Below are 55,291 nucleotides of genomic sequence, written 5' to 3'. Positions count from 1 at the left end.
AGGAGACGATGGTCGTGGCGGCTATTTTTGTGGCGGGCATCGTTTTGATCGGCGTGGAGCTGCTGGCGGCACCCGGGACGATTCTGCCGGGGATCGCGGGCTTTCTCTGTGTGATGGTGGCGCTGGTGTATGCGATGTCCGGCTGGGAGGTGCTGCCGCCGAGCGGTGCCAGCGCGGACAGCTTCAACCTTGCTGCGTATGCCACCGGGTTCCGTAATTTTGCGCTCGGAGTGACGGGGGCGGCGGTGATCATCACGCTGGTGTGTCTCTGGCTGCCGGACCTGCGCCCCTTCCGCTCCCTGATCCTGCAAACCTCAGCCGGTGGGACCTTGAATGATGCCCCGGCGATGCGGGACGCCATTCGGGCTCAAGTGGGTGACAGCGGTACCGCGCGGAGCGCTCTGCGCCCTTATGGAACCATCGACATCGGCGGACGGCTTATCGAGGCGATGGTGGAAGGGGGCTATCTGCAAAGCGGCAGTGCCGTCCGGGTGCGTGAGGTGAGGGGTGAAAAGATCATCGTGGAAGCGGTTTAATCTCAATTTTTGAGCATGCATTCGCAGGTTTTGGTCGTTAATCTTCCCCAACCAACGCATGTCCAAAAATCTCAGTGCCCTCTCTTTCCGCAAAGGTGTCGAAAAAAACGTCTTTGAACGCATGGTCGATGCCGCCGACAAGGCGGGAACGGCTGAGAAGAATGATGTGGTGCACCAGATGGGGCAGGATCATCTCTTTGGGGATGCCATCACGCTCGGCGCGGTGTCGTTCTATGATTTCCTGAAAAAGGAGAATGAGGGCAAGAAGGTCTTCGTCTGCAACGGCAGTGCCTGTCTGTGCGCGGGGACGCAGGACAAACTGCACCACACGCTGGAGACGCATTTCAAAAAAGAAGAGATCGGGCACATCTGCTGCCTGGGCCGCTGCCACGAGGGCGGGGCGCTGCAGTATCAGGGCAAAAATTACTCAGGACAGAGTGATGAGGCACTGGCCGAACTCGTGAAGACGGGGAAGGGGGATGCGGAAGACCGGTATGCGGTGGTGTCGCATCTTCAACCTGCGCAGCTCACAGCAGAGTTTCCCGGCATCGACGCGTACTACGCGCCGTTCAAAAAGCTCATCGCAGGCGGTGATCGTGACGCGCTGGGCTTGGAACTTAAGGAGAGCGGATTGCGTGGCCGAGGCGGTGCGGGTTTCCCGCTGCACTTCAAATGGTCCTCCTGCCGTGCTGCTGAAGGCAAGGACAAATACATCGTCTGCAATGCGGACGAAGGAGATCCGGGTGCCTACATCGACAAATACCTCATGGAGAAGCAGCCGCACAGCGTGCTGCTGGGCATGATGGTGGCGGGTTGGTTTGCGGGTGCGGAGAACGGCATCCTTTACATTCGCGCTGAGTATCCGGATTCCGTCACGATCATCAACGAAGCCATCGAAGACCTGCGTGCTGCGGGGCTGCTGGGGAAGGACATTTTGGGCAGCGGCTTCAACTTCATGCTGAAGTCCATCAAAGGTGCGGGCGCTTACATCTGCGGGGAGGAAACCGCGCTGCTTGCCAGCCTTGAAGGCCAGCGCCCGGAAGTGCGCACACGTCCGCCGTTTCCCACCATTGAAGGGCTTTTCCGCAAGCCGACCATCGTCAACAACGTGGAGACCCTGGCGAACATCCACGCGATCCTCACACTGGGTGGCAAAGGCTATGCACAAATCGGCACACCGAAGTCCACCGGGCCGAAGCTGCTCTCGCTGGATTCCCACTTTGTGCGCCCCGGGATTTATGAGGTGGCCATGGGCACGCCATTGCAGACGGTGATCGACCTGGCTGGCGGCTTTAAAACGAAGGTCAAGGCTCTTCAAATTGGTGGACCACTCGGCGGCATCGTGCCGATGAGCCACGTGGGCAAACTCACCATGGATTTCGAGTCGTTTAAGTATGAGGGGTTCATGAAAGGCCATGCCGGCGTTGTCAGCATTCCGGAGTCGATGCCGATGATCGAATACATCCAGCATCTCTTCCAGTTCACCGCTGACGAGAGCTGCGGAAAATGCTTCCCCTGCCGCCTCGGCAGCACGCGTGGCAAGGAACTCATCGCCAAGGCGCGGAGCGACAGCAGCTACAAGATCGACCGCGAGCTGATCACTGATTTGCTCGATACGATGGAGCAGACTTCTTTGTGTGCTCTCGGCGGCGGTGTGCCGCTGCCCATCAAGAATGCGCTGGAGCATTTCGGCGCCGAACTCAGTCCCTATTTCAAAGCCTAGTCTTCATCCCAAAACCACCTCTTTTATGGTCAAGGATCTATCCACTCTCACCGCTTTCATTGATGGCGATGCCTGTCAGTTCAATGAAGGCGACACGCTGCTGAATTTCATCGACCGTCATCGCGGGCGCGGGCATGTGCCGACACTCTGTGATGCACCGCAGTTGGAGCCGTATGGCGCATGCCGCGTGTGTTCGGTCGAAGTGGCGCTGCAGGCTGATGGGCCACGCCGCGTGGTGGCCTCCTGCCACACGCCTTTGACGGCGGGCATGCATGTGTTTACCGAATCGCCGAAGGTGCGGAAGCTTCGCAAGAACATTGTCGAACTGGTGCTGACGGACCATCCGCTGGACTGCCTGACCTGTGAGGTGAGCGGCAACTGCGAACTGCAAACCGTGGCGGCGAAGGTGGGCATCCGTGGCGTGCGCTATCCTGCGGGGGCAAATCATTTGGACCGCAAGAAGGATCATTCGCACGCCTACATGACGTCCGAGCTTTCCAAGTGCATCAACTGCGCACGCTGCGTGCGTGCCTGCGATGAAATCCAGGGGCAGCATGTGCTCTCGATGCATGGCCGCGGCTTCAATGCGAAGATCATCAAGGGGCTGGATGAATCGTTTGCGGACTCAGAGTGCGTTTCATGCGGAGCTTGTTCCCAGGCTTGCCCGACTTCGGCGATCAGTGATGTGTTCTTTTCCAAGTCCATTGAGGCGACGAAGAAGACGCGCACGATCTGCACCTATTGCGGTGTGGGATGCAATCTCAACGTGGCCACGAAGGGTGATCAGGTGCTGAGCATTCAGGCTCCGGTGGATGCCGAAGTGAACCATGCGCACACCTGCCTGAAGGGCCGTTTTGCTTTCAAGTTCTACAATCACAAGGACCGCCTGCGCACGCCGCTGATCAAGCAGCCGGATGGTCAGTTCAAGGAATCGACCTGGGAGGAAGCTTACGATCACATCTTCGCCAATCTGACGCGCATCAAAAACGATCACGGCGGGCAGGCGGTGGCGGGCATTTCTTCCGCACGCTGCACCAATGAGGAGAATTACCTCATGCAGAAGTTCATCCGTGGCGTCATGGGTACGAACAACATCGACTGCTGCGCCCGCGTCTGCCATTCGCCGACAGCCTGGGGCATGCAAAAGAGCTTTGGCACGGGTGCGGCCACGAACTCGTATGAGGACATTGAGCATACGCGCTGCATCATGGTCATCGGTGCGAACCCGACGGAAGGCCACCCTGTGACGGGTGCGCGCCTGAAGCAGCACATCATGAAGGGAACGCCGCTGATCGTGATCGATCCGCGCAAGATCGAGCTGGTGCCGTATGCGAAGCATCACCTGCAACTGCGCCCCGGCACAAACGTGGCGCTGCTGAACATGTTTGCCCGCTGCATTCTCGATGCTGGTCTGGTGAAGACGGAGTTCGTGAAGAAGCGCTGTGAAAACTGGGATGAGTTTGAGAACGGGCTGCGTGCGCTGGACCTGCCGGCGCTGGAAAAAATCACCGGCGTGAGTTTAGAACTCGTGCGCGCCGCCGCCATCGAATACGCCTCCGCTGAAGCTGCGATGAGCTTCCATGGTCTTGGGGTCACGGAGCATGAGCAGGGCGCGAAGACGGTCATGCTCATTTCAAATCTCGCGATGATGACCGGCAATATTGGCCGTCCGGGCGTGGGTGTGAATCCGCTGCGCGGCCAGAACAACGTGCAGGGTGCTGCGGACATGGGCTGCCAGCCGCATCAAGGCGCGGGTTATTTCGAAATGGCCGACTTGGAAGTGCAGAAGCGTTATGCTGACTTCTACGGAGTGCCGAGCCCGAGCGAACCCGGCTGGAAAATTCCGCAGATGTTTGATGCTGCCGTCGAAGGCAAGCTGAAGGCGCTCTGGCTCATGGGCGAGGATGTGGTGCAGACTGATCCGGATGCGCATCATGTGCGCCATGCGATGGAGAGCCTCGAATTCCTGGTGGTGCAGGAAATCTTCATGACCGAAACGGCGAAGTATGCCGATGTCATTTTACCTGCGTCCTCCTTCTTGGAAAAGAGCGGCACCTTTACCAATGCTGAACGTCGCATGCAGCGCGTGAACGCCGCCGTGAAGCCGCTTGCAGGCACCAAGCCCGACGGCCAGATCATGTGCGAAATCCTTCAGCGTTTTGGCTTCCCTCAGGCGGACTACACGCCGGATGGTGTGTTGGCGGAGATCGCGCAAATCGTGCCTTTCTTCAAAGGAGCGACCTGGGAAAATCTGGGCATCAACGGCAAGCAGTGGCCGGTGAAAGAAGGCGGTGTGGACACGCAGATCATGCATCAGGAGCAGTTCACCCGTGGCAAAGGCCACTTCCATTTCTTCCCATGGGTGGAGTCCAACGAGTTGAAGACGAACGGTCAGGAGTTCCCCTTCATTCTCACGACGGGGCGCATTTTGGAGCATTACAATTGCGGCACCATGACCCGCCGCACGGGCAACAGTGAGATCGTGACGCAGGACCTGCTTTCCATCAATCCCGAGGACGCGAAGCGAAAAGGCATCCGCACGGGAGACATCACACGGCTTTCCAGCGCGCGCGGTGAGGTGGAGCTGGAAGCCCGCGTCACCGATGAGGTGAAGCCTGGTATTCTTTACACCACCTTCCACTTTCCCGATGCCATGGTGAACAATGTCACCGGCCAGGGCTGCGATGGCGACACCCTGTGCCCCGAGTACAAGGTGGTGGCGGCTGATGTGGAGCTCGTCCGCATGGGCAAGCTGAAGAAGAAGCAGAAGGATGGCTTTGCGCCTGCGGTGGTGTGAACAATCCCTCAAGTTTTGAAAGCATGAGGCATGTCATCACAGGGCTGCTGGTCTTCGTGTTTGGCTGTGCGGTCCTGCATGCCGAAATCTTGACCGTACCCGTGGTGGGTCAGGGCTGGCAGATTAAGTTTGAGGGCCCTGTGCTTGCCGTGGAAAGCCAGGAGTACAAGGCCGATGGGCTGACCTACCGGGGCAATGCGGGACGGTTCAATGTCTCAGCTTTTGTGGGAGAACCGGTCAGAAAAGGCGGCGACAGCAAAGCCTGCCGCGATCACTTCTGGAAGCTGGCCAGCCAGAACCCGATGATTCAGCAGGACAGCGTCAAGCAATGGAGCACGCCCATGTGCGAATGCGTGGAGTCTATAACCAAGGATGAGAGCCTGGGAGAGGAATCGACTCAGGCCCATATCAACTGCTACTTCGAACTGCTGGGCAAATGGGTGGATGTGCACGCGTCGGTCATCTCACCGACGAACGACGACAGGCAGATGCTGAAGAAACTGGGGGAATCTCTCTTTTACTGCACCTTTTCCAGGTTCAAGGGGCCGGGGCAGCAGTTTGATCTGGGCAGCATGGGCCGGGTGCAGATTGATGTGCCTTCGACATGGCGTGCCGGGAACCACTGTGTGACCCAAGGCATCGGAACCGGGGAGCAGCATACACTGTCGCTTTTTTCCATCGCTGACCCCCATAAGAGCTGGCAGATGACCTTTTTCAACAGTTCAGTACGCTACAAGACCCTGAACGACATCCAGCAAACGGCCCAGCGGTTTGTCCCAGCCGGTTCGGTGGAAGGGGAGGGGCAGATGCAGGAAATCAAGCTCAAGCAGGGTGTCGGGTGCCACGCTGAATACACGGACACTTCCCCCGCTGACGATCCCGCTGAAGCAGGGAAATCCAAAGCCGTCTCAACGGCCTTCGTCGCTCCCGTGCCGGATGTTCTCGTCACGATCAGCATCCTTGCCAATGACTCGAAAGACCCTGATTTCCTGGCGGCGATTCAGGCGCTGGGAACGATTGAGTGGGAGCAGGCGAAGGCTCCGAAGGGCCAAGAGTGAACAGGCGAGATGGCTGGGCGGCATGGGGTTGGCATGTCTGTTCACATCCATTTCACACAACGAGCCTTGGAAGGAATGCAATTAAGAGCAGACCGAGTCTGCCGAGAATCTTCATGTCTTGGCCCAGACCATTGTGAGCAGCCAGCAGACAGAGCCAATCCCGGCAGCTATCAGCGGGGATCTGCTGCGCAGCATCAAAGCCGGGTGGCATGGAAGCATGTAACATCTGGAGTCACCCAAACCGCACGCAATAAACGGGAGGCAGATCCGCGCTGAGGCGGTCCCATGAGTCGCCGCCGTTTTCGCTGATCCAGACGGAGCCGGTGGTGCTGCCGAAGGCGAGGGTGCGGCCATTGCCGGTGACATCGAGGCAGTGGCGATAGACCAGATGATACGCATGCTCCTGCGGCAGGCCGTGGCGCAGCGGTTCAAAGGTCTGGCCGCCGTCGCGAGTGCGCATCACACAGAGGGCACCGTCGCAGGCCACGCGTAATTCGTCTTTGATGCCGGGAACAAACCAAGCGGTTTGCGGATCCTGCGGATGCATGGCCACGGCGAAGCCGAAATTGGAGGGGTTGGCATTCAAGATCTCGCGCCAGTTTTTGCCGCCATCCGTGGAGTGGAAGATGCCGTTGTGATGCTGCATCCAGATCGTGTCAGGATCCGCAGCGCTCCAGGCGATGCGGTGCGGATCTTGAATGCCGGGGTCATAGACCAGTTCTGGCGGTACGTATTCCGCACGAATGCCGGTGCCGATGTTGGTCCAGCTTGAACCGTTGTCGGTGGACTCCCACACGCCGCCGCAGGAGACGGCGATGAGCAGGCGGTGGCGGTTGCGGGGATCGACGAGGATGGTGTGAATTCCCGGCCACTCCGCACCGCCGCCCATCCATTTGGCACGTCCGGGATCATTCCACAGGCTTTCGACGAGATGCCATGAGGAGCCGCCATCGAGTGAGTGAAACAGACCGCCGGGCAGCGTGCCGCACCAGAGTTCACCTGGTGCGGCTCCGGCTTCCAGCGCCCAGACTTTTTTAAGGTCCCATGGGATGGGCTGCTGGCTGACGAAATTGACCACGTCTGGCGTGTCCTCCGGTTTGGGTGGGAAGGCCGGACAGGTGCGTTCCTCCCAGCTCGCTCCTGCATCGTGAGAAGCATGAAACTTGGTGCCGAAATGTCCGTGCTCCACTGCGGCGTAGAGCGTTCCATCCCGTGCATCCGGCAGAAGCATGGGCACCTGCACGCCGAGAAACGAATTGTGGGTGATGCGCCAGCCGGAGGCGCTGCGTTCTGCTTCGATGAGTCCTTTGCGGGTGCCGAGGTAGAGTTTCGTGCTCATGTTTTTCATCCTCCTGAGAGTGCCTGCATCACAAAGATTTCCGAGTCCGGCCGCACAGTATCCGCCTGCTTCTGCCGGTCTGTGATGGCGGTGCCATCAACAAACACGACCACATGCTGTCTCACGGCTCCTTGGTCATCCAGCACGTAGCTGCGCAGCGTGGGATGCCGGTTGAACACGGCGTGCAATGCCTCACGAACCGTGATTCCTTCCACCTTGCTTGCAGGTGCTGCGGTCTGACTCGCGAGATTGGCGGTGAATTGGACCGTGGGCATGGCGCGTGTTACTCTGGCAAATCTTCTCCTTGTGTCTCCGGCAGACAAGTGAGGAAAATCAGGCCGAGGAGAAAAAAGCCGCCGAGACAGGTGATGGCGGTGCGCAGGTCCATCGTGGATTTCATCCAGGCGCTGAGCCAGATGAGCACGGGCGCAGCGAGCAGGCGGCCCGTATTGAAACAGAAGCCGGAACCCGTGGCGCGCAGATGGGTGGGAAACAGCGCCGGGAAAAACGCTGCGTAGCCCGCATGGATGCCTTGGGCAAAGAAACCGAACACCGGTAGCAGCAGGAGCAGAAGCGTGTAGCTGCCGACGTAGGATGGGAGCCAGCAAACGATGGGCGTCATGGCCAGTGCGGCGAGGTGCATGATGACAAAGGTTTTCTTGCAGCCCCAGCGTGCACTTAGAGGACCAAAGGCCAGCATGCCTGCGCCTGCGCCTGCCGTTTGAATGAAGCCAAAGGCGATCTTGGATTTGCTGGCCCAAGCGGGATCTCCTGCACGCTTGAGAAAATCAGCGGCGATGTCCTGCCCTGCGACCACCACGCCCCAGAATGTGGCGAGACCGACCATGGCGAGCAGCGCGCCAAAGATGGCACGCGAGCGCCAGCGCGGTGTGCCCAGCAGTTCGCTGAAACTGCCCATGCGTTTGGGCTTGGACTGCCGCGCCTCCTTCCATGCTTCGGGCTCCTTGATGCTCAGGCGTACCCACAGCACCAGCAGGGCGGGGACGACGCCGAGCATGTAGGCGGTGCGCCACTGGGTGCCGACCCACAGGCCGGCGGCGGCGGCGAGCCACAGGCCTGCCACACTGGTGGCGTGAAAAATGCCGCCTGCGCGCTCACGTGCTTCTTTGGGGAAGACTTCGGCCACCAGCGCCGCGCCCACGGCCCACTCGCCGCCTACGCCCATCGCGACCAGAAAGCGCAATGCGCCTACTTCCCAGATCTCACCGGCAAAGGCGGTGATACCGGAGAACACCGAGTAGAACAAGATCGTCAGCGCCATCACCGGATTGCGTCCCCATTTGTCAGCCAGCGAGCTGAAGAGCAGGCCGCCAAAGGTGCCGCCGAGAAGGAAGATGCCGAGAAAGCGCTCTCCCCATACTTTGACGAGTGGATCATCTGCTTTCACATGCAGCAGTTCTGGCAGCATGTCTGCCCGCGTCAGATTGTAGATCTGTCCTTCAAAGGCATCGAAGACCCAGCCGAGTGAAGCGACGAGGAGCACCAGCCACTGGTAGCGGGTGACGGTGGAATACCATTTGGGGGACGCGGAAGACATGAGTGCGGGAATGAGTCAATCTGAAGGCTGAAGAAATGTCGAAGCTGAAATGAGGAAAAGTGTTATGGGAGGGATCTCCTGCCATGAATCTTGAACCATCACCCTGTCAGAGCTGTGGGGCGTGCTGTGCGCACTACCGCGTCTCCTTCTACTGGCAGGAGGCGGTGCAGCGTGGTCTGGAGGAAGGCATGCTGGTGCAGGTGAGTCCGTGGCAAGTTTGTTTTCGAGGAACAGAAGTGAAGCCGGTGCGCTGTGTGAACCTGGAGGGCGAGGTGGGCTCGTGTGTTTCATGTCTCATCTATGAGCAACGAACGACGCCTTGCCGAACTGTGGAGATTGGGGATGAGAAGTGTCTGCAGGCCCGGGCTGCGCATGGGATGGGGGCATTGGCATGAGGGGTGAACTCACAGCGGCATCGTCGTTCCTGGAATGGCCACGGGATACCAGCCTTCCTCGTCGGGCTTCACGGGCGGTTCGGTGGCCCAGGTGATATTGTCGGGGACGAGGGCTTCCTGTGAATTCATGGCCTGCTCCCAGGTGATGACCTGACCGGTGTAGCTGGCCATGCGGCCCATGACGCCCATCATGGTGCTATGCGCCGCGTAGTCTGCGTCGTTGCGGACTTTGCCGGTGCGGATGTTTTCAAACAGCGCATCGTGTTCAAGCTGATAAGGATCTTCCTTGTTGCGCAAACGCTTTCCACCGGGTGGCTGGCCATTGATGAGGAACTTGCCGCCGTTGGCAAGATCGGCCGCGCCTTTGGTGCCGTGGAAGTGCTCGCTGACATCGCGTGCGCATTTGCCGCCAATCTGGCAGCACTGGCTGAGGATGCGCATGCCGCTTTCGTATTCAAACTCGACGGTGTGATGGTCAAAGATGGTGCCGTTTTCCCGGGCACGGCGCACCTGACGTCCGCCCTGGCCCACGGCTTTGATGGGCATGACGCCCTTCATCACCCAGTTGGCCACGTCGAGATTGTGGCAGTGCTGCTCCAGGATGTGATCACCGCTCATCCAGGTGAAGAAGTACCAGTTACGAATCTGGTAGTGCATTTCGCTCTCCTTGGGTTCGCGCACAAAGCCCGGGCGCGAGGTGCCGTTCCAGTACACGCGGCCAAAGACGAGGTCGCCGATTTCACCGGAGTGGATGCGATTGATCATGTCGATGTAACTGGGCTGGTAGCGACGTTGAAAGCCCACGCAGACATTGAGATTCTTTTTCTTCGCCTCCTCCGAGGCGGCGAGCACGCGGCGCACGCCAGCGGCATCCACCGCGACGGGTTTCTCCATGAAGACGTGTTTGCCGGCCTTCACGGCCTGCTCAAAGAGAAAGGGGCGCGGGCCGGGAGGAGTGGTGATGAGAACGACGTCTGCGAGGGCGAAGGCCTTCGCGTAGTCCTCGAAGTTGGTGAACACCTGATCAGGTGGAACATCGACCTGGCCTTCGTGCTTCTCTTTGAGAATATCCAGCGCCGCCTGGGCCTTGCCTTCCAAAGGATCAACCACCGCCACCAGCTTGATGGTGGACCCTGCGGAGAGCGCCTGATTGCAGGCCCCGGTGCCGCGCCCGCCGCAGCCGATGAGGGCGATCTTGATGTCGTTGTCTTTTGGCGCCGCAAACGCATGGGTGGCGGCGGTCAGTGCGGTGGTGGCAAGGAAGGTGCGGCGGGTGGTCATGGCGGTTGGTGGGACGCAGCTGTGAACCGTCCAAGACCACCCAACCTTTCATCTGTCCGCTGATCAACGCTGCAGCCCTGCCCAGGCCTTGCGTTCGGACCAGAGCAGAAAAAGAGCGAGAAGGGAGATGCCGATGAGCATTGGCTGGAAGATGCCATCGCCTGCGACGAAATGATGGAAGGCGAGGATGTTCAGGATGATGGGGCCGAGGCAGAGGAGGCCGAGATTCCGTGTCTTGGGAACGAGGAGGAGAATGCCTCCAATGAGTTCAAACACCTTCACAAACTTCATGTAACCCGTGGGGCCAAAGGCAGCCATGAAGTGGAAGATGGGAGTGTCCTTCGGAAGCTCTGGCATGGGCGCGAGATTGAACAGGACCATGCAGGCGCTCATGATGAACAGAAGTCCGAGGAGGATAGATGCGACTAGGGGGGCGTATTTCATGTGTGGAGAGGGGATTGCGAACTGTACGAATCGGGAATGTTTGAGGCTGTGTTGAATTTTTAGCGGGCATTCATGGGATGAGTCCGCCCTTTCCGAGATGGGCGGCGAGTCGATCAAAGTTTTCTTCGTTGGCCGGGACGCAGATCGGTTTGAAGCGTTCGCAGATTTCGGCGGTTTCAAACTGCATGCACCAGGTCATGTGTGTGCCGGTTCCTGCATCAGCGAGGGTGATGGTCATGCGGAAGTGGGGGGAGATGTGTTCATAGACGATGCGCTCGTATGGGATGATTTCGATGAAGCGGGTGTGATTGGCATAGTCCTTGCCATCGGGGCCGTGCATGGTGAATTTCCAGTCGCCACCGGGGCGGAAGTCGAATTCATCGAAGGTGTTGGTGAAGCCCTTGGGCCCCCACCATTGAGCGAGCTGCTTGGGATCGCTGAAGGCGGTGAAGATGCGGTCGCGGCTTGCAGGGAAGATGCGGGTGCTGATGATCTCGGTGGAATGGTCTGGAAGCTGACTCATGGGAATGAATGACGATTTTACTTGGATGCAGCGGCTTGCTGGAGTGTGGCGATATCGAGCTTGATCATTTTAAGCATGGCCTGAGTGACGCGGGAGCAGAGGGCTGGATCGCTGGAGGCCATGAGGTCTGCCAGCACGGTGGGAACGATCTGCCATGAGACACCGAATTTGTCTTGCAGCCAGCCGCATTGCACGGGCTTGCCACCACCGGCGGTGAGAGCGTCCCAGTAGCGATCGACTTCCTCCTGGGTGTCACACGATACCACGAAGGAGATGGCCTCATTGAATTTGAAGATGGGGCCACCATTCAAGGCGGTGTAGTTCTGGCCGAAGAGTTCAAACTCCACGGTCATCACGGTGCCCACGGGCGGGCATGGCGGTCGGTCTTCGGCTGGCACCTCGGCGTAATGGGTCTTGCGCAGGATTTTGCCGTCTTGAAAGACGGAGATGTAGAAGTCCACCGCCGCTTCGGCGTTTTCATTGAACCACAGAAAAGGGCTGATTTTTTGCATGGCTTTAAGGGGTGAGGTTAAGCAGGCTTTGATTCTGCACTGGGAGCCACGGTGACCATCCAGCCCATGCCAAACTTGTCCTGCAGCATGCCGAAGCGAGAGGACCAGAAGGTCTTGCCAAGAGGCATGTTGACGGCGCCGCCTTCAGCAAGGGCATTGAATGCACGCTCTGTCTCGGCTTCGGTGGGCAAAGCGAGTGAGAGGGAGAAAGCGCGAAAGCCTTTGCTCTCTTCACCACCGCAGCCATCGGAGGCCAGGATCACGCTGCCGCCGACTTTGAAGCTGGCGTGCATGACTTTGCTTTCATAGCCGGCAGGGAGGGTGTCGGGCGGCATGGGATCGGGGCTGTCGCTGTAGCGCAGAAACATCTGCACTTCGGCACCGATAGCGGATTTGTAAAACTCGAGGGCTTCTTCGCAGCGGCCGCCGAAAAAGAGGTAGGGTTGAATGTAAGACTGGGACATAGGAGTGGTCAGGCTTTGGGTTGCATGCAATTGATCATCCAGTTGATGCCGAACTTGTCTGAGAAGGAGCCGAAGTAAGCGCCCCAGAACATGTCCTGAATGGGCATTTCGACTTTGCCGCCCGCTGAGAGAGCGGTGAAGAGACGGTCCGCTTCTTCGCGGGTGTCGGGTTCGAGATTGATGTGCACGTTGTTGCCGGGCGTGCACTTGAAGCCCATCGACTCGGGGGAATCGGTGCCCATGAGAACGTGTTCGCCGAGGGTTGGCAGGGCGATGTGCATGATGAGGTTCTTGTCGGACTCAGCAGCCGGCGGGCAATCCGGACTGGCGGGGATATCGGCGAAGCGGGCGATGTGACCGACGTATTCGGTTTTGAAAACCGACTTGTAGAAGGCGAAGGCTTCTTCGGTGTTGCGCGGGAAATTGAGGTAGGTGCTGACGCGGGACATGGTAGGACAGTGGGTTGAAGTGTTACTTGCTCATGAGTTCAACGAGCTGATCAAATGCCTTGCCCCAGCCGTCCATGAAGCCCATGGCGGCGTGCTTTTCGCAGGCCTCCTTTGTCCAGTGGCGGGCGCGGGCGGTGTAACGGGTTTTGCCATCGGGCAGAGTTTCCCAGGTGAGGATGGCGGTGAAGAAGAGATTGGGATTGGGCTCCCAATTTGGCAGATAGCCGTCGGTGAAGACGAGCTTTTCATTGGGCACAACTTCGAGGTAAACGCCGACATTGGGGAACTCCTGGCCTTCAGGGCTGCGCATGGTGGTTTTGCAAGTGCCGCCAGGGCGGAGGTCGATCTCGCAAGCCGTGGTTGTCCAGGGCTTGGGAGTGAACCATTGGACGACGAGCTCGGGCTGTGTCCAGCCCGCGTAGAGTTTCGCGGCGGGGACTTCGGTCTCACGCACGAGAACGAGTTCGCGTTCGGAGAGGGGGGATTCGATGGGGGAGGGGAGTGGCATGGTGAGATGGAGGTTGGATGCGAGAAACTAGATGCTGGATTTGCGAAAAGCGTAGAAGTGTCGAACGAGGCAGATGATGCAGAGAAGCAGGCAGAGGATGATGAGCGTGGCATGCAACACGGTGGCGGTGGTGACAGACATACCGATGCCAAGAACGAGGCTGAGCCATGCAGCCAGGCATAGAGGGCACTTGGGCAGGAGCGCCAGCACGATTCCGGGGATGAACCAGCCGGCGCAGTGTTTCACAGCGCGCAGCTTTTTCCCGAAGGAGCAATGACAGGCTGTGGTGCTCATGCGGCTTTGGGGGTGGCGCTGCAGCCGCAACATTCTTTGTCGGTGGTGCGGCCGTCGTTTTCGTAGCGGTCATGGCGCTTCACCCAGTCCATGAGATTGCCATTCACATTCTCCATGCGGCCCCTCGGTGTCTGATCGATGAACTGATACGCACCCAGCAGGGCCTCGCCGCCACGGCTGAAGGAGGAGTAGGTGTGGTAGATCTGTCCTTCCGCGTCCTTGTAGAAGACGCTGAAGCCGGGCAGTTCTTCGCAATCAGGGCTGTAGTCCTGGGTGGTGAAATTGTAGGTGATCTTGCCGTCCTTCACACTCTCCGGTGGGAAGGAGACGTGGAAGTCCTGATTGAAGTCGGTGTGCGCAGCGGAGACCCAGCGAAACTTCCAGTCCATGCGTTTGCGGTAGGCCTCCAGTTTGTCGATGGGACCGCGTGACACGGCCACGAAGGAGAGATCGTGGTGTTCAAAGTGCTGGCGCGCGCCATCCACGTGATCACACAGGAAGGAGCAGCCGGTGCAGCCCTCTTCCCAAGCGGGGCCAAACATGAAGTGGTAGAGGAAGAGCTGGCTGCGGCCATCGAAGAGATCGGCCAGCGTTGCCTGGCCGGTGGGAGTGTCGAAGACGTAGGGCTTGGTGATTTTCACCCAGGGCAGTTCGCGGCGCAGGCGTGCCACCTCGTCGCTGGCTTCCATCTGGGCTTTTTCCCTGGCCAGCAGAGCACGGCGTGCCGTCAGCCATTCTTCGGGAGAAACAATGGGGTGGTCTTTCATGGTATGATGGTTTGATTGAGTTCAGTACGGAAGGTGGAGGAGTCTTCGCTGGACTCCGGGCCGGAGAGGTAGCGTTCCCAAAGATTGGGCCCCAGCTTGTGGCCCTGGGATTCGACAATGTCCTGAAAATCTCCCCAGGCCTGGCCCAGTCCTTCATACGGTCCGGTGTAAACGGTACGCACGATGGTGGTGCCGGGGATTACTCCGGGCTTTACCCGGCCCACTGGCTGCACTGCGCCGGACACGGGGACACCGACTTCGAAATTGAAGATGCCGGGAGTCATTCCGAAGTGATGCGCAAAGACGGGGCCTTTGGGCCCGATGTTTTGGGCCTGTGCGGCGGCAATGACTTCGTGGATGGCCGGGCCCATCACTTCCTGAATTTGATCACGCGGCACGGTGATGTGGATCACGGCGGCGGGCTGTGCCTCAGTGAGGATAGGGGCTGTGGGCTGGTCGAGCATGGTGGTTTCTTGTGAGAAGTTTGCGGGTCAAGCTTTTGGGGTGGCTTCCACGACCTTCTTCAAATTGGCGAGGCCTTCGAGAAACTGGTCGCCGCACATTTTTTCGCAGTCCATGAACATGCCCATGATCTTGCCGATGAAGGGTTTCTTGCTCTGCATGGCCCATGTGATCTTGGTGCCGGTGCCTTCCGGGGTGAAGGTGAACTGCACATCACTGGTGCCGGCAAAGGGACGCACGAACTCCAGCTTCATGCTGACCTTCTCGTTGGGGTTGCTCTCGATGAGCTTGGTGCTGCCTTCGCCGACTTCGTTGTTGCCGGACCACTTGTAGATGGCACCGACGCCTTCAGGCGGGCCTTCGAGGCTCTTCTTCATGTTGGGATCAATCTTTGCCCATGGCGACCACGAGTCCCACTGGCGAAAGTCGTTCACGACTTTGAAGACCACCTCAGGGCTGGCGGTAGTGGTGGCGGAACGGGTGACATTCATGTCATCGGACTGGAAAGAGGCGATGACGCAGATGACGGCGATGATGAGGACGAGGCCGAGGAGAATTTTTTTGATCATGGTGTGCGCGTTGTGTGTTGGAATTTGAAAGTGGATTACTTGGCGGCTTCCTCGGAGGATGAGCATTTTCCGAGCATGGCATCCCAGCGCTTTTGCATTTCTTCGGGAGATACTTTTTCGATCTCGTGCTGGAGCATCCATTCATGGCCGAAGGGATCGCGCACGGAACCGCTGCGAAAGCCGTAGAATTGATCGCTGGCTGGCATGAGCGGAGTGGCACCAGCAGAGACGGCTTTCGCAATGGCGGCATCAGCGTTTTCAACCATGAGGCAGAATTTCACCGGGGTGCCGCCGAGTGTTTGAGGGGACTTGTTCCAGGCGGGATTTTCATCCGAGAGCATGAGCAGGCTGCCTTGCAGATCGAGCTCGGCATGGCCGATCTTGCCGGACGAGGCATCGGCGAGACGGAAGCGTTCGGTAGCACCAAAGGCTGCGTGATAAAAAGCGATGGCCTCTTCGGCATTGTGCACGGTGATGTAGGGGCTGAAGGATGGGTAGGCGAGTGTGCTCATGGTGGGTGGTTGGTTGGAGTTGGTGTGTGTTTTGATCAGGACTGGGAGGAGGATTTGACTTCGGCCATGGGGCGGCAGAGATCGGCGATGGGACGGACTTCAATGGTGGCCCCGTATTGGAGGATGGGGCATTCCTGGGCGATGCGGACGGCTTCATCCATGCTGCCCACCGCGATGCGAAAGTACCCGGCGATGGCTTCTTTTGACTCGGCAAAGACGCCGTCGGTCACGGTCGCTCCCTTGGGTCCGGAGACCAGCTTTCCCTCTTCCATCAAGGGCTGTGCGCCGCGATGGATGCCGGTTTTGCCGAGGCGATCAACCCAGGCGTAAAAGTCAGTCATGACGTGCTGGAGTTCAGAGGGAGACATGCCGTGGTTCCAGTGAGTGCCTCGAATGAGCAGCAGGTATTCGTCAGTGGGGTTTTGGGGATTCATGCGGGCGGGGTTTCGTTGGTGATGTCGGAGGCGGTACAGAGTTCAGGATCAAGGGGGCGGACTTCATAATGGAGTCCGCAGGGAAGGGTGGGGCTGTGGGAGAGCAGATCAGCGGCCTCACGCAGGCTGCCTGCGCTGACGAACCAGTAGCCACCCACGACTTCCTTGGCCTCGCCGAAGGGGCCGTCGGTGGTGACGCCCGCCTTGGAGACGTTGGCGCGGTCCGTGCCTAGGCGACTGCCGGGGCGCATACGGCCTGCCTCGATGTGGCGGTTCAGCCACGCATAAAAGTCGGTGATGGCGGTGTCGATTTGCTCCTTGGACTTGTCTTTGTCCCAATGGCCGCGCGAGATCACGAGATAGTCATGGAGGGAAGTTTCAGGGCTCATAGGGAGGGGCGGACGTGGAGCGTTTAGGAATGAATTGTCGGGGTTTCAAAAGGACGACGAACGGGCCAGACGAAAAAGGACATCGAAACAAAATTATTTTTGAGTGGGGTTATTTTCTGACTACAGCGGTTTCACATGCGGCCAGCTGCCGCTCCAAAAAGCTGCGTTCGGAGGTCAGTGCCGCGAGGGCCAGTGCCTTGCGGTAGTGAGCGGCGGCGGCCTCTGCCTGGCCGAGTTCGGCGGCGAATGCACCGCGTGCTGCGTGCAGGGAGAGGTAGGTATCAAGTCCCTGTACGGCTGCAAGTGCCTCCAGCCCGCTCTGCGCACCATGCACACGCCCCACGGCGATTGCGCGATTCAAGGCCACCACTGGCGAGGGCGTAAGCAGCACGAGCTGATCATACAGCATGAGAATGCGTGCCCAGTCGGTGGTTCCATGATCGGTGGCCGTGCTATGGCATGCGGCGATGCCTGCCTCTAGGTGATATTCCGTGAGGGTGTCCCCACGTGCGGAGAGCTGCAGGTGCTGAAGCCCGCGCTGGATGAAAGACTGATTCCAGAGGCTGCGGTCCTGTTCATGCAGGCGCAGAATTCCGCCGGTATCATCGGTGCGTGCCGGCAGGCGAGCGGCACTCAGGAGCATGAGGGCCAGCAGAGCGTGGCACTGCGGCAGGCCGGTGTGCTGATGGGTGGCCAGCAGCTCGGTAAGACGGATCGCCTCATGGCAGAGATCGGAGCGTACCAAGTGCTCGCCACTGCTGGCCTTGTAGCCTTCGTTGAAGAGCAGATAGAGGGAGGTCAGCACGGCATCAAGGCGCTGCGGCAGTTCATGCGCCGCAGGCAGTTCAAAGGGCAGCGCCAGCTCGCGGATGCGCTGGCGTGCGCGTACGAGCCGTTTCGAGATGGCGGCCTCACTGGTGACGAACGCCGCCGCGATCTCCGCCGGACTGAGACCGCAGAGAGTCCGCAGTGCGAGGGCGATCTGCGCCTCGGCGGACAGCTGCGGGTGGCAGCAGACAAACATCAGCCGCAGGGTGTCATCTCGCAGGTTGGCATCATCCGGTGCTGCTTCCAGCGGCACGGCCATCCAGCGTGCCTGCTCTGCCGAGATGCCCTCCTCACGTTCGTTCCAGCGCTGTTCGCGGCGCAGTTGATCCAGCGCCAGATGGCGGGCGGTCTGAGTCAGCCATGCGGCGGGATTGTCCGGCACACCGCGATAGGGCCACGTCTGTAGTGCGCGCACGAGGGCCTCCTGCACCACATCTTCGATCCACTGCAGCCGCTGCGCGCCGAACTGACCAGCCAGTGTCGCGACGAGGCGCGCGGACTCATGCCGGAAGAAATGCTCCGTGGCAAACTGAGCACTAGCAGTCGTGCTGGAGGGTGCGTCAGACATCGCAGATTCGATTATGCAGAGTCGCCACGTGGAGTTCCATTGGCCTGAAACAGACCGTCCACATAGTCGCGGGCGAGTTTGAGATTGTGACGAATCAGTTCCTGAGAGCGGCAAGTTTTGCCGATGAGCATGGAACCTTGCCAGAGGCTGTTGAGGAACCACGCTACTTGAATGGGATCAAATTTGGTCTTTGGCTTGTGCAGTTTCTTGGCGGCGGTGAGGAGCTTGGCGATGTTTTCGGTCCAGAGTTTCAGTTCCTTCTCGCATGCTGCCTGAAACGCCGGGTTTGTGGCGGACATCTCCTGGGACATCATGCCCACCATGCAGACGACGGCATCATCATTGCGCCGCGTGAAGCCGACCATGATGTCAAACATGCGGTGCAGTTGTTCCAGGGGATCGAGTGAGGCGTCCTGCCAAGATTCGGCATAGAGGGCGGTGCCCATGCGGCCCCACCATTCGATGGCTGCGATGCCGAGGGCTTCTTTGTTTTCGAAGTGGTGGAAAAAGCCGCCCTTCGTCATGCCCGCCTCTTTGCAGATCTGATCGACCGAAGTGGCGGAGAAGCCCTGCTGCAGCATAAGGCGCACGGTGGCGTCGATCAGCCGCTGACGAGTGGCGGCAGGATCGCGTTCGCGCTTGGTGCTGGTTGCTTTCTTTGACATACAAACCGGTCGGTATGTAAAAATGCGATGACGAAAGGCAAACTTTTTTGCTGCTTTTTGCCAGGAGATTACCTTCCTGCCTCGCCTACGCACCACAAATATTCCTGGCGGGTTGGGCTGGTCTTGGCGGAGCGGAGGTAGATGCGGTTGCCGCAGATGGCTGGAGTGCTGAAGGATTCATCTCCAAGCTGATTTTGCGACAACAGGGTGAATTTTTCCGGTGTGGCCTCGAAGACGGAGGTTACGCCACCTTTGCTTGTGACATAGATGCGCGAATCGGCCATGACAGGGGAGCCATAAAACTCGCGGTCCACTTTCTCTGACCACAGCTCTTCACCTGTGGGGGATTTCCAGCAGGTGGCGCGTCCGCCATCTCCCACGGCGAAGACGTGGCCGTTCTTCACAATCATGGAGGGCACGTAGGTGCGGGTGACGTTCTCCCAGGCGATTTTGCCTGAGCCATCGGCCTCGACGGCCATCGTGTGATTCTTTGGATAGCCCCCGCCGAGGAAGATGCGGCTGCCATCGGTCACGGCGGTGACCACGGTTTCCTCGGTGCTGCCGTCGATGCTCCAGAGTTTTTTGCCGGTGAGGGGATCAAAGCTTTCCACCTTGTTGCAGCCAGCGAGCACGGCTTGCGTTTTGCCTGCGGCGTTGACGACCGCGGGGGAGGCGTAGTTCGCCACGGGCGGGCGGTCCTGCTGCCAGACGATCTCGCCGGTGAGTTTGTTAAGGCCGGACATTTTGCCGCCGCCGCGATGGTCTGCCGACACGAGCACGACTGATTGATAGATGACGGGCGATGAGCCGAAGCCCTGATGCACCTGGAAGTCGCACACACGGCGCTGCCAGAGCTGCTTGCCGGAGAAATCGAGCGCGGTGGTGAAGATGGCGCCGTTGTTGAGGAAGTTGACGAACAAGCGCTCGCCGTCGCTCACGACATCGGACGAGGCCTGCGAGGAGATTTTGTGGCCCTTGGTGTTGAGGTTGCCGCGATGTACGACGGCTTCCCATTTCTTCTTTCCGGTGGCGCGGTCATAGCAGAGGACGAGCTGCTCCTCGGTCTCCATGTCAGCCGTGGCGAGATAGACATGGTCTGCCACGATGGTTGGCGAGCCATGGCCACGACCACGAACCTCGGCCTTCCATAGGACGTTTTCGCCTTCATTCCATTTTAACGGAAGCTTTTGTCCGGCTGCCGCATGACCATCCATCGTAGGGCCGCGCCAGGCCGGCCAGTCGGCGGCGATGAGGTGGGTAGAGAGGAGCGCGGAAGAAAGCAGGAGGGCGTGGAATTTCATGCAGACGTTGCATAACGCCGCGAAAAGAGGAGTGCTGTCAAAAGCACCCTTGGCCGCACTTATTTCGCAGCGACGGGTTTCATCAGACCGGTGAGGGGATGATGAGTGACGGTGTCCCAGGCGATTTCCTGCAGCAGCTTGTTGAGCTTCGCCTTGTCTTCATCGCTTATGTCACGACCGCCATGCCTACTGGTACGATGAAGACGGACTGCTTTCCCAGCCGCTGGTTGATGCCCTGTACATGGTCCTCGATGTCCTTTGCGTAGCGCATGGTCGCATCGCGGAGTTGTGCGATGTCGGTGGCGTTGTGATCGACCTTCTTTTTCGTGTTGAGAGGATCGACGGGGTTGTACTCATCACTCGGCATCCAGAACTCCTGCACGGTAATGCGCAGCGCGGGATTGTGCTCGCTGCCGAGTTTTACAAACTGTTCAATGGCATCGTCCGGCAGCCAGATGGGGGAGAGGGTTAGTACGTCTACATTTCCGGTTTTCAGCACCTGCTTCACGGCGCTTTTTCTCGGGTACGTCCCAATGCTTCTGCACCGTGGAGCCGCCGATGCTCGACAGGCCCACAGGCTGATGCGCCAGCCCGGCAGATTTTGCGATCTCGTCCACCTGCTTGTAGGTGAAGACATGAAAGCTGTGCCCTCAGGTGGCCACGCGCTGCCCAGTGGTGATCGGCGGCAGCAGGTCACCTGCGCGAACGGTGGATGGGGGCAGGCAAAAGGCGGCGAGAAGGAGCGATGCTTTCATGTGGGTGCAACAGCTGGCTGCTAGAACGACCGTGAGACAAAAATCTACCCTCAAATCGGCTCTCTAAAATTTCAGCATTTCACCCACTGGCAGCGGTTTGTTCTGACGGATGGATTCCTCTGCCACGAGGCAAAGGCCGGCGCTCCAGAGACCGTCCATGCCTGATGCGATGGGCTTTTTGCCGGTGCGTACCATGTCGATGCACTGAGCTATTTCTTCGCGCAGTTCGAACACTTCGCCGCTATGCTTTTCGAGCTTCACCGTTTCGAGCTTTTCGCCGTCGAAGACTTTGAGGAAGTATTCGGGTTCAAGAGTGCGATCTAGCGCGCCGCTCCAAGCGGCCCAGAGCGCACCCTTGGTGCCACTGACTTTGACGGTTTGATGGTGCTCGAAGGCGGCGAGTGTCTGTGACACCAAGGCGTAGCTGCCGTTGGCGTATTTGAACATGGCGCTGAAGTTGTCGAACAGCGTCGGGCGCTGGGGATCGCGGGAGTTCGCGTAGGCGTGGAGTTCCACGGGATCGCCGCTGCTTTCGAGATACCAGCGGGCGAGGTCGAAGAAGTGGATGGGCTCTTCGAGAACCCAGCTGCCGACACGGTTCTGATCGTAGCGCCAGCCGCTGGCGCCCTGGCGGTAGGGTTTGCGGGAGAGTTCGACGAGGACGTACTGGGGATCGCCGATGGTGCCTGCGTCGATGATATCTTTGATGCGACCCCACTGGCTGGAGAGGCGGAGTTCGTGGCCGACGGCGAGATGGACGCCGTTCTGCTGAGCCCCGGCGACGATGGCTTTGCAGTCTTCCAAGGTGATGGCCATGGGTTTTTCCAGGAGGACGTGTTTGCCTTTCGCCATGGCGGCGAGGGCGATCTCTCGGTGCGTATGGCTGGGGGTAACGATGTCGATGATGTCGAACTCGGACTGAGCGATCATTTCGAGGCTGTCCGCAAAGATCTGAGCCTCGGGGTAGAGCCTGCGCGCTTCCTCACGTGATGCTTCTGAGGGCGCGGAAATGGCAACGAGGCGGGCGTCGGGATTTCCTTCGATGGACTGGGCGTGGAATTTGCCCCAGGCGCCGAAGCCGGCGAGAGCGAAGCGAACAGGCGAAGACATATCAATGGCGAGGAGCGGTGGTGAGCGGTGTGACGGGATCTGGAACGCGCCGACCCTGCACTTCATTCAGGCGGCATGTCGGCAGATGCGGCAGGACATGCTTGGCGAAGAGGTCGCACTCTTCGAGATGAGGGTAGCCGCTGAGGATGAAGGCACGCATGCCCATGTCCATGTAGCGGTTGAGCTTGGCGAGCACCTGTTCGGGATTGCCGACAATGGCACTGGCGCAGCCGCTGCGGGCGAGACCGATGCCGCTCCAGAGATGGGGCTCGATGTAGAGATCGGTACTCTGGGCGCGGAGCTCGTCCTGGCGCTTGACCCCGGCGCTCTGACTGTCTTGGGAACGTGCTTTGATCTCGGCCCCTTTTTCAGCCGTGAGTTTGGAAATGAGACGGTCTGCTGCGGCGCGGGCCTCGGCTTCGGTTTCGCGGACGATGACATGGGCACGAAAGCCGAAGTCGATTCTGCGACCGTAGCTGGTGGCTTTTTCGGACATAACGCGCATGGTTTCGGCGATGCGGTCCTCCGTCTCGGGCCACATGAGGAAGACATCACAGTGTTTGGCGCACAAATCCTGGGCTGCAGGCGAGATGCCGCCGAAGTAGAGCAGGGGGCCGCCGTTTTGCTGATAGGGTTTGGCCGGCTCGGTGGTGGGCAGGCTGATGTTGTAGAAGTCACCCTTCCACTCAAACGGACCGTCGGTGCGCCACAGACCCTGCAGGATCTGGATGATCTCGCTGGCTCTGGCGTAGCGGACTTCATTGCTCTCCTTGATGCCGGGCATGTCTGAGGAGATGATGTTGATGCATAGACGGCCTTTGGCGATGTGATCGACGGTGGCGAGCGCCCGTGCGAGCATGGGGGGCCAAACTTCGCCCATCCGCAGGGCGACGAGCTGATTGATCTGCGTGGTGAGCGGTGACATGGCGGCGGCAAAAGCCAAGGCGTCCTGTCCGGCGATCCAGCCGGAGGGAAGGAGGATATTCTGGTAGCCGAGGGCGTCGGCTTTTTTTACGATATCGCCGCAGTGTTCGAAGTTGGAGCGGATGGAGCCATCTGGAATGCCGAGGAATTCATAGTCGTCGGAGCAAAGTGCCGAAAACCAAGCTACTTCACACTTGCGATCAGGGGTGCGAATGGGTAAGTCACTCATGAGAAGATTTTTGACGGAGTGCATTGATCCTGATGGATAGTGATAGATCAACAGGCTTTTTATTCGAATGCGAAAAAACCCAATTGTCCAACGTGAAACGCTCGGAGCTGCTGTGCTGCAGGTTCGCAGCGGCCGTGCGACCTCGCGTACGACTCTGGCCAAGGCATTAGGAATTTCGCCTTCGACGACCGGGTTGTACGTGGATCACTTGATCGCCGAAAAATTTCTGAATGAATCGGGCTTGAACCAAGGACCCATGGGCCGCCCCCGCCGCATTTTGAGCACGCAAGCGGAGGCGGGTTGGTTTGCCGGCTTGGAATTTAATGCCCAGCGCATTCAGGCCGTGGGCGTGGATTTTTCCGGCAGTGTGAAGATGACCTTGGAGCTGCCCTTGCCCGCAGATGTGTTGGCAGATCATGTGATCAAGTCGATTCTCACCTGCGTGGCCCGGTTGGCCGAGGCGATGCAAGGTCCGCTGCTTTCGGTTGGTCTGGGAGTTCCCGGGCTGGTGGATGCGCATGCAGGTGTGGGGTTGTATTATGCATTCATCCCTGATTGGAATCGGGTGCCGGTGGCTGATGAGATCGGGTCCAAATTGAAAGTCCCTGTCATTTTGCAGAACAACCTGAGGGCGATTGCGCTGGCTGAGCGTTGGTTCGGTCTCGGACATGGCTTGAATGATTATGTGATCCTCGGACCTCGGAGTGGTTTTGGCGTGGCCATCGTTCAGGAAGGCAGAGTGATCGAAGGTTCGCATCATGCCGCCGGAGAGGTGGGGCGCTGGCCGTGGCCCTTGATGGGGGGAGCGGGTGACGGCAAGGAATTGCATCATGCATTGAGCGCTCCCGCAACGTGGCGGAGGCTGGCAGGAGTGGATGGACTGGCAACGCTGCCTGAAGATCTGCGAGCAGGTCTCGCGGCAGTTTCTGATTCAGCAGGGCCGGAATGGGAAGCCGTGTGTGCCGACTACGCACGAGTGATTGGCTTGTTGCATATGATCATCGATACCGGGGTTTTCATTCTTCATGGTCCCTTGACGATGCTAGGGGAGCGTTTTTGCCAATCGGTTACAGATACCGCATGCGAGCTGATGCCTGCTTTGCGTGGGGGAGGACTGAAAGTCGTGCCTTCTACGCTGGGGGACAATGCCGGTGCCCTCGGGGCGGCGAGTCTGGCCATGGAGGCCTGGTCTCCTGCCTGAGCATTCCGGTTGCGGGCACAAAAAACCGGGTGTCAGGATTGGTTCCCGCACACCCGGTGAGTGGAGTCTCTTGAAGTATTACTTCTCCAGAGGTTCTTTGGCGGCCTTCCAGCCGGAGATACCAGCGGAGAGGTGTTTCACGTTCGTGTAGCCGAGCTGGCTGGCGGCGTTAGCTGCGGCTTTATAAGCGCTGCAGGCAGGACCACCACAGTAGGCGACGACGAGAGCACCCTTGTCAGCAGGCAGGGCGCTGGCGAGGCTGGAGCCCTGGGTTGCGAAGTCGATGGCGGTTGGCACATGGCCGGCCTTGTAGGAGGCGGCGCCGTTCACGTCGATGACGGTGACCTTCTTGTCAGCAATGGCCTTCTTGAGATCGGCAATGCTGATGTCCGGGAACTCGGCGGCAAAACCGGCGGAGGCGACGAGTGCGAAGACGAGTGCGATGAGTTTCTTCATGATTGGATTTGGGTGGGTTGAGTTAAGTGGTGCGCGTTAGACTGTGCGCGGCAGCGGCCCCGTCTTCCGGGGCAAAGGTTTCAGGTTCGAGAGTATGATGACATCATGCGTGCGAGTGAGATGCAGGAGCCGGCGGGTTTATTCCCGAAAAAAAACAAATTCTGCCCTGCTGCGGCAGCGGCTGGAGCAGGGGAGGCATGGGGGAAACCTGGGAGACATCATGGCAGGCTGTGGATTACAACGTTCCTAGATACGGTTGGTTTTGCCAAAAGATTCAAAAGTTCTTAGAGCGCTGGAATGAAGAGGCGCGCAAAGCCGTTGCGCAGGCGATGCAGGACCGGCGCATTTTCCAGCATCTCGTGTGTGATTTCACGGCTGTGGGCCAGCTTGGCATCCATCTCCGCCGCGAGCCGCTGGCAGAGATCCGCGTCGTGACAGGCGAGGTTGAATTCAAAGTTCAGTCGCAGGCTGCGTGGATCCCAGTTGGTGGACCCAAGGAAGGACCACACTCCATCGATGAGGAACAATTTGGAGTGATCAAACGGCGGGGGGGATTCAAAGATGCGGCAGCCCACCGGCAGCAGATCGGGATATAAGGTCTGTGCGGCCCATCCTACGAATGGGATGTTGTTCTCCGCGGGTGTGAGGATCGTCACTTTCACGCCACGTACAGCACACAGGCGCAGCGCCGCCATGAGAACTGCATTGGGAAGAAAATAGGGGGTGACGATCTTCACCTCTTCACGCGCGGCATTGAGCGCGGCAAAGAATGCCGCTGGCATCACTTCCATGTCCTCGTCGGGACCATCGACAATACCGATGGCCGTTGTGCTGCCCGTGGCGGCCAGTTCAGGGAACCACAGCGGTCCTTCCAAGGATTCACCCGTGCAAAAGGACCAGTCTTCGGCAAACACCCGCTGAATTTGCGCCACGCATGGGCCGGTCACTGAAAAGTGCAGATCATGGACTGCGTGTTTTGGCTTCCGGGCGACCATGTTTCCCTCGCGGATATTCATGCCGCCGGTGAAGGCCGTCTTGCCATCAACCACCAGGATTTTGCGGTGATTACGCAGGTTCATCGTAATCAGGCGCAGGACCAGCCGACTGGGCATGAAGCGGCGTGCAGTGACTCCGGCTTTAGTCAGGGCCTCAACCACTGGCGGCCAGGAGTAGCGTGTGCCAGCGTCATCCACCATGACACGCACCTGCACGCCGCGCTTAACTGCCAGGGAGAGCTCGCTCACAAAGTCTGCGCCGATGCCCGTGGCTTCAAAGATGTAGCTGGCCAGCGTGATGCTTTGTTGCGCTCCACGGATCGCCTCCAGCATGCGCGGCATTGCCTCGTCGCCATCATGGAGGATATCGAGGTGGTTTCCCAGCGTGTGGCTGAAGCGCGAGATGCGGTCCAGCGTGCGTGCCAGCTGCTGGTGCTCCTGCATGGCGCAGCTGTCAGTGGCAGTGACGGGCAGCGGCTGATCTGGCACTGGATCACGCCATGGTTCATTGATACCGCTGCGATAGCGCCGGCCGCTGCGACGCAGAATGTTGATACCCAGCAAAAGGTACAGCAGGGGACCGATCAGTGGTGTGAAGACCACCAGTGCCATCCAAAATGCTGCAGAACGGTAGTCGCGATGCCGCAGGAGCAGATGAATCAGCGCAATGACGGAGCCGACGATCGACGCAATCGCCAGCACCACCGTCCAGAAATTGTGTTCAAACCAAGTCATGGCGCAGCATGCGCGAATCATGAAGAAGTGCAAAGTACAACCCCGACTCGGGGCGTTTCAGGCATGCTCAAACTTGCGCCAATACAGCAATGCAATCGGGATCATGCTAAGGCATTCCTGACCGGCCTTGGCGACGCCTGCCATGGTGTGCGTGCTCCATGCGCCAAGGATGAGGGAAATGGCGATCAAAATGGCGGAGCCAAAAGTGAAGACGGCCCGTGGTGCGATGGTGAGGTGCACGGGGCGGGTTTCCTCACCAAGGAGATCAATGAAGCGTGCAGCGCAGAGAATGAGAACAATGACGGAAAGCCAGCCGTTATCATCAAGCCTGCCGGGAGATAGGTAGTCATAGGCACCGTGAGCTATGACGGCCAGCAGGAAGGTGGCGATGAATTCATCAGCACGGGCGAAGCGGGTGAGCAGCATGCGGTAGAGGCTGTGTGCGCAGATGCCGGTGAGGGAGATATGGAGGAAGTTGGCGGATAGGAAACGCGTCCATGCGACGCTGCCTCCGAAATTCTGGTAGTAGCCGATGTTTTCCTCCAACGAAAAGCCGAGGCCGACAAAAGCACCCGTGAGCAGTGCCAGCCCCGGCGTGCGACGCCACATCAACCAAGGCAGGAAAAGTGCAAAGAGCAGGAGCTTGCAGCCTTCTTCGCGCAGTCCGACTCCCGCGATGTAGTAGATCAAATCATGAGGAAAGGGAGCTGCCGCGGTCATGCCCTGATGGAACTCCTGATAGGCGAGGATGGTGAGCGTGGGCCAAACGCTGGCCACTCCGGCCATGAGGGCGACGATGGGACGCGCCCAGCGCCAGCGTTCGCGGTCACTGTGCTGCACCAGGATGAAGTACCACAGAGCGGCCGCGAAGAAAGCGAGGCCGAGCATGCCATAGGGGATTTCATCGAGACGGTGACGAATGAGGCCATGCCACTGCATCCAAACATCGCCGAGAAGTGAGCCTGCATGGTGCTGGAGCAGGGGAGGGCAATGCTCGATCCATCCGGGCTGGGCGGCGATGGTGCGCAGGAACTTAATATCGTGCTGCGTCACAGCCAGGTGAAGCGCTTCTTCACGCGAGGTGGTGGCATCCGCAAAGTGAAGGCCCTCGGTGTAAAAAGCCTCCATGGCCGCCGGGATGTTGTTGCGGCGCTTTTCTACGCTCCCGAGCAGCTCTGCGGCGAGCATTTCAGGCGGCAAGGCCCGGGCATTTTGCTCGAGCAGCTGCTGTGCCCCAGGATCTCCGGCGAGTGCTGCGGCAAGAAAATTCCGGAACAAACCTGCGGGGGCATCCGTGGTGGCATGCTGCTGGATGAGTTGCGCCACCTCATAGCCGCCAAGCTTTCCCGTCTGAGTGAACATGGGAAACACAGCCTCGTCGTTTTCCTCCACGATCTGAGGGAGTTGGGCGAGAAGCATGCGCAGCCAGAGGGCGAACTGGCGCGGCTGCGGGGTGGGTTCATGCCGCAGGCGGTTAAACTCCTCATGCAAGCGGCTCAATGCGGAGAGGTCGGCTTGACTCTGTTTGGGCTCCCCCTGGCTGACATTGCCGATCACGATCACACAGGCGATGATCATTCCTGTGGCGGTGATGCTGGCGGCGGTGCGCAGCAAAAAGCGACGATTGCGCGTGAGGTGGTGGGTGCGCGCACGCCAGCCATGAAAAAGAGAACGCTTCTCGCTCATGCTGCATTCAAGGGTCCACTTTTTTCCACCAGTCGGGGGTCTGCTCCCAAGGAGCACGCGTTTCAGTCTCTACTTCTGGCATTGTCGTGCGGGCTTCGACTGCAGCTTCTTCCTCGAGTTCCATGAGCAGTTTGATATGCGGCTCCGGCTTGGTGGTGCGCCGCCAAATAAGCCAGGCCCACATGGCAAATGCTCCCAGCAGAAACAGCAGTGTGCCCAGTGTGAAGAGTACAAACCAGTCGGAGGCCTCCACCCACTCCCGTGACACCTTCATCGTGCCGCCATCGGGCCGGGGGAGGAAGGCGAGAAACGCGTGCATAGGGAAAGACTGCTTTAGGGTTCGTTAAAGACGAGGCGCATCGGGATCATCTTGGAAAACTGGAAGCCGTGCTGCTGAAAGAAGGACTGCGAGTCGGCGCTGATGCGGTCAGTCAGCAGGGTGATACGGCGGAAGTGTTTTTCGCGTGCGAATTCGATGGCGTGATCCAGAAGGCGTCCACCATATCCCTGACGACGGTGTTGCGGATGCACAATGACGTCCTCCATGATGAGGACCAGGCCGCCTTCCGCCGTGCTGATGGTGAAGAGCAGGTTGATCATGCCGATGACCTTGTGTTCTGTGCGCAGCACAAAAATGCGGCCGCGGTTGGGCTGCTCCAAGATGAGGCGCAGGCCGTGCTCCTGTTTGGAGCGGTCCGGCTTAAAATCCTCTTCTTCACTGAACAAGGCAAGAAGCAGTTCCACCAACTGTGGCAAGTCTTCGATGGTAGCCGGTTCGATATGGGGCTCAATGTCGGTGGCGGGCATAGTTTACAGAATAACGGGCTCGTGGACAAAGGCAATGCGTTCGATGCATCGACTTCGGCAAGCTGCTCAATCTGTCCCAAAATGAAGCGGATTTTATCCGATGCCTTCAGTCTGGTCCTTCCTATGACTTTTGCATCGCCTCCCGCAAGTTTTCCCAGGCACGACGAAAATCCTGTTTCATTATGTACAGTGTGGCGATTTCCTGGCGGACGTACGCAGGGGCATTGGGGAATGTGGCTACTTTTTCCAGAGTGCGCAGGGCGCCGTCAATGTCGCCCTGTGTCTTTTGAGCTTGGAATAAATCAATGCCACTTCTGGCATCGGTTGGATTGTAAAGCAGGGCACGCTCCAAGGCTGGGATGTTGGTGCCGGTTCCTGGTGCAGTGCGAATGACCGAGGGGAGATAGGGGATGGCTGTTTGACACGCGCGCTGGAAATCGGAATTGCGAGCGTAGTGTTCCGCGAGGGTGCGCCAGCCGTCCTCCTGCCATTTGCGGTTGGTTTCCAGAGCGGTAATGAGCGCTTCTTGATTGCCATACTGGTACCACATGCTGAAAAGGTTCTTCCTTTGCTCTGGATCCAGACCCCTTAGGTCTGGTTGTTGAGCCAGCAGGCTTTTCAAGCAGCGGTCGAATTCATCGCGCGTCTGAACACTTCTCAGGAACTCGAATTTCAATTCCGAAGTTGTGGCCAATGTCCAGAGCGGTTCGCGCAGTTCGGGATGCTGGTAGGAATAACCGAGCATCTGTTGGTAATGGCCGGGTGCTGCTTCTGGATAGCGGCGCAGGAACTCGCGCCAGCCGACGACTGCGTACTGAGGGTCGAAATCGAGCCAGAAAAGGCCTTCGGTGTAGCAGGTCATTGCGTAAGTCGGATCGAGCACACGCGAACGAGAGAAGTCCAGCAAAGCCACTTCTTTCGGCTGGCCGAGGCGCAGGCGCAGACACGCCCTTTCGTAGTAGTAGCGAAAATCCATCGGCGCCATTTCAATGGCCTGATCCATGAGCGGGAGCGCGCCTGCAGGAGAACCGGAGTCGGCCAGTTTTCCCGCCCGGCTTCGCAATGCATTCGCCGCACTCGAGCCCGGCAAAACGGGATGTCCCAGCGCAATGGCCGTCCAAGCCGCACCCAGTGCCAGCAGCAACACTCCGCCCAGCCGGAAGGCCAGACGCTGTGGCATGCCGGATGCGTTTGGCAATCTGCGTGGTCGAATCGCGATTCCCGCCAGCAAGGCCATGAAGAGCGCATAGCCGAGACCATGATTGGGCACATCACCCAGTCCATGGATGGCCCCAAGACCGAAGACGATGGCGGCAGCATTGCGCAGACGACGATCCTGCATGCCTGATTTGCGCTTCTTTTTCTTGCCATACCAGGGGCCGGTGGATAGAAAAATCCAAAACAGCAACAGCAAGGCGGGCAGCACGGTGAGCAATCCGCCTTCTGACAAAAGCCAGAGCAAATCGCTTTCGGGATGAAGGAAGCGGAACCTTGTTGCCGACAAAGCGGAAAATTGTGGGAAAACAGCCTCGAAATTTCCCAGTCCAATGCCAGTCCAAGGTGAATCAAGGGCCATCTTGAGGGATTCGACAAAGAGTGATCCGCGGCCTTTGTCCGAAGCAAAATGAGCAATGCCACCTTCAGTAAGCCGCTTGGAAACGTTTCCGCCTGACATGACAAGCAAAGTGGAGATGATGAAAACCAGAGATGTGGAAACGGCCAGTTTTTGGAGGAAGCCGCGCCGCATGGCAACAGTGCCAAACCAGGCGGTCATGCCAAAGAACAGCAAGATCAGCCCTGCGCGCGAACTGTTCATGAAAATGCAGGTGACAGGCGGAATAAACCCCAGCAGACAAGGTATCCACAAGCGCGATTTGCGCCGATGCGCATCAAAGCCGGTTGCAGCACAGAGCACGCAAGTCATGGCGGCAAGGCTGCTGATGTGATTGCGATTGGCAAAGGGGCCAAATGCATCTCCCCATTCCAAGGGATTGCGCGGCCACCAGGGAATGAGGATCACCTCCGTGCCTTCTAAGATGGAGAGCAAACACAGCAGGATTCCACCAAAGGTGAGGATTTGGATCATGGCCCGACGTTGGCGGTCTGAAAACCCCCGGGTCAGACACCAGGCCAGCCAGGCAATGCAGGTGGCAAAAAGGAGCCAGGCCTCCATCGTTACGGCGGCCTGAGGAGTCAGTGTTTTGGACAGATGGATGTCCCAGTCCTGGACCAAGGAGGTCTGCCATGCTGGAGACTTGAACAGCCAGTTTGACGGTAGAAAGGAGAGCAACGGAGCGAGCACAGCACCCAGCAGGCCGAACAACGCAATCGGCGGTAGTTTGCGCTTGGGCGCAAAGAAGATCAACACCAGGGCCAGCAGAAGAGTGATGCTTCCTTTGGACCAAGCTTCGCGCCCTGCGCCGAACATGCAGGCAGCAACAGGCAGTAAGGCAAAGACATATCCCTGCCATGCGGGACCGGGGACATCATAGCTGCGCTCTTGAGCCGTGGTGCCATCGTCTTCGAAGTCGTCTTCCTGCAAGTCACCCATCCGAGGTGCTGAATCCACCTCTTCGACTTCATCTCCGGCAAGCTGTGGAAGTTTTTTCACTGGCTCTTCAAACTGGTCGGACTCTTTGTTCATGTCGTGACTGAGAGCGGGAGATTGGGGGGCGCTGCAGCAGATTCGATTTCATTGCTGGAGGGTAGAGACTTCCATTTCTCCAGGCAGCGTTCGAGTGCAGGCAGCAGCACATCAAGACGGAGATGCCATTCGGCGAGATCGGTGGAATCCACAGGACGATGGATGGTGAAATGCCTACCTCCGCCCAATGCCAAAATTTCTGGCTGACTGCCGGTTTGAGAGTGCATGCTCAAGCCCATGCGTTCCAGCCCGTGCTGAAACAAGATGGCAAAGCTTGGCAGGTCAGCGCAGCGCTCCACCTCAAAATCCAGCACGCGTCCGTAGGCGCGAAAGAATTCCCGCTGCCTGCGCCGCTCCATCGTCTCGTTGATTTGAGCGCGGAAATTGGACCAGCTCCGAATGTATCCCAGATAGCGGGCTGCACCCAGAGCCAGCAAGAATAAAACGGCACCGACCATTGGCAGCGCGATGCCCTTGATCATCAGAATGCTCAACCCCACTAAGCTCAGAGCGAGACAGACGGCATACATGGCGGCAAGCGCACCACCCTTGCTGTAGCCAAGCAGAATCAGCCGATGATGGATGTGTTCAGCATCCGCGTTGAAGATGGAAACTCCCCGGATGGCTCTTCGAATGATGGCAAACAGGGTGTCCAAAATCGGCACCCCCAGGGCAATAATGATGACCAGCAGCGCGCCGATGATCGATCCTTTGTTCGAAGTGAAGAGAGAGACTGAAGCGATAAAAAAACCGATCAAATAAGCTCCTCCATCGCCTAGAAAAATCTTGGCTGGAGGGAGGTTGAAGATCAGGAATCCCGCCAGTGCGCCGGCCATTGCCAGCGAGACAACCAGGACGTCGGGCTGGCCGCTGTAATAGCCCAGAAATGCCAGGGTCAGGCTTAGAAACAGGCCGAAACCGCCCGCCAGCCCGTCCATGCCATCTATAAGATTGACGATGTTAGGGATGCTCACCAGCCAGAGCAGTGTCAGTGGCAGGCTCCACCATCCCAGAGAAACTGACCCCTCTCCGAACGGATTGCTGAGAATGTCGATCGAAACCCCAAGGGAATACAAAATCAACGCCGTACCGATCTGGCCAATAAGCTTCACTCTGGCGCCTAGAGGTTTAAGATCGTCCACGAAGCCCACGCTGAAAATCAAGGCATTGCAAATCGCCACCGGCAGCCAGCGAGTCCAGCCAAGTCCGCCAATGTAGCCGGCCACCAGCGAGGCCAGACCCACGGCCATGAAAATGGGGGCGCCACCGAGTCGCGAGATCGCCTTCTCATGCAGTTTGCGGCGGGTGTCTGGTTCATCCAGCCCGATTTGTCCACCACGATGCAATATCCACCATGTGCCAAGCGTGGCCACCAGCAATGCACCGCCAAAATAACAGGCCATTTCCAGCCATGAAACATGCCGCGGAGCCCATGGGCCCATGGCGGTGTATTGAATGGCAGGTTCAAACATGCGTGACTGGTGATTCTAGTTGGAAAGCGGCCAGCATAAGCGTTGCCTAATCAGGGATCAAGACTTCAGCGTTGAAGAAGTCTTTTGTTGCAACTTCCAGGAACGCTTCTTGAACTTCTGCCGCGCACCCCTCACCATCGCCAATGCTTAACGACACTATCGCTGCCATTTCCACCGCCTTGGGAGAGGCTGCCATCAGCGTGGTGCGCATTTCCGGCCCGCAGGCGCTGCAAATCGCTGCCAAGGTCGTTCGGTTGCCGGTAGAGGTTATGCCTAGAATGGCGCATCTTGTACCCATTCTGGACACGGACGGTGGTGCGCTGGATCACGGTTTGCTGCTCTACTTCAGGGGGCCCGCAAGTTACACGGGTGAAGACATCATCGAATTCCACGGCCATGGTGGCGTTCTCGTCACCCAACGTGTTCTGGACCGTTGGCTTGCCTGTGGGGCTCGTGCCGCTGATCCGGGTGAGTTTACGCAGCGTGCCTTTTTGAATGGCAAAATGGACCTTACGCAGGCCGAGGCTGTGATGGATTTGATTCATGCACAAAGCACCCTCGCTCTCCGGGCTGCCAATGAGCAGCTCGGTGGTGCCATTGGTCGCGAAGCTGCAGCCATGCAGCAGGAGATCATTCCGGTGCTTGCCCATATCGAGGCCTACATCGATTTTCCAGAGGAAGACATCTCGCCCGAAACGGGGGCCGATCTGCTGCGTCGTATCGATGCCGTGCTCGGGCGCGCGCAAAAACTCATCGCGACTTCCGAGCAGGGGCGCATCCTGCGGCATGGTGCACGGACAGTGATCTCAGGCGCTCCCAATGTCGGTAAAAGCAGTCTGCTGAATGTCCTGCTGGGGTTTGAGCGTGCCATCGTCAGTCCCACCGCAGGAACTACCCGCGACACCATTGAAGAAATCATCCAGGTCCATGGCATCCCGCTGCGCCTCGTGGATACCGCAGGTCTGCGTGAGGCCGGCGACGACATCGAACGCGTTGGCATTCAGCGAACTGAGCGTGAATTGGAACGAGCCGACCTCGTGATTGAAGTTGTTGATGGCAGTCGTGCATCAAGTGGGGCCCGACTGGCGCTCTCGCCCGAAGTTGCCCGCCGCCGTATTCTCATCCTCAACAAAAGCGATCTGGGCATTCATGCTGATTGGAACGGCGAGCTTGGAGCCATCCCTCTGTCCTGTCTGACAGGTGACGGCATTGAACCGCTGCGCGATGCCATCCGCGATGTCATCGCCACTGCGGGGCCGCTCGCTGCGGATCATCCCATCGCCATTAATGCACGGCACAAGGCTGCCTTCGAACGCAGTGCAGAGCGTCTCCTGGCCGCCAGGGCGGCTCTGGAACACAATGAGGCTCCCGAATTCATCGCCCTTGAGATTCGTGAGGCGCTCCAGGCCCTTGGCGACGTCATTGGCCAGGTCGATGTCGAACGCATCCTGGATGTCATCTTCTCCACCTTCTGCATAGGAAAGTGATCCTGGCACCGTTTGACTTCTCCAACCATGAACCGTCGTCATTTCTTCGCCTCAGCTCTTGCTGCCACCGCTGCTTCACGTCTCAGCGCTCAATCCATCGATAAAGCGGCGGCTGATCCTGCCTACGTCATCAAAAACCACGGCATCAAGCACACCGTCATGGGCTGGTGTTTCAAACCCATGGACACGATGGTTCTGGCCAAGCACTGCAAGAACATTGGCCTTGTCGGCATGGAGGGCATTGACAGCAAATACTACCCTGATGTGAAGGCCCTCGGCCTCGATATCTCACTCGTCGGAAGCCACGGCTTCGCCAAAGGGCCATGCAATCCCGAATTCCGGGATGAGGTCGTCACCAAGCTGACCGATTCCATCAACCTCGCCGCCGATGTCGGCAGCAAAAAGGTCATCACCTTCACGGGCATGAAGTTTGAGGGAATGGACCGCGACAAGGCTATCCATTCATGTCTCGATGTCTGGAAGCATGTGCTGCCGCTCGCCGAAAAGAAAGGCATCACGCTGGTTTTGGAGCACCTGAACTCCCGCGACAGCTCCCATCCAATGAAGGGGCACCCCGGCTACTTCGGCGATGACGTGGACTTCTGCGTCGATCTCATCAAAAACATCGGCAGTCCCAACTTCAAGCTGCTCTTCGACATCTATCACGTCAGCATCATGAACGGAGACATCATCCGCCGCTTGCGTCTCCATCAGGACTACATCGGCCATATTCACACTGCTGGAAATCCTGGCCGCTGCGAGCTCGACGAGCATCAGGAGATCAACTACCCCGCCGTCATGCAGGCGCTGCTCGAAATCGGCTACCACGACTTCGTCGCTCACGAATTCATCCCCACCTGGGACGATCCGATTCTGGCGCTGCGCCACGCCGCGATGGTGTGTGATGTATGATTCCTAGGCAGCCTGTAAAAGCTGCCAGGTGAGAACAAACGAAAAAACCCCGCCGAGTGAAACTCGGCGGGGTTGGAAATAGATTAACGAGATGGGATCAGGCTTCGCCAGCGACCTTGCTGATCACCTGACGACCGCGGTAGTATCCGCAGGAGGGGCAGGCGACGTGGCCAGGAACTGAGGTGCCGCATTCTGGGCAGCTCTTGAGGGTGGGCGCCTTCCAGCGGTTTGCGCCTTGACGCATGCGTTGGCGGCTCTTGGATTGTCTGCGCTTCGGATTGGCCATGAGAGTATCGAGGTGGGGTCTGTTCTTCTAATTTAACTTGTTCAAAGCTTCCCATACACCCGGACCCGCACTTTGAGGCTCGTCGGGAGCTGTTTCCAGCACCGGTTCAAACCTGCCTTCGGCGGGACACTGACGAGGATGGACATTGCCAGCATCGCAGCGTGGGTAGCTCGGAAGGGCAAGCAGAGTATCTTCCCGTACCGTATCCGTCAAGTTGATCGTTTCATCCTTTGCAATCTCGACTTCGGAATTGTAGTCGGGCAGATCGACTTGGTAGTCGAAACGTTCCATGCAGGCGCCGCATTCCAGGCTGAAAGTGGCCTCCAGCTTACCGCTGATGAGAAGCTCGCTGCCGTCACGCTCCACATGGAGGTCGTATTTCAACGGGGAGATGGCCTGGATCGAGTCTTTGGGGTCGAGGTCAAAGAAAGCCGGCAGTTCCTGCCCGGAGATGTCCTTGCCGCCATCGGGCAGGGAGCGAAGGTCAATGAAAAAGGGGCGGTGCATAGGGAGATCGGGTGAAAAATCAGGCCTTTTGTAATTTGTTGCAGAGGGCTGCCACCACATTGGGCGGGACGAATTGTTCGATGTGGCCACCGAGCCGGCAGATTTCCTTGACCAGCCGGCTGCTGATGTAGGTGTATTCTTCGCGGGGCATGAGAAAGAGAGTTTCGAGGTTGGGCTCTAACTTACGATTCATGAGGGCAAGTTGGAACTCGAATTCAAAGTCCGACACCGCGCGCAGGCCTCGGACGAGTGCGCAGGCCTGATGCTTGCGGGCGAAATTCACCAGCAGGCCATCGAAGGGCATGACCTCGATGCCAGGAATCTCGGCGGCGGCGCTGCGGATGAGTTCGACACGTTCTTCGACGGTAAAGAGGCTCTCCTTGGCATTGTCGCGGGCGACGGCAATGATGAGATTGTCAAAGATGCCGGCTGCACGCTGCAAGACGTCGAGGTGGCCGTTGGTGATGGGGTCAAAGCTGCCCGGATAGATCGCGCGTCGCATGTGGATGAAGGCCGATTGTAGCGGCTGGGAAGGGGAGTGAAAAGCAAAAGCTCACGCGAGCAGCACCTGCGCCATGGCCAGCTCGCGTGTATGTGTGAGGCTGACGAGGCAGGTGGCTTCACCGGCGTGCTGTTTGGCGGCTCCGTGCAGGAGGATGGAAGGTTTGCCATTGTCCGCACGCACGACTTCGATGTCGGTCCAATTCACGCCTTCCGCCCAGATACCAGTGCCAAGTGCTTTGGCCACCGCTTCTTTGGCGGCAAAACGTGCGGCGTAGTTCATAGCAGGTTCGGCGCAGGCATCACAGTAGGCGATTTCGCCAGCGGTGAAGGTGCGCTCTTTGAAGCGCTGGCCGTGCCGCTCCAGCATCTCGCGGATACGGGACACTTCCACGAGATCGATGCCGATGCCGGTGGCTTTCATGTGGGATCAATTGCGATAGGTCGCCATGACGGCGAGCATCTCACGCACCGCCCCATGCAGGCCGATGAAAATGGCGCGCGAAACGAGGTGATGGCCGATGTTCAGTTCTGCCAAGTGGGGCACGGGCCACAGGGCAGGGAGGTTTTTCGTGGTCAGGCCATGTCCAGCATTGATCTGGAGGCCAAGGGCGTGGCCCAACTCGGCAGCGGCGCAGAGGCGTTCGACCTCGGCGTCGCGTTCAGCGCCGGTGTGGTTGGCAAAGGTGCCGGTGTGGAGTTCAATCATGGCCGCGCCGATTTCTGCACTGGCTCGAATCTGTTCGAGGTCTGGATCAACAAACATGCTGACTCGAGTGCCGTTGTCGCTGAGCGCCTTCACTGTGCGGCGAAGTGCATCACGCTGACCGGCCACATCGAGGCCGCCTTCGGTCGTGACCTCCTCCCTGTTTTCCGGCACCATGCAGACGAAGTCCGGGCGTACCTGGAGCGCAATGTCCAAAATCTCCTGGGTGTTCCCCATTTCCAGGTTCAGCTTGGTGCCGATGCTTTTGCGGAGCAAATAAACATCTGCGTCCTGAATGTGGCGGCGGTCAGCCCGCAAATGCACGGTGATGGAATCAGCGCCCGCCATCTCAGCCGCCAAGGCGGCAGCCAGGACCGAAGGCTCCGCATTGGGGGAATCCGGCATGGCGCGGTAACGTGCCTGACGCAAGGTCACGACATGGTCGATATTAACTCCAAGGAGCAGGTTGGTTTGGGGCATAAGGGCTATGTAGCGCAGCCCTTCCCACCCGCAAGCTTCCGGTCTATGGGTCTTTTGACGTAAAGTTTACAGAAAAATGTAACTGCACTCCCAAGAATTTGAAGTACTCAATCGCTGTATCACGCGACAGCGCGTGAGCATTTACCTATCAATACTCCCATGAAATCTCTATTCTATACTATCCTTATCATTGGTGGTGCCTTTCTTGCATACGACTATTTCGGGGCGCCGCCCGGCAAGAAACTGGTCTTCAAAAGTCTCAATCCTCCCGTGAAGCCCAAGGCTCCGCATGTCAAGCCTGTCGAAGAGGAAAAACCCGTTGTGGTTGTCAAGGAAAGCCCTCCCCCGCCTGTGAAGCCTGTTGCGGTGGAGAAGCCGGTGGAAAAGGCCCCTGCGCCAAAGTCCGAAGCTGCCTCCTCAGGCCCGAAATTTGAACCCATCGAAGCACTGACCGGCAACTGGTTGAAGATTCCGGCGTCCGCCTTTCCTCGGGAGGTGAAGCTGGTGCAGGATGCGATGTTCAAGATGAGCGTGGGATCGAGCAAGATTGCCGCGGGTGGCAAGGCCTATGCTCTGGCTGCAGAGAACGGGGTGCTCACCCTTGCGCCGACCGCCTCTTCGCCTGCTCGCGCGCAATTGCCCATTGATGGCACTGACTTGAAGGCGCAGCTCAATGAGTCCTATGAGAAGTGGAAGATCACGCGCGCGGAGGAGCTCAAGGCCATTGCTGCGACGAAACTGCAGAGTCAGCCCGAGGCATCAACGGCTGATGCCGGCCCTTCCAGCAGCGAAGTGGAAGCTGACGGCAAGCCGGTTAGGGATTCCACCAGCGGTTATCCACTGCTGATTGCCAGCATGAAGCGCGGGCAGATCACCGAAATCAAGCCGGAGAATATCACTAGCTGGCAGGACCCGCAGCCAACCGTGATCCAAGGCAAGCCAGGCTGGGCGGTGAAAGTGGGCTGCAATGTGAAGACAGTGTTTGGGCTGCAACCAACCGAAGCGCAGGCATTGGTGCTCAATGGCAAGGTTGTCGGCTGGTATTACACCGGCTCAGGCGAAGAGGTGCCGTGATGATTTTTTACAACTATGTAAGTTTCCGTTTGCCAGCATGCGATGAGCGTTTACTATCGCGACCCCAAACGGCAAAGGAGCGGTAGTTCAGTTGGTTAGAACGCCAGCCTGTCACGTTGGAGGTCGCGGGTTCGAGCCCCGTCCGCTCCGCCAGTTGGGTTATATAGGCCGCCTTGCATTTTGCAGGCGGCCTTTTTTCTTTGCTGCTGCCTTCACCGGCTTCACCGGGACATGAACTCCGAGAATTTCGAAGCTGCTCAAAACCTTAAAAGCTTCTGATAATACATCATCCTGCCATCAGCCGATGAGGATGGCGTGGACTGCTGATGCTTGTGAGAGACCTTACTTTTTCACTAAAACGCTCTCAAAGCAGCGTTGCTCCTCTGGCAGCATGCTGGCCTTGGGATTGATGGTCTTGATCACACCGAGTGCTTGGTCATGAAATCCGCTGCTGTTGGCAATGGCGGCAAAGACGGCTTGCTGTCCTTCTGTGAGCGGATTGAGATCAATGTACTGCAGATTTTGGATTGCCTGTTGAGTATCATGCAGCCGCCAGCGAGCCAGGGCGACAGTGAGTTTACGCTGATTGTCAGCCGGCTGAATTTTTAGCAAATTAACGGCGTTGCGCAGAGCAAGTTCGATGTTTTTGCCAGCCAGCAGGCTGACGTAGAGATAGGTCTCTACGAAATTGGTGTCATCTGGCCATCGTGTCACCGCCTCTTGAGCGGCCTGAAGCAGAGATTCCGTGCTGCGGTTGGCCCGACACGCTTTGATCAGTCCGGTGAAGGCATCGCGTTCGATACGGGGCGAAGCTGAGGCGCGCTTCGCTGCCTTGATGGCAAGGCGGTAGGCATCCTCGGCAATGTCAAAATGGCCTCGTTCCTCGCCATACCTGGCGATTTGCAGCAGGGCGTCATAGCGCCCGTTGAATTGAGCCGCATCCTTGGCGGCTATCAGCTTGGAACGCAATTCTTCGGTGGGCTTTTTCAAAATGTAGGCAAGGTGCGCTCGGAACATCGCCACCGTCGTGGGATCGAGCACATCTGCGACCTTGGGATCGTTGACGAGGCGCTCCAGATCATCGAAACGCTGCAACATCGTGAGGGCGTTGAGATAGTTTTCCAGCAGGCGTGGATGGGCCTTGGCTTCATTCTCCGGCAGGACGGACAGAACCTGGCGAAATTCTCCCTCTTCAACCAGCCAGCGTATGAACGGCAGCAATTCATCACGCTTTTTGTCCCGGTACTTGGTCGTGGCAGCCATAACGATCTCTTTTTTATGTCCTGGGGACAGCTGAACTTCGCGCTTCAATGCATGTACGTAGTGACCGTCGTTTGCTTTGGGATGGTTTTTGAGGCGGTCGATCAGCCGTGTGGTATCATCAGGCGTCAAAGTGGGCAGGCTGTCGATGAACTCCAAGGTTTGCAGCCCGATCGCGTCATCTGCGGAGGCCAGCTTCCAGAGTGTTTCCATTCCGAGTCCCACTTCAGTCGAATTTCCAGAGATTAGCTGCACTTTGGCGAATCGCAGCGCCCCTTCCTTGTCATCCGGATGTGCCAGTGTGTAGCTGCGCAGCACATTGAGCAGCTGTTTGTTCTGTTCCCGCTGACCCCAGACTTCTTCGGCCAGCTTTATCAGCGCTTCACTGGGCTTCTCCACTCGCATCAGTTGTTCCAGCGCCTGGGAGGCCTCCTTGGGCTTTCCCAGGCCAAGGAGGCAGCGCACGTGGGTCTGCTCGTCAGCGGGAGTGAGAACGTCAAGGTTCTTCAGCTTTTTATAAAAGTACAGAGCGGTGTCACGCTTCATGAGCGTGAAATACTCAAAGTTCAGCCGGATGGCCTCCACGCTCTCGGGAGCTTTCGAATAAGCCTCCTGGGCTTTCATCACCGCACTGACGCCATCTCCGTTTTCCATCATCCGCCGCGCCTCCTTGACCATGCTTCCCGCACGCATGTTTTTGTACGAGTTCTTCAGCGGTCGCGCATAGACGATGCCGAGAATGAGCAGGGAGGTGCAGATGCTCAGGATCACAAAGGCGGCGATCCAGCGCGCCAGCGGCGACTGCCGGTCCCGATGCGCCACGGTCGGAGGTACCAGCCATTCCCAGGCGGCAATGAAAGGCCGCCACAAAATGAAGGGTTTTTGCGTGAGATCTTTGGTGGGATCAATGTTTTGGTTCCAAAGCATGAGTATTGGCGACTGGGGCGCAGAATGTAGGTGTGCTGGAAGCGCCGTCACGTTGAAATTTATTCTGCAACCTGATTGTCAATTTTGGCGTTGAAGGCATCCCGCAACCCGAGAGAATTCAGTTGAAAAGCCCTTCGTACCTCCTAAAGCAGCACTCCGCGATTGAACGTCCGGAGGGGGCGAACAACCAGAACCGCCTCCCCGTGGCGTTCCGTTCTCCCAACCAACCGATCCAACGACGTTATGATCCAAGTTAAGAACCTCATCAAGGTGTTCGGCACCAAAGTGGCTGTCGATGATGTCTCCTTCTCCGTGGAAAAAGGGGAAGTCCTGGGTTTTCTCGGGCCGAATGGTGCCGGTAAATCCACCACCATGCGCATGGTCACCGGCTATTTCAGGCCCACCAGTGGCAGCGTGAATCTTTGTGGGATCGACATGCTTGAAGAGCCGGAGCTGGCCAAGCAGCGCCTCGGCTATCTCCCTGAAAACGCACCGCTCTATTCCGACATGACCGTTGCCAGCTTCCTCGGCTTCTGCGCCGAACTGCGCGGCCTGCATGGCGCGGCGCGAACCAAGGCCATCGACCGTGTCCTCGACATGTGCTTCCTCGACAGTGTGCGCAATCAGAGCGTGGACACCTTGTCCAAAGGCTACCGTCACCGCACCTGCTTCGCGCAAAGCATCATTCATGACCCGGATGTGCTCATTCTCGACGAGCCCACCGATGGTCTCGATCCAAATCAGAAGCATGAAGTGCGCAGCATGATCAAGCGCATGGGCAAGGACAAGGCGATCATCTTTTCCACGCATATTCTGGAAGAAGTCGAAGCCGCCTGCTCCCGTGCCATCATCATTGATCGTGGCAAGGTGGTTGCCGACGGCACGCCCGAAAGCCTCAAGAAGCTGGTTCCCGGCGCGAACACGCTCGACGAGGTATTCCGCAGCATCACCAAATCTGAAACAGCTGTCAAAAAAGCAGCCTGAGATCTTTTAGTTTTTTCACCCCCAATCCAACCAACGCATGAGCAATCGAGCAATCCAAAACACTCTGGCTGTCTTTAAGCGGGAGTTTATGGCCTACTTCAACTCTCCCGTGTTTTATGTCATCGTCGTTATTTTCCTGCTGGCGACGAATGGCTTCACGTTCTTTTTCTCCCGCCTGCTGGACAGTGACGACGTCTCACTGGCCACGCGTTTCTTTGTCTGGCATCCGTGGATTTACACGGTGCTGGCTCCTGCCGTAGGCATGCGCCTGTGGTCAGAGGAGCACCGCCTGGGAACCATTGAACTGCTCATGACGATGCCTGTCTCTCCATGGCAGGCGATTGTGGGCAAATTTCTGGCGGCGGCAGTGATCTGGCTCATTGGTCTGGCCCTCACCTTTCTGATCGTTGGGACCGTGTCCTATCTGGGTGATCCTGACAGCGGTCCTATCATCAGTGGTTATGTGGCGAGCTACCTCTATGCAATGGCATGTCTGGCGGTGACGTCGGCCATCAGCGCCTTTACGCGCAGCCAGGTCGTGTGTTTCATCATCAGCGTCGCCTTCTGTCTGGTCATCGCCCTCATCGGCGATCCTGGCCTGACTCAGACGGTCGTGAACGCTGTCCCGAACGGTATGGAGGGAATCGTGCGATTCATCAGCTACTTCAGCTTCATGGATCACTTTTTTGAAATGACCAAGGGCATCTTCGTCCTGCGTGATGTGCTCTACTTCCTTTCGGTCATCGTTGTGGCGCTGCTGGTGACCGACCTGGGTCTCCGCTCCAAGCGCGCCTGATTTCCCGCCGAGCTTTCCTTTTCAACCAACCTTTTATCTCATCATGAGTGCTTCCAACAAGAACGCCGCAGCCGGTGTCACCACACTGTTGATCATTGCTGTCATTTTTGCCCTCAACTTCCTCGTTGGCGGGGTGGGATTTGGCAATCTTCGCCTCGACCTGACCGAGGACGGTTTGTTTACCCTCTCGCAGGGCACGAAAAACATTCTCAGCCGGATCAACGTCGACGAGCCGGTGACGATCAAATTCTATGCCACGAACGATGACCGGGTGATGCCGAACATCCTCAAGCCTCACGCACGCTCCATCGAGGACTTGCTGCTGGAATACGAGAAGCAAAGCAACGGCAGCGTTTCCTTGGAAGTCATCCATCCAAATCCGGACACGGATGATGAAGACAAGGCGAAGGACGACGAAATTCGTGGCATGCAGGTCAATCAGGAAGGCGACCAGATTTATCTGGGACTCACCGTCCAGTGCCTCGATCGCAAGGAAGTCCTGCCCTTCCTCAATCCTGAAGATGCCACGGCATTCGAATACGATGTGTCCCGTGCGATCTCGAAGGTCATCAAGCCCACCAAGACAGTCATCGGTCTCATGAGCGCCATGCCCATCGGCGGGGTGCCTTCCATGCCGTTCCAGCAGCAGCGCGGACCGGAGGCCTGGGCGATCGTCCAGCAGCTTCGGGCTGACTACGAGGTGCGTGAGGTGCCAATGACGACTGATAAAATCGACAGCGACATCACCGTGCTTCTTGTGGTGCATCCGGCAGACATCACCAAGACCGCAGAGTTTGCCATCGACCAATACCTCCTCGGTGGCGGCAACGTGGTTGCCTTTGTGGATCCGCAGAGCCTGCTCGCTCAGGCCATGAGCAGCCAGCCCAATCCGATGACGGGCCAGCCGGGCAACATGATCAACACTTCCTCTGACCTGCCGAACCTGTTCAAAGCCTGGGGCATCAGCTACCAAAAAGACATGGTTCTGGCGGACATGAACTACAAAGGCAACCTCCAAGGACGCCTCATGCCGACGGCTCTGCAGCTCCCTGGCAAAGCCATCAATCAAGATGACCGTGTGACTTCCGGCCTGCAGTCCTTCACCCTCATCAACGCCGGAGTCTTGAACATTGATCGCAAGGAAGGGCTTGATGTGATCACACTTGCCTCCAGTTCCGAGGCTTCGGAACTCATCGACACGGCAGCGGCTGACAAGCTGCGCCGCGAACCCATGGTGAACTTTACCGCCAGTGGTAAAAAGCAGGTGCTCGGTGTGCGCATCGCCGGCAAATTCAAGACGGCTTTCCCCGATGGCAAGCCTGCCGCGGCGGCTGGATCCAAAGAGACTGGCGGGCCTGAGCAGGATGCCAGCGCCCCAGGAGCAGCTGCAGCAGCGGCGAAGACACCAGAAAAGAAAGCAGACAACTCGCTCAAAGAGTCCAAAGACAGTGAGCGCAATGTCATCCTCTTTTCGGATGCCGACATGCTCTATGATGCCTTCTGCCTGAAGCAGGGTGAACTCGGAGTCGGCCTCATCACCAATGGCGGCAACCTGCCCATGGTGCTCAACGCCATTGAAGTGCTCGTCGGCGGTGGTGACCTCATTCAGGTTCGCAATCGCAAGTCTCCGGTCCGCCCCTTCATCAAGCTGAAGGAAATGCGTGAGACGGTTGAGGAAAAATACCGCCCGCAGCTCATCGAGCTGGAGAAGGAACGTCAGGCACTGGCGGAAAAGCTCAGCAAAGCACGGCCTCAGCTCGACCTGAAGAAGGGTGCGTTGATCGTGGACCAGAGCACCATGAACAACATCAAAGAGATGGAGAAAAATTCGAAGACCATCGACAAGGAGGTTCGGAACATCCGTAAAGAGGTCAACAAGGAGGTGGAGTTCCGCAAGACTCTGATCAAGACCCTCAATGTCCTCGTCGTGCCTCTTTTGGTTGGCGTGGTGGGCCTTGTTTTCGCCATGCAACGCCGTACCCGCACAGCGGCGGCCTGATTTTCATTCAAAACCCGTTTTAAGCACTGTTCTTTTCCTCAACGCCATGAAGAAGATCGTCATCCTTTTGGTTTTACTCGTTGCCATCGTTGGCACCGCTTATTTTCAGTCCAACAAGCGCAACTCGCGTCTGAATCGTTCCGCCATGAACGTGAAATTGCGGGAGCTGCTGTTCCCGGAATTCGACATCAACGGCATCAAAAAAATCCGGATCAAGGAGGACAAGTCTGAGACCACCCTCGCCGTCCAGAATGACACCTGGGTCGTCCTTGAGCGTGCGGGATATCCGGTGGAGAAAGAGAAGCTTCAGACCGCACTGTTGAGCCTCAAGTATGAAAAAATCAAAGGTGGCCGCCATATCGGCAAGGATTCCTGGGGCAAGGTGGGGGTGAATTCTCCCGGCAATGCCACAGCCTCCGGCACGGGCACCCTCGTCGAGTTGTTCGACGAGAAGGATGCTCTGAAATACTCCTTTGTGCTGGGCGGGCAGGTGAACAGCTCCGGCGGGTCCAACAATGATCAGATGCAGATGTTTGGCGGTCCTAAAGGTAACCGCTTCATCCGTGTCCAAGGAGAGGACACGATCTGGGAGATCAATGACCAGCTGCCTGATCTGGTGACCAAGCCAGACGCCTGGCTGGCGAAAGGTTTTTTTGATGTGCAGAAGCTGAAGTCTGTCGAAATCACCGCGGCAAAACCGGCTGACTCATGGAAAGCCTCCCGCACAGATGACAAGGCAGATTTCACTCTTGATGGCGCCGGGCCTGGTGAAAGCATCGACGCTGGCAAGGTCTCACTTGGCACCTTGCTCTCCAGCTCCACCTTCAATGACGTCCTCAGCAAAGACAAAGCCGCCGCCACCATGAAGGACGCCGTGAAGGCAAAGCTGGTCACCTTTGACGGCTTCACCTACAATATCCAGGTTGTGAAACAGGCAGGGCAGGGAGAAGGCGACAAATATTACCTCACCATGAGCGTCAGTGCCGACATTCCCAAGGAGCGCGCCGCCGTGAAGGACGAAAAACCTGAAGACAAAAAGAAAAACGACGAAGCTTTTGCCGAAGAAAAGAAGAAGCTGGAAGAGAAGCTGGCCAACGAGAAGAGATTCGAAGGCTGGGTCTATGAAGTCACGGAATATACTGTCAGCAGCCTTCTGAAAAAGCGATCTGAAATCCTCGCCGCACCTTCTCCGGCGAAGCAGCAGGCTCCTGCCGCAGGTGGAAGCTCCAGTCCTTCTGGACTGCCCGATATCAAGAAGATGATTCCCGGCCTGAACATGGTCCAGCCTCCAGCCGGTTCAAGCAGCTCTGCGGCTCCAGCCGTTCCAGCGGCTAATCCCAACCCACCCATCAGCACGAGCACGCCTGCTGTACCACTGCCAACAGCTCCCAAGACCGAACTCAAGCCGGCCCCGTCTCCTGATGCCAACCCCGCCACGGGCACAAAACCCGCCCAGCCAGCGCCTGACAAGCCGGCAGAGCCCGCCAAACCAGCGGCTGACAAACCGGCAGAACCTGCCAAGCCAGCGGCTGACGCCCCGAAATAAGCTGAAGCAGCAGACTGTTCCAACACGGAGTGATGCCATGCATCACTCCGTTTTTTTTGCCTGCCAGCAGCCCCGCTGATGAATGGTTATGCAAAGCTGTCAGACAAGTCTCCACATCCTCAGGATGGAGAGGCCACTTGCTCCTCCCACCGCGCCAGCAGCCACAGCACATCTGACAAGCGGTTGAGGAAGCGGATGATCTCCTCATTGGGCACATGATCGTCCGTGCCCTGCAGGTCGATGACGTTGCGCTCGGCACGGCGGCAGGCCACGCGGGCGAGATCGGCATAGGCACCGCTCATCACACCGGCTTCGCCGGGCAGTGCCCAACCTTTGAATTTGAGCGCGCCACCAGCCTCCAGCTTGGCCACCCACTCATCCAGCCGCTCGACGTTGGGGGTGGAAATGCGATCGGGATGAGTGGCTGCATAACGGCTTTCATCGCCGGGTGGGGTGGCCAGCTCTCCCATGAGTTCAATGAGCCAGCGCTGCACCTTGGGTACGATTTGCTGCGTCTCCTCGCGTGCAGCGGCGATGCGCAGGGGGCCGAGGGCGGCGTTCAGTTCATCCACCGCACCAAGGGCGTGAACTCGAGGATGGGATTTGGCGAGGCGACAGCCAAACAGCAGGTCGGTCTGGCCTTGATCTCCTTTGCGGGTGGCGATGGACATAGGAAGAGAGCTACGAATTCAGAAAAGGGAAAGACGGCTGAAAGCGATCATTCGTCAGGAAAGCTGCTGGGCGGCGTTTCGTGAAGCGGGGCCGCGATTGGAGCTGGTGGTGGAAGGAGGGTTGTTTTTCCTTTGCGGCAGGAACGTACCGTCCAGCCAAACAGCAGGGCCAAAAGGAGCAAGGCGGCCAGACGTGCGGAGCGTGTGGGAAGCATGGGACGGGGTGCAGTTTCAGCCACCTTTGGCCTGTCGGCGGCGATCCACTTCCCGGCTGGCTCGTTCCAAAGTGAGCAACTCCTCCGCCGTGAGGCTGTCTTTCCCGTGCAGGTTCATTTTATCCAGCAGAGGATTCACCACCTCCTCCATCCACGCTTCCACCGAGTCCAGCTGCCGCTGCGAGGCCAGGGGAACCGTGTCTATTTCGAGTTCGTTTGCCGGCCGTGAACGCGAACGGGCCATGGCCGGTTTGCGCGGCTGCCGGTACTGTGTCGGCTGCCACTGACTGGCGTAGGTCAGAGGTCTGCCGCCATAGCCGAGGCTGCGTGCGTAAAACCAGCCCAGTGCCGCGCCGCCAAGGTGGGCAAAGTAAGCGATCTGCATCCCTTCGGGCAGGATATGAAACAGGATGCCTGCCAGGCCAAAGACCAGCTGGATGATGAACAGGCCCTTGGCCAGTGTCCAAAGGCGCAGATGCACGGGGATGATGAAGTAGATGAACGCAGTGATTTTTTCATCCGGCATCACCACCGCCAGCGCCATGAGCAAACCAAAAACCGCCGCAGAAGCGCCCACGAGGGGCGTGGTCATGTCACCTGTCACAAAACCATTCACGGCCATCTCTGTGGCGGCGCCCACCACGCCGGAGAAAATATAGATCAGGGTGAAATGGCGGCTGCCAAACAGCTGCTGCACCCCACGCCCGGCGAACCACAGCATCATCATGTTCAGGGCAAAGTGCACCACACTGCCATGCACAAACATGTAGGTGAAGAGCGTCCAGACATTGCCACGCATCAGTTCATGCACGCTCACGCCGCCCAGGGGCATGTACATCTCCCCCGTCAGGGGGTGTCGGACCCAGCCGGTCTCAAACACGAACTGCATGACAAACACCGCAATATTGATCCCAAGGATTACGTGGAATGCCGTAAATTCCCGCACCATTCCGGCAACGGAACGTGGCGGTCCTTCACGCATGTAGTCGCGGTCGTACAGGGACATGGGCTGAATGTGCCCGTCTGCGCGCCCTGTGCGAGGTTTTTTTCGCGTTGGCGATGACAAGCGCCGACGGTTCGGTTACGCTTTTCTTACAGTATGAAATCGTCTTCTGAATCCCTGCTCGACGCCGTATCTCAAAGTGGGGCGCATGATGCCGCTGATCTGCTGGAGCAAGCCTCGGGCGAGGATGCCGCCAAGGTGCTGCAACAGCTGAACCCCATGGTGGCTCAGCACGTGCTTGAGGAGATGCAGGAAGAACCGCGGACTGCGGCCATGACGTTTGTGCCTTTGCAAAAGGCCAGGCAGTGGGCCAGCAACCGCGAACATCCCGAAGACAGTGTCGGCTGGCTGATGGAGGAGCCGGTGGCAGTCTTCCGACCTGACGCAAGCGCGCGCGACACCATCGAAGAAGTGCGCAAGCTCGCGAAGAAGGCCTTTATCACCTACGGTTATATCACGGATGAACAGGGGCGCCTGCTCGGCCTGCTGGTGATGCGCGATCTCATGCTCGCCGAGCCGGACGCCAGACTCAAGGATGTGATGGTGCGGGACCCCTTCAAGCTCGACCCCAACATGGAGCTGACCGAGGCGATGAAGCTCGTCGTCAACAAGCACTACCCCGTCTATCCTGTGTGCAGCAAAGACGGCATCCTGCTGGGCTTGGTGCGCGGGCAGACCTTGTTCGAGGCGCGGGCCATCGAAATCAGTGCCCAGGTTGGATCGATGGTGGGGGTGGAAAAGGAGGAGCGACTCTCCACACCGCTGCTGCGCAGCCTGCGTTTCCGTCATCCATGGCTGCAGATCAATCTCGTCACCTGCTTCATCGCTGCGACCGTTGTCGGGGTGTTTGAGGGTACGCTCGGCCGCCTCGTGCTGCTTGCTGCGTTTCTGCCGGTGCTAGCCGGACAGTCTGGCAATACGGGATGCCAGGCACTTGCGGTGACCTTGCGCGGTATGACGCTGGGTGATCTGAAACCGGGAGATGAACGCCGGCTCGTGATCAAAGAGGGTTTGCTAGGTTTGTATAACGGCATGCTCGTCGGTATTTCCGCAGGCATCGGCATGGGGATCTATGCACGCATGAATCACAATCCCAACGCACTCGTGCTTGCGTTCGTGGTGTGGGTCGCGATGACTTTTAGCTGCGTCGTCAGCGGCTTGAGTGGTGCGTTGATTCCGTTGCTGCTGAGAAAGTTTGGCGCTGATCCTGCCACCGCATCCAGCATCTTTCTCACCACCGCCACGGATGTGATCAGCATGGGCACCTTTCTCGGACTCGCGACCTTGCTGGTGCCATGATCATTTGGAGCAGGGAAGAGTGGAGGCAGCGTATGCACGATCATGCAGCGCGCGTTGCCGCACATGCTGACGCTTTCGTGGACCGCCGCAGCCGAGACGCGAAACATCCGGTGCATGATTTTCTCTTCACCTACTACAGCTTTGCGCCAGCGAAGCTCAAGCAATGGGTGCCGCCTTACAGTGTGGGACTGGAAGTCACCAGCGCTGATCTCGAAGCATGCCCTTGGTTGCAAAGTGATCGGTTCGTTTGCGAAAAGGGGTTTCTGCGTGTGGACGAGAGGCGATTCATGCAGCGAGAGCGAGAGTTCGCCGCCTGGGTGGCCATGCTCTGCACGCGCATCCTGGGCAGGGCAGGGAGGTTCACCTGCTTCGGCCTGCATGAGTGGGCCATGGTGTACCGTCAGTCAGTGAAGCAGGTGCGGCATCAAGGCTATGAACTGCGTCTGCCACCGCATGAACTCGCCGCCTTTGTGGAGTCTCTTCCCGTGTGCTGCTCACACTATGATGCGTTTCGTTTTTTTACGTCGGATGCGCGACCGTTGAATGTCCTGCAGCCCACGCTCGATTCTCGTCCTGATCTCGAGCAGGCGGCCTGCCTGCATGCGAACATGGATTTGTACAAGTGGTCTTCCAAGCTCTGGCCCTGGACCGGCTCCGATTTGATCGGCGAGTGTTTTGAACTGGCGCTCAAGGGCCGGGACCTCGACATGCGGGCAAGCCCTTATGATCTGAGCTCTCTCGGCTATGAACCGGTGAAAATCGAAACGGTGGAAGGTCGTGTTCAATATGAGCGTGAGCAACGCGAGTTGGCGGCGGAGGCTGCGGATCTTCGGCGGAGATTGCTCGAAGTCTGCTCGGCGCTTTCACAGATTGTCGTTGCTCATCCGCCGGCCCACTTCCTCGCAAAGTCCGATGAACGTACGCTCGGGCAGGTTTAGCGGGCGGTTCTTGAGGGTTGAGACGATCCAGCGGCGTTTGAGCTTGGCTTTCGGCAGCGGCAGTGCGATCAACTGCCCTGCTTCGATCTCAGCACGCGCAATCCAACGTGCGGCGATCGCCACGCCGATGCCCAGCTTGGCCAGTTCAACCGTGGCCTCGGAGCTGCCCAGCTCAATGAAAGAACTCAGACGCACGCCGTTCTTGAGAAAGTATTCCTGAATCATCGAGAAGTTCATGCTGTTGCGGCTCGCAACAATGAAGGTCTCGTTTGCCGCATCCTTCAGCTTTGGCCGCGTCTGAGCCCAGCGGTGCAGGGGAGAGACGAGAAACTCCAGTTCGTCATCAAAGATGGCGTGGCAGTTCATGCGGGAGACGTCAAGCGGACGCAGGCTGACCGCGAGGTCGATTTCATTGCTCACCAGTCGCTCGATCGTGTCCGGGGTTTCTCCGCAGGTGACCTTGATCTCATAGAGCGGGAAGGACTCTTTGAACTCGCGCAGCACAGTGGGCAGAATGAACTGCGCCGCTGCGGTGGTGCAGCCTATTTTCAGTTTGCCACGCGGCATCTGGTCCAGCGTTCCGAGCACCGCCCGTGCGTGGCTCATGGACTGCAGGATCGTTTCTGCATGTGGCAGCAGCTCGCGCCCTGCATGCGTGAGGTGTACGTGCTTGCCCTGGCGGTGAAACAGCCGGCTGCCGAGGTCTGTCTCCAGGGACTTGATGGCATGACTGACAGCACTCTGCGTGAGGTGCAGTTCGCGTCCGGTCTGCGTGAAGCTGCCGCTGCGTGCCAGGCGGACGAAGGCGCGGAGCTGTCGGGTGTCGATGGCTTGATCCATGAATGCGATTCATACATCAATTGAAAAACATTGCGCCTTGTTTCTGGCGAAATTCTGGCACGTGGCTCGCCTGATGCTGATATGTCGGGGCATGCAGAAGCTCTCCACAGTCCAAAAATCCACATTAGCCGGGGTCGTTCAGCCAGTCCGCATCGGGTTCATTCCCCTGGTTGATTGCGCTCCATTGCTGGTGGCCAGAAAGATGGATCTGTTCCGCAAACACGGTGTGCATGTCGAGTTGAGCTGTGAGGTTGGCTGGGCCACCATCCGGGAAAAGCTGCTCTACGGCCAGCTGGACGCGGTGCACGCCATTGCCGGTCTGGCGCTGGCCATGCGTCTCGGGATAAGCGGTCCGCCATGTCGGGTGGTCGCTCCGTTTGTCTTCAATTTGCATGGCAACGCGATCACTCTCAGCCGGGATCTGTGGAACCGTGGTGTGCGTGATGCCACCAGTTTGAAAAAGCTCATCCGCAGCGCCTTCAGCCGCCGCTTCACCTTTGCCATGGTGTCCCGCTACTCCTCCCACAATTTTCTCCTGCGCCAGTGGCTGCAGGCAGGCGGCATTGATGTTGAAAAGGATGTTCGCATCGTCGCGCTGCCGCCAACGCAGATGGCTTCCAGTCTTGCGGCAGGTCTCATTGATGGTTACTGCGTCGGTGAACCTTGGAACTCCTATGCCGTCGATCAAGGCATCGGCTGGATCGCTGCCACCAGCGAACAGCTAGCCCCGGGGCATCCTGAAAAAGTACTGCTCACCACCGAGCGATTTGTCAGTGCTCATGGGGCAGAGTCCCAGGCGATCATCAACGCCTTGAAAGAGGCCTGTGAGTTCTGTGATGCCAAGGATAACCGCCCAGAAGTTGTCCGCGTTCTTGCCGACAGCGGCTACTTTTCCGGGTCTGAGAAGATCCTGAAACGCTCGCTCGTTGGCCCCCTGGATCTCGGCTTCGACAAATCCGTGGCGGTCACGGATTTCCACATTTTCCACCGTCGTGACGCCAACTTGCCCGTGAGTGAGCGCGGACGCTGGCTGCTCGATCAGTTCATCGCACACGGTCTGCTGACCAGCAGTCAATACACCGATGCAGCCACCGCATTGCACGAAGCGTGGACTGCCGAACTCCAATTTCCCAAAGCCAAAGCAGCCGCCCGCACCCCCGCCAAAAACAACAAACGCTCCAAACTCGTTCAAGCATGAATCCCTCCTCTCCACTCACCCGTCGTTCCATTCTGCGCACCGGCGCCACCGCCGGTCTCGGTGCTCTGTTCTCCGGTCTGCCTCAGGGCTGGATCGGCTCCGCCTATGCCGATGACTCTCCCGAGTCACCCGACATGAAGTTTGGCATGATCGCCCTCACCGATTGTTCCAGCATCGTCGTGGCGCACGAAAAAGGACTGTTCAAAAAATACGGCGTCAATTCCACCGTCAGCAAAGGCGCCAGCTGGGCGGCCATCCGCGATTCACTCACCAATGGGGACATCCAGGCCACGCACATGCTGCTCGGCATGCCGATCGCAAGCACGATGGGACTCGGCGGCGCACCGAAGAAGCCGATGATCGCACCGTGGATCATCAACCGAAATGGTCAGGCCATCACGCTCGCCAACACCTTCAAAGGCAAAGTTGCAGATGATCCGAAGGCCCTGAAGCCCTTCGTGGATGAAGCCAAGGCCAAAGGCAATCCGCTCACCTTTGCGATGACCTTTCCGCCGGGAACGCACGCGATGTGGATTCGCTACTACCTCGCCGCCGGCGGCATCAATCCCGGCGATGCCGCTGGTGCTGGTGCTGATGTCTCCCTTATCACTGTGCCGCCGCCCCAGATGGTGGCGAACATGAAGGTCGGCAAGATGGACGGCTTTTGTGTGGGTGAACCTTGGAATGCAAAGACCATTGCAGAGGACATTGGCTACACCTCCATCGCCACGCAGGGGATCTGGAAGGATCATCCTGAAAAAGTCTGCGCCTTTAGCGAGGAATTTGCCGCGAAGAATCCGAAGACTGTCAAAGCGGTGCTCAAGGCGCTGCATGAGGCCAGTGTCTGGCTCGACAAGATGGAGAACCGCGAAGAGCAGGCGAACATCGTCAGCGCTGCGACCTACATCAACTGCCCGCCCGAGGCCATCCTGGGGCGTCTGCAAGGCAAGTACAACATGGGTGACGGCCGCAAGTTCAAGGACCCGAACTACATGATCTTCAGTGATCGCAACTGCAACTACCCGCAAGCCAAGTATGCCAAGTGGTGGCTCACTCAGCTCCGCCGCTGGGGATTCGTGGATGGCGCGTCCGACTACGAAGGCGTGGCGAAGCAAGTCATGCGCTCGGATATCTACGAAGAGGCCATGAAGGAAATCGGCTACACCCACGGCGGTGTCGATGAAAAGCCCGAAACGCTTTTCGACGGTGTCACCTTCGATCCGAAGTCCGATCTCGAAGCCTATGCCGCATCATTCGCGGTGAAAACTCTCAAAGCCTAACCCCAGACCGCATAGCCGCATTATGCACCTGATCCAACGCTTCAAACTCGAATTCATCCTATTGCCGCTCGGTGCAATATTAGCATGTGGTATTCTTTGGTACGCAATTGCCGGGAAGTCCATGACCACTGAAAAAGTGGATGATTTCGGTGACAAGATCAAAGTCACGAAACGCGCTGGCCTTTCCGCCGATCTCCCGACTCCGGTCGAGACATGGACGGCAAGCAAGCTCTACATTACGGAGCCGTTCGCCAAGCGTGGAGAGTTGGATCAGGGCATCTTGCGGTTTACGTGGATGTCTCTGGTGCTGGTGGTGCAGGGGTACTTCATCGCCCTCATCATAGGCACTCCTATTGGTTTCTTCCTGGGCCTTTCGAAGAAGTTTGCCATCGCATTTGATCCCATCATCCAGGTGCTTAGACCGGTTTCTCCTCTCGCATGGTTGCCGCTGGGAATGATTCTCTTCAGTGGCGTCAAAATCGTGAATGGTGAGGGCCGCACGACCTTTGGAGCCTCTGATGCCGCAGCGCTTTTCACCATCGCCATCTGTGCGATGTGGCCCACGGTGATGAACACCGCCGTCGGCGTGCGTGCTGTGCCGCAGGATTACCTGAATGTGGCCAAGGTGCTCAAGCTCTCCAAATCAAAAACGCTTTGGAAGGTCCTGGTTCCTGCCACGTTGCCATACATGTTTACGGGATTCCGCCTGAGCCTCGGCATCGCCTGGCTTGTGATCGTGGCGGTGGAAATGCTCACCGGCAGACCCGGTGTGGGCGGATTCCTCTGGCAGCAATACAACGCCAACAGCTACGCCCACATCATTCTCTGCATCCTCACCATTGGCGTCGTTGGCTACATTCTCGACCGCCTGATGAGTGTCGTTGAATCGCGGTTCAAGACCGCCTAACCCTCAACTCTGATCCAGATATGCCGCTTATCGAAATCAAAGGTGCCTCCAAAGGCTTTGGGCTGCCGGGCACACGCACGGAAGT

At 58.2% G+C, this 55,291-nt stretch carries 58 protein-coding genes and 1 tRNA gene (2 of these 59 running past the window's edge); 20 read left to right on the top strand and 39 right to left on the bottom strand.

What is annotated here, in order from left to right; translation table 11 throughout:
• The 4 genes in view from AC3RLQ_RS11180 to AC3RLQ_RS11165 are tightly spaced (at most 58 nt apart) and all read left to right on the top strand, a layout consistent with a single transcriptional unit that may run on beyond the window.
• Positions 1-536, top strand: the 3' portion of a protein-coding gene (locus AC3RLQ_RS11180) for an NfeD family protein (protein ID WP_493037063.1). 1,615 nt of this gene lie to the left of the window's left edge; the window shows 536 of its 2,151 coding nt (coding positions 1,616-2,151); the start codon falls outside the window, past its left edge; the stop codon is at positions 534-536.
• Between the two features lie 58 nt (positions 537-594).
• Positions 595-2,259: an NADH-ubiquinone oxidoreductase-F iron-sulfur binding region domain-containing protein gene (locus AC3RLQ_RS11175; protein ID WP_493037061.1), complete on the top strand. Its 1,665-nt coding sequence runs from the start codon at positions 595-597 to the stop codon at positions 2,257-2,259.
• Positions 2,260-2,284: 25 nt separating this feature from the next.
• Complete coding sequence (gene fdhF, locus AC3RLQ_RS11170) at positions 2,285-5,056, top strand: formate dehydrogenase subunit alpha (RefSeq protein ID WP_493037059.1); 2,772 nt, start codon at positions 2,285-2,287, stop codon at positions 5,054-5,056.
• 23 nt (positions 5,057-5,079) lie between these two features.
• On the top strand, positions 5,080-6,114 hold the full coding sequence (locus AC3RLQ_RS11165) for a hypothetical protein (protein WP_493037057.1): 1,035 nt from the start codon (positions 5,080-5,082) through the stop codon (positions 6,112-6,114).
• A 232-nt stretch (positions 6,115-6,346) separates the two neighbouring features.
• Here AC3RLQ_RS11165 and AC3RLQ_RS11160 read toward each other — a convergent pair whose 3' ends face one another.
• The 3 genes from AC3RLQ_RS11160 to AC3RLQ_RS11150 are packed head-to-tail and all read right to left on the bottom strand — an operon-like array spanning position 6,347 to position 9,011.
• Complete coding sequence (locus tag AC3RLQ_RS11160) at positions 6,347-7,453, bottom strand: WD40/YVTN/BNR-like repeat-containing protein (protein ID WP_493037055.1); 1,107 nt, start codon at positions 7,451-7,453, stop codon at positions 6,347-6,349.
• A 5-nt stretch (positions 7,454-7,458) separates the two neighbouring features.
• On the bottom strand, positions 7,459-7,728 hold the full coding sequence (locus tag AC3RLQ_RS11155) for a MoaD/ThiS family protein (protein WP_493037053.1): 270 nt from the start codon (positions 7,726-7,728) through the stop codon (positions 7,459-7,461).
• Between the two features lie 8 nt (positions 7,729-7,736).
• Positions 7,737-9,011, bottom strand: a complete 1,275-nt coding sequence (locus AC3RLQ_RS11150) for an MFS transporter (protein WP_493037051.1) — start codon at positions 9,009-9,011, stop codon at positions 7,737-7,739.
• A gap of 83 nt (positions 9,012-9,094) precedes the next feature.
• Here AC3RLQ_RS11150 and AC3RLQ_RS11145 point away from each other — a divergent pair, with 83 nt between their 5' ends.
• Positions 9,095-9,406 (top strand): YkgJ family cysteine cluster protein, encoded by a 312-nt coding sequence (locus tag AC3RLQ_RS11145; protein ID WP_493037049.1) that lies wholly within the window; start codon positions 9,095-9,097, stop codon positions 9,404-9,406.
• A 9-nt stretch (positions 9,407-9,415) separates the two neighbouring features.
• Here AC3RLQ_RS11145 and AC3RLQ_RS11140 read toward each other — a convergent pair whose 3' ends face one another.
• The 20 genes from AC3RLQ_RS11140 to AC3RLQ_RS11045 form a co-directional block, all read right to left on the bottom strand.
• Entirely contained in the window at positions 9,416-10,687 is a 1,272-nt protein-coding gene (locus AC3RLQ_RS11140; RefSeq protein WP_493037047.1) for a Gfo/Idh/MocA family protein, read from the bottom strand.
• 63 nt (positions 10,688-10,750) lie between these two features.
• Positions 10,751-11,131, bottom strand: a complete 381-nt coding sequence (locus tag AC3RLQ_RS11135; RefSeq protein ID WP_493037045.1) for a hypothetical protein — start codon at positions 11,129-11,131, stop codon at positions 10,751-10,753.
• Between the two features lie 70 nt (positions 11,132-11,201).
• On the bottom strand, positions 11,202-11,654 hold the full coding sequence (locus tag AC3RLQ_RS11130; protein WP_493037043.1) for an SRPBCC family protein: 453 nt from the start codon (positions 11,652-11,654) through the stop codon (positions 11,202-11,204).
• A 17-nt stretch (positions 11,655-11,671) separates the two neighbouring features.
• Positions 11,672-12,166 (bottom strand): VOC family protein, encoded by a 495-nt coding sequence (locus AC3RLQ_RS11125; protein ID WP_493037041.1) that lies wholly within the window; start codon positions 12,164-12,166, stop codon positions 11,672-11,674.
• 17 nt (positions 12,167-12,183) lie between these two features.
• Positions 12,184-12,630, bottom strand: a complete 447-nt coding sequence (locus tag AC3RLQ_RS11120; RefSeq protein WP_493037039.1) for a VOC family protein — start codon at positions 12,628-12,630, stop codon at positions 12,184-12,186.
• Positions 12,631-12,638: 8 nt separating this feature from the next.
• Positions 12,639-13,079 (bottom strand): VOC family protein, encoded by a 441-nt coding sequence (locus AC3RLQ_RS11115; RefSeq protein ID WP_493037037.1) that lies wholly within the window; start codon positions 13,077-13,079, stop codon positions 12,639-12,641.
• Between the two features lie 22 nt (positions 13,080-13,101).
• Positions 13,102-13,587: an SRPBCC family protein gene (locus AC3RLQ_RS11110; RefSeq protein ID WP_493037035.1), complete on the bottom strand. Its 486-nt coding sequence runs from the start codon at positions 13,585-13,587 to the stop codon at positions 13,102-13,104.
• Between the two features lie 27 nt (positions 13,588-13,614).
• Positions 13,615-13,881 (bottom strand): hypothetical protein, encoded by a 267-nt coding sequence (locus tag AC3RLQ_RS11105; protein ID WP_493037033.1) that lies wholly within the window; start codon positions 13,879-13,881, stop codon positions 13,615-13,617.
• On the bottom strand, positions 13,878-14,648 hold the full coding sequence (locus AC3RLQ_RS11100; RefSeq protein ID WP_493037031.1) for a DUF899 domain-containing protein: 771 nt from the start codon (positions 14,646-14,648) through the stop codon (positions 13,878-13,880). Before AC3RLQ_RS11100 ends, AC3RLQ_RS11105 begins: the two co-directional genes overlap by 4 nt.
• A complete protein-coding gene (locus AC3RLQ_RS11095; protein ID WP_493037029.1) occupies positions 14,645-15,112 on the bottom strand; it encodes a GyrI-like domain-containing protein in 468 nt (155 codons plus the stop codon). Before AC3RLQ_RS11095 ends, AC3RLQ_RS11100 begins: the two co-directional genes overlap by 4 nt.
• Positions 15,113-15,139: 27 nt before the next feature.
• Entirely contained in the window at positions 15,140-15,679 is a 540-nt protein-coding gene (locus AC3RLQ_RS11090) for an SRPBCC family protein (RefSeq protein WP_493037027.1), read from the bottom strand.
• 35 nt (positions 15,680-15,714) lie between these two features.
• A complete protein-coding gene (locus tag AC3RLQ_RS11085) occupies positions 15,715-16,191 on the bottom strand; it encodes a VOC family protein (RefSeq protein WP_493037025.1) in 477 nt (158 codons plus the stop codon).
• Positions 16,192-16,226: 35 nt separating this feature from the next.
• Complete coding sequence (locus tag AC3RLQ_RS11080) at positions 16,227-16,625, bottom strand: YciI family protein (RefSeq protein WP_493037023.1); 399 nt, start codon at positions 16,623-16,625, stop codon at positions 16,227-16,229.
• Positions 16,622-17,014, bottom strand: coding sequence for a YciI family protein (locus AC3RLQ_RS11075; RefSeq protein WP_487682871.1), 393 nt, complete (start codon positions 17,012-17,014; stop codon positions 16,622-16,624). The genes AC3RLQ_RS11080 and AC3RLQ_RS11075 overlap by 4 nt, the downstream gene beginning before the upstream one ends.
• Positions 17,015-17,123: 109 nt before the next feature.
• Positions 17,124-18,410 (bottom strand): RNA polymerase sigma factor, encoded by a 1,287-nt coding sequence (locus tag AC3RLQ_RS11070; protein ID WP_493037021.1) that lies wholly within the window; start codon positions 18,408-18,410, stop codon positions 17,124-17,126.
• Positions 18,411-18,421: 11 nt separating this feature from the next.
• The gene (locus tag AC3RLQ_RS11065) at positions 18,422-19,075 is read right to left on the bottom strand and encodes a TetR/AcrR family transcriptional regulator (protein ID WP_493037019.1); all 654 of its coding nucleotides are present in this window, start codon (positions 19,073-19,075) and stop codon (positions 18,422-18,424) included.
• A 68-nt stretch (positions 19,076-19,143) separates the two neighbouring features.
• Positions 19,144-20,376, bottom strand: a complete 1,233-nt coding sequence (locus AC3RLQ_RS11060) for an outer membrane protein assembly factor BamB family protein (RefSeq protein ID WP_493037017.1) — start codon at positions 20,374-20,376, stop codon at positions 19,144-19,146.
• A 166-nt stretch (positions 20,377-20,542) separates the two neighbouring features.
• Positions 20,543-20,884 (bottom strand): hypothetical protein, encoded by a 342-nt coding sequence (locus AC3RLQ_RS11055; protein WP_493037015.1) that lies wholly within the window; start codon positions 20,882-20,884, stop codon positions 20,543-20,545.
• 310 nt (positions 20,885-21,194) lie between these two features.
• Positions 21,195-22,241, bottom strand: a complete 1,047-nt coding sequence (locus AC3RLQ_RS11050; RefSeq protein ID WP_493037013.1) for a Gfo/Idh/MocA family protein — start codon at positions 22,239-22,241, stop codon at positions 21,195-21,197.
• Between the two features lies 1 nt (position 22,242).
• Entirely contained in the window at positions 22,243-23,394 is a 1,152-nt protein-coding gene (locus AC3RLQ_RS11045) for an LLM class flavin-dependent oxidoreductase (protein ID WP_493037011.1), read from the bottom strand.
• Between the two features lie 67 nt (positions 23,395-23,461).
• On the opposite strand from AC3RLQ_RS11045, the gene AC3RLQ_RS11040 reads away from it, so the two are divergent.
• Positions 23,462-24,595, top strand: coding sequence for an ROK family protein (locus AC3RLQ_RS11040; RefSeq protein ID WP_493037009.1), 1,134 nt, complete (start codon positions 23,462-23,464; stop codon positions 24,593-24,595).
• A 78-nt stretch (positions 24,596-24,673) separates the two neighbouring features.
• On the opposite strand, the gene AC3RLQ_RS11035 is transcribed toward AC3RLQ_RS11040, so the two are convergent.
• The 7 genes from AC3RLQ_RS11035 to AC3RLQ_RS11005 all read right to left on the bottom strand — a co-directional run bounded on the left by AC3RLQ_RS11035 (position 24,674) and on the right by AC3RLQ_RS11005 (position 33,291).
• Positions 24,674-25,051, bottom strand: a complete 378-nt coding sequence (locus tag AC3RLQ_RS11035; protein WP_493037007.1) for a rhodanese-like domain-containing protein — start codon at positions 25,049-25,051, stop codon at positions 24,674-24,676.
• Between the two features lie 284 nt (positions 25,052-25,335).
• Positions 25,336-26,781 (bottom strand): cardiolipin synthase, encoded by a 1,446-nt coding sequence (gene cls / locus AC3RLQ_RS11030; RefSeq protein WP_493037005.1) that lies wholly within the window; start codon positions 26,779-26,781, stop codon positions 25,336-25,338.
• Between the two features lie 57 nt (positions 26,782-26,838).
• Positions 26,839-28,467 (bottom strand): PrsW family glutamic-type intramembrane protease, encoded by a 1,629-nt coding sequence (locus tag AC3RLQ_RS11025; protein ID WP_493037003.1) that lies wholly within the window; start codon positions 28,465-28,467, stop codon positions 26,839-26,841.
• Between the two features lie 7 nt (positions 28,468-28,474).
• Positions 28,475-28,786 carry a hypothetical protein gene (locus AC3RLQ_RS11020; RefSeq protein ID WP_493037001.1) on the bottom strand — a complete coding sequence of 104 codons (312 nt, stop codon included), beginning with the start codon at positions 28,784-28,786 and terminating at the stop codon, positions 28,475-28,477.
• Positions 28,787-28,800: 14 nt separating this feature from the next.
• Positions 28,801-29,274 carry a GNAT family N-acetyltransferase gene (locus tag AC3RLQ_RS11015; protein ID WP_395730532.1) on the bottom strand — a complete coding sequence of 158 codons (474 nt, stop codon included), beginning with the start codon at positions 29,272-29,274 and terminating at the stop codon, positions 28,801-28,803.
• A gap of 121 nt (positions 29,275-29,395) precedes the next feature.
• Positions 29,396-31,597, bottom strand: coding sequence for an O-antigen ligase family protein (locus AC3RLQ_RS11010; RefSeq protein WP_493036999.1), 2,202 nt, complete (start codon positions 31,595-31,597; stop codon positions 29,396-29,398).
• Between the two features lie 317 nt (positions 31,598-31,914).
• On the bottom strand, positions 31,915-33,291 hold the full coding sequence (locus AC3RLQ_RS11005; RefSeq protein ID WP_493036997.1) for an MraY family glycosyltransferase: 1,377 nt from the start codon (positions 33,289-33,291) through the stop codon (positions 31,915-31,917).
• A 242-nt stretch (positions 33,292-33,533) separates the two neighbouring features.
• Here AC3RLQ_RS11005 and mnmE point away from each other — a divergent pair, with 242 nt between their 5' ends.
• Positions 33,534-34,877, top strand: a complete 1,344-nt coding sequence (gene mnmE, locus AC3RLQ_RS11000) for a tRNA uridine-5-carboxymethylaminomethyl(34) synthesis GTPase MnmE (RefSeq protein ID WP_493036995.1) — start codon at positions 33,534-33,536, stop codon at positions 34,875-34,877.
• Positions 34,878-34,904: 27 nt separating this feature from the next.
• Entirely contained in the window at positions 34,905-35,789 is an 885-nt protein-coding gene (locus tag AC3RLQ_RS10995) for a TIM barrel protein (RefSeq protein ID WP_493036993.1), read from the top strand.
• Between the two features lie 97 nt (positions 35,790-35,886).
• On the opposite strand, the gene rpmF is transcribed toward AC3RLQ_RS10995, so the two are convergent.
• From rpmF to AC3RLQ_RS10970, 5 genes are read right to left on the bottom strand one after another with little or no spacing between them, the layout of a single operon-like run.
• Positions 35,887-36,075, bottom strand: a complete 189-nt coding sequence (gene rpmF, locus AC3RLQ_RS10990; RefSeq protein ID WP_300203639.1) for a 50S ribosomal protein L32 — start codon at positions 36,073-36,075, stop codon at positions 35,887-35,889.
• Positions 36,076-36,102: 27 nt separating this feature from the next.
• Positions 36,103-36,582, bottom strand: coding sequence for a YceD family protein (locus tag AC3RLQ_RS10985; protein WP_493036991.1), 480 nt, complete (start codon positions 36,580-36,582; stop codon positions 36,103-36,105).
• A 19-nt stretch (positions 36,583-36,601) separates the two neighbouring features.
• Complete coding sequence (coaD, locus tag AC3RLQ_RS10980; RefSeq protein ID WP_493036989.1) at positions 36,602-37,084, bottom strand: pantetheine-phosphate adenylyltransferase; 483 nt, start codon at positions 37,082-37,084, stop codon at positions 36,602-36,604.
• 51 nt (positions 37,085-37,135) lie between these two features.
• Positions 37,136-37,507: a holo-ACP synthase gene (gene acpS / locus AC3RLQ_RS10975; RefSeq protein ID WP_493036987.1), complete on the bottom strand. Its 372-nt coding sequence runs from the start codon at positions 37,505-37,507 to the stop codon at positions 37,136-37,138.
• A 6-nt stretch (positions 37,508-37,513) separates the two neighbouring features.
• The gene (locus tag AC3RLQ_RS10970) at positions 37,514-38,269 is read right to left on the bottom strand and encodes a pyridoxine 5'-phosphate synthase (RefSeq protein ID WP_493036985.1); all 756 of its coding nucleotides are present in this window, start codon (positions 38,267-38,269) and stop codon (positions 37,514-37,516) included.
• A 159-nt stretch (positions 38,270-38,428) separates the two neighbouring features.
• On the opposite strand from AC3RLQ_RS10970, the gene AC3RLQ_RS10965 reads away from it, so the two are divergent.
• Both AC3RLQ_RS10965 and AC3RLQ_RS10960 read left to right on the top strand, forming a co-directional pair.
• On the top strand, positions 38,429-39,343 hold the full coding sequence (locus tag AC3RLQ_RS10965; protein WP_493036983.1) for a hypothetical protein: 915 nt from the start codon (positions 38,429-38,431) through the stop codon (positions 39,341-39,343).
• Positions 39,344-39,419: 76 nt separating this feature from the next.
• Positions 39,420-39,496 (top strand) — tRNA-Asp (locus AC3RLQ_RS10960).
• Positions 39,497-39,685: 189 nt separating this feature from the next.
• Here AC3RLQ_RS10960 and AC3RLQ_RS10955 read toward each other — a convergent pair.
• Positions 39,686-41,530, bottom strand: a complete 1,845-nt coding sequence (locus AC3RLQ_RS10955) for a tetratricopeptide repeat protein (protein ID WP_493036981.1) — start codon at positions 41,528-41,530, stop codon at positions 39,686-39,688.
• A gap of 243 nt (positions 41,531-41,773) precedes the next feature.
• Between AC3RLQ_RS10955 and AC3RLQ_RS10950 the strand changes: the two genes are divergently transcribed.
• The 4 genes from AC3RLQ_RS10950 to AC3RLQ_RS10935 are packed head-to-tail and all read left to right on the top strand — an operon-like array spanning position 41,774 to position 46,855.
• Positions 41,774-42,514: an ABC transporter ATP-binding protein gene (locus AC3RLQ_RS10950; protein ID WP_487682839.1), complete on the top strand. Its 741-nt coding sequence runs from the start codon at positions 41,774-41,776 to the stop codon at positions 42,512-42,514.
• A gap of 37 nt (positions 42,515-42,551) precedes the next feature.
• The gene (locus tag AC3RLQ_RS10945; RefSeq protein ID WP_395730544.1) at positions 42,552-43,310 is read left to right on the top strand and encodes an ABC transporter permease; all 759 of its coding nucleotides are present in this window, start codon (positions 42,552-42,554) and stop codon (positions 43,308-43,310) included.
• Positions 43,311-43,353: 43 nt separating this feature from the next.
• The gene (locus tag AC3RLQ_RS10940; RefSeq protein ID WP_493036979.1) at positions 43,354-45,309 is read left to right on the top strand and encodes a Gldg family protein; all 1,956 of its coding nucleotides are present in this window, start codon (positions 43,354-43,356) and stop codon (positions 45,307-45,309) included.
• Between the two features lie 46 nt (positions 45,310-45,355).
• Positions 45,356-46,855: a DUF4340 domain-containing protein gene (locus AC3RLQ_RS10935; protein WP_493036977.1), complete on the top strand. Its 1,500-nt coding sequence runs from the start codon at positions 45,356-45,358 to the stop codon at positions 46,853-46,855.
• A 119-nt stretch (positions 46,856-46,974) separates the two neighbouring features.
• Here the strand turns inward: AC3RLQ_RS10935 and AC3RLQ_RS10930 are convergent, their stop codons facing one another.
• Together AC3RLQ_RS10930 and AC3RLQ_RS10925 are read right to left on the bottom strand one after the other, a co-directional pair.
• Positions 46,975-47,526 carry a cob(I)yrinic acid a,c-diamide adenosyltransferase gene (locus tag AC3RLQ_RS10930; RefSeq protein WP_493036975.1) on the bottom strand — a complete coding sequence of 184 codons (552 nt, stop codon included), beginning with the start codon at positions 47,524-47,526 and terminating at the stop codon, positions 46,975-46,977.
• A gap of 231 nt (positions 47,527-47,757) precedes the next feature.
• Positions 47,758-48,747, bottom strand: a complete 990-nt coding sequence (locus AC3RLQ_RS10925) for a rhomboid family intramembrane serine protease (protein WP_493036973.1) — start codon at positions 48,745-48,747, stop codon at positions 47,758-47,760.
• A gap of 93 nt (positions 48,748-48,840) precedes the next feature.
• Here AC3RLQ_RS10925 and AC3RLQ_RS10920 point away from each other — a divergent pair, with 93 nt between their 5' ends.
• Positions 48,841-50,043 (top strand): magnesium transporter, encoded by a 1,203-nt coding sequence (locus tag AC3RLQ_RS10920; RefSeq protein ID WP_493036971.1) that lies wholly within the window; start codon positions 48,841-48,843, stop codon positions 50,041-50,043.
• A 77-nt stretch (positions 50,044-50,120) separates the two neighbouring features.
• Positions 50,121-50,981, top strand: coding sequence for a hypothetical protein (locus AC3RLQ_RS10915; RefSeq protein WP_493036969.1), 861 nt, complete (start codon positions 50,121-50,123; stop codon positions 50,979-50,981).
• On the opposite strand, the gene AC3RLQ_RS10910 is transcribed toward AC3RLQ_RS10915, so the two are convergent.
• Positions 50,907-51,821 (bottom strand): LysR family transcriptional regulator, encoded by a 915-nt coding sequence (locus AC3RLQ_RS10910; RefSeq protein ID WP_461526063.1) that lies wholly within the window; start codon positions 51,819-51,821, stop codon positions 50,907-50,909. The two genes, AC3RLQ_RS10915 and AC3RLQ_RS10910, sit on opposite strands and share 75 nt — an antisense overlap.
• Here AC3RLQ_RS10910 and AC3RLQ_RS10905 point away from each other — a divergent pair.
• From AC3RLQ_RS10905 to AC3RLQ_RS10890, 4 genes are all read left to right on the top strand, one after another.
• Entirely contained in the window at positions 51,820-53,019 is a 1,200-nt protein-coding gene (locus AC3RLQ_RS10905; RefSeq protein WP_493036967.1) for a CmpA/NrtA family ABC transporter substrate-binding protein, read from the top strand. The genes AC3RLQ_RS10910 and AC3RLQ_RS10905 overlap by 2 nt on opposite strands.
• On the top strand, positions 53,016-54,299 hold the full coding sequence (locus tag AC3RLQ_RS10900) for a CmpA/NrtA family ABC transporter substrate-binding protein (protein ID WP_493036965.1): 1,284 nt from the start codon (positions 53,016-53,018) through the stop codon (positions 54,297-54,299). Before AC3RLQ_RS10905 ends, AC3RLQ_RS10900 begins: the two co-directional genes overlap by 4 nt.
• A 121-nt stretch (positions 54,300-54,420) precedes the next feature.
• Positions 54,421-55,206, top strand: a complete 786-nt coding sequence (gene ntrB, locus AC3RLQ_RS10895) for a nitrate ABC transporter permease (RefSeq protein WP_493036963.1) — start codon at positions 54,421-54,423, stop codon at positions 55,204-55,206.
• Between the two features lie 20 nt (positions 55,207-55,226).
• On the top strand, positions 55,227-55,291 hold the start of the coding sequence (locus AC3RLQ_RS10890; protein WP_493036961.1) for an ABC transporter ATP-binding protein. Its footprint extends 856 nt past the window's final position; 65 of the gene's 921 nt are visible here — the first part of the coding sequence; its start codon is at positions 55,227-55,229; its stop codon lies off the right edge, out of view.

The sequence above is a fragment of the Prosthecobacter sp. GW821-HT29F12 genome (assembly GCF_058803405.1).
Note: the sequence above shows the minus strand (reverse complement) of the source record. Positions and strands in the feature narration are given on the sequence as shown.

Bases quoted from the DNA above. Each gene is read 5' to 3' on its own strand.
- AC3RLQ_RS11075 (WP_487682871.1), bottom strand. From the start codon at position 17,014: ATGAGCCCTGAAACTTCCCTCCATGACTATCTCGTGATCTCGCGCGGC.
- AC3RLQ_RS10985 (WP_493036991.1), bottom strand. From the start codon at position 36,582: ATGCACCGCCCCTTTTTCATTGACCTTCGCTCCCTGCCCGATGGCGGC.
- AC3RLQ_RS11145 (WP_493037049.1), top strand. From the start codon at position 9,095: ATGAATCTTGAACCATCACCCTGTCAGAGCTGTGGGGCGTGCTGTGCG.
- AC3RLQ_RS10955 (WP_493036981.1), bottom strand. From the start codon at position 41,530: ATGCTTTGGAACCAAAACATTGATCCCACCAAAGATCTCACGCAAAAA.
- AC3RLQ_RS11035 (WP_493037007.1), bottom strand. From the start codon at position 25,051: ATGAAGAAACTCATCGCACTCGTCTTCGCACTCGTCGCCTCCGCCGGT.
- AC3RLQ_RS11060 (WP_493037017.1), bottom strand. From the start codon at position 20,376: ATGAAATTCCACGCCCTCCTGCTTTCTTCCGCGCTCCTCTCTACCCAC.
- AC3RLQ_RS11130 (WP_493037043.1), bottom strand. From the start codon at position 11,654: ATGAGTCAGCTTCCAGACCATTCCACCGAGATCATCAGCACCCGCATC.
- AC3RLQ_RS11020 (WP_493037001.1), bottom strand. From the start codon at position 28,786: ATGCACGCGTTTCTCGCCTTCCTCCCCCGGCCCGATGGCGGCACGATG.
- AC3RLQ_RS11065 (WP_493037019.1), bottom strand. From the start codon at position 19,075: ATGTCAAAGAAAGCAACCAGCACCAAGCGCGAACGCGATCCTGCCGCC.
- AC3RLQ_RS10935 (WP_493036977.1), top strand. From the start codon at position 45,356: ATGAAGAAGATCGTCATCCTTTTGGTTTTACTCGTTGCCATCGTTGGC.
- AC3RLQ_RS10970 (WP_493036985.1), bottom strand. From the start codon at position 38,269: ATGCCCCAAACCAACCTGCTCCTTGGAGTTAATATCGACCATGTCGTG.
- ntrB (WP_493036963.1), top strand. From the start codon at position 54,421: ATGACCACTGAAAAAGTGGATGATTTCGGTGACAAGATCAAAGTCACG.
- AC3RLQ_RS10945 (WP_395730544.1), top strand. From the start codon at position 42,552: ATGAGCAATCGAGCAATCCAAAACACTCTGGCTGTCTTTAAGCGGGAG.
- acpS (WP_493036987.1), bottom strand. From the start codon at position 37,507: ATGAAAGCCACCGGCATCGGCATCGATCTCGTGGAAGTGTCCCGTATC.
- AC3RLQ_RS10905 (WP_493036967.1), top strand. From the start codon at position 51,820: ATGAATGCGATTCATACATCAATTGAAAAACATTGCGCCTTGTTTCTG.
- AC3RLQ_RS11120 (WP_493037039.1), bottom strand. From the start codon at position 12,630: ATGTCCCAGTCTTACATTCAACCCTACCTCTTTTTCGGCGGCCGCTGC.
- AC3RLQ_RS11090 (WP_493037027.1), bottom strand. From the start codon at position 15,679: ATGATCAAAAAAATTCTCCTCGGCCTCGTCCTCATCATCGCCGTCATC.
- AC3RLQ_RS11105 (WP_493037033.1), bottom strand. From the start codon at position 13,881: ATGAGCACCACAGCCTGTCATTGCTCCTTCGGGAAAAAGCTGCGCGCT.
- AC3RLQ_RS10950 (WP_487682839.1), top strand. From the start codon at position 41,774: ATGATCCAAGTTAAGAACCTCATCAAGGTGTTCGGCACCAAAGTGGCT.
- AC3RLQ_RS11175 (WP_493037061.1), top strand. From the start codon at position 595: ATGTCCAAAAATCTCAGTGCCCTCTCTTTCCGCAAAGGTGTCGAAAAA.
- fdhF (WP_493037059.1), top strand. From the start codon at position 2,285: ATGGTCAAGGATCTATCCACTCTCACCGCTTTCATTGATGGCGATGCC.
- AC3RLQ_RS10900 (WP_493036965.1), top strand. From the start codon at position 53,016: ATGAATCCCTCCTCTCCACTCACCCGTCGTTCCATTCTGCGCACCGGC.
- AC3RLQ_RS11140 (WP_493037047.1), bottom strand. From the start codon at position 10,687: ATGACCACCCGCCGCACCTTCCTTGCCACCACCGCACTGACCGCCGCC.
- AC3RLQ_RS11110 (WP_493037035.1), bottom strand. From the start codon at position 13,587: ATGCCACTCCCCTCCCCCATCGAATCCCCCCTCTCCGAACGCGAACTC.
- AC3RLQ_RS11100 (WP_493037031.1), bottom strand. From the start codon at position 14,648: ATGAAAGACCACCCCATTGTTTCTCCCGAAGAATGGCTGACGGCACGC.
- coaD (WP_493036989.1), bottom strand. From the start codon at position 37,084: ATGCGACGCGCGATCTATCCGGGCAGCTTTGACCCCATCACCAACGGC.
- AC3RLQ_RS10910 (WP_461526063.1), bottom strand. From the start codon at position 51,821: ATGGATCAAGCCATCGACACCCGACAGCTCCGCGCCTTCGTCCGCCTG.
- AC3RLQ_RS10925 (WP_493036973.1), bottom strand. From the start codon at position 48,747: ATGTCCCTGTACGACCGCGACTACATGCGTGAAGGACCGCCACGTTCC.
- AC3RLQ_RS11160 (WP_493037055.1), bottom strand. From the start codon at position 7,453: ATGAGCACGAAACTCTACCTCGGCACCCGCAAAGGACTCATCGAAGCA.
- AC3RLQ_RS11155 (WP_493037053.1), bottom strand. From the start codon at position 7,728: ATGCCCACGGTCCAATTCACCGCCAATCTCGCGAGTCAGACCGCAGCA.
- AC3RLQ_RS10965 (WP_493036983.1), top strand. From the start codon at position 38,429: ATGAAATCTCTATTCTATACTATCCTTATCATTGGTGGTGCCTTTCTT.
- AC3RLQ_RS11125 (WP_493037041.1), bottom strand. From the start codon at position 12,166: ATGCAAAAAATCAGCCCTTTTCTGTGGTTCAATGAAAACGCCGAAGCG.
- AC3RLQ_RS11015 (WP_395730532.1), bottom strand. From the start codon at position 29,274: ATGCCCGCCACCGACATTGAGCCCCATATCGAACCGGCTACCATCGAA.
- cls (WP_493037005.1), bottom strand. From the start codon at position 26,781: ATGACTTGGTTTGAACACAATTTCTGGACGGTGGTGCTGGCGATTGCG.
- AC3RLQ_RS11135 (WP_493037045.1), bottom strand. From the start codon at position 11,131: ATGAAATACGCCCCCCTAGTCGCATCTATCCTCCTCGGACTTCTGTTC.
- AC3RLQ_RS10920 (WP_493036971.1), top strand. From the start codon at position 48,841: ATGAAATCGTCTTCTGAATCCCTGCTCGACGCCGTATCTCAAAGTGGG.
- rpmF (WP_300203639.1), bottom strand. From the start codon at position 36,075: ATGGCCAATCCGAAGCGCAGACAATCCAAGAGCCGCCAACGCATGCGT.
- AC3RLQ_RS11080 (WP_493037023.1), bottom strand. From the start codon at position 16,625: ATGAATCCCCAAAACCCCACTGACGAATACCTGCTGCTCATTCGAGGC.
- AC3RLQ_RS11085 (WP_493037025.1), bottom strand. From the start codon at position 16,191: ATGAGCACACTCGCCTACCCATCCTTCAGCCCCTACATCACCGTGCAC.
- AC3RLQ_RS10995 (WP_493036993.1), top strand. From the start codon at position 34,905: ATGAACCGTCGTCATTTCTTCGCCTCAGCTCTTGCTGCCACCGCTGCT.
- AC3RLQ_RS10940 (WP_493036979.1), top strand. From the start codon at position 43,354: ATGAGTGCTTCCAACAAGAACGCCGCAGCCGGTGTCACCACACTGTTG.
- mnmE (WP_493036995.1), top strand. From the start codon at position 33,534: ATGCTTAACGACACTATCGCTGCCATTTCCACCGCCTTGGGAGAGGCT.
- AC3RLQ_RS11050 (WP_493037013.1), bottom strand. From the start codon at position 22,241: ATGTCTTCGCCTGTTCGCTTCGCTCTCGCCGGCTTCGGCGCCTGGGGC.
- AC3RLQ_RS11040 (WP_493037009.1), top strand. From the start codon at position 23,462: ATGCGAAAAAACCCAATTGTCCAACGTGAAACGCTCGGAGCTGCTGTG.
- AC3RLQ_RS11025 (WP_493037003.1), bottom strand. From the start codon at position 28,467: ATGAGCGAGAAGCGTTCTCTTTTTCATGGCTGGCGTGCGCGCACCCAC.
- AC3RLQ_RS11095 (WP_493037029.1), bottom strand. From the start codon at position 15,112: ATGCTCGACCAGCCCACAGCCCCTATCCTCACTGAGGCACAGCCCGCC.
- AC3RLQ_RS10930 (WP_493036975.1), bottom strand. From the start codon at position 47,526: ATGTCCATCGCCACCCGCAAAGGAGATCAAGGCCAGACCGACCTGCTG.
- AC3RLQ_RS11165 (WP_493037057.1), top strand. From the start codon at position 5,080: ATGAGGCATGTCATCACAGGGCTGCTGGTCTTCGTGTTTGGCTGTGCG.
- AC3RLQ_RS11115 (WP_493037037.1), bottom strand. From the start codon at position 13,079: ATGTCCCGCGTCAGCACCTACCTCAATTTCCCGCGCAACACCGAAGAA.
- AC3RLQ_RS11070 (WP_493037021.1), bottom strand. From the start codon at position 18,410: ATGTCTGACGCACCCTCCAGCACGACTGCTAGTGCTCAGTTTGCCACG.
- AC3RLQ_RS11045 (WP_493037011.1), bottom strand. From the start codon at position 23,394: ATGAGTGACTTACCCATTCGCACCCCTGATCGCAAGTGTGAAGTAGCT.
- AC3RLQ_RS11150 (WP_493037051.1), bottom strand. From the start codon at position 9,011: ATGTCTTCCGCGTCCCCCAAATGGTATTCCACCGTCACCCGCTACCAG.